Origin of the sequence: Solwaraspora sp. WMMA2101 (assembly GCF_049179175.1) — a bacterium.
In the GTDB taxonomy this organism is placed as follows: Bacteria; Actinomycetota; Actinomycetes; order Mycobacteriales; family Micromonosporaceae; genus Micromonospora_E.
Genome location: NZ_JBMHMA010000006.1, coordinates 2,348,720 through 2,406,390 on the forward strand (window position 1 = coordinate 2,348,720; position 57,671 = coordinate 2,406,390).

At 70.1% G+C, this 57,671-nt stretch carries 48 protein-coding genes, 1 tRNA gene and 3 pseudogenes (1 of these 52 cut by a window edge); 29 read left to right on the forward strand and 23 right to left on the reverse strand.

What is annotated here, in order from left to right:
• Positions 1-315: 315 nt before the first annotated feature.
• Both ACN28F_RS11360 and ACN28F_RS11365 read right to left on the reverse strand, forming a co-directional pair.
• Positions 316-873, reverse strand: a pseudogene (locus tag ACN28F_RS11360) (LLM class flavin-dependent oxidoreductase); the annotation flags it as partial.
• A gap of 22 nt (positions 874-895) precedes the next feature.
• Complete coding sequence (locus ACN28F_RS11365) at positions 896-1,915, reverse strand: aldo/keto reductase (protein ID WP_289211120.1); 1,020 nt, start codon at positions 1,913-1,915, stop codon at positions 896-898.
• Positions 1,916-2,087: 172 nt separating this feature from the next.
• Here ACN28F_RS11365 and ACN28F_RS11370 point away from each other — a divergent pair, with 172 nt between their 5' ends.
• On the forward strand, positions 2,088-2,654 hold the full coding sequence (locus tag ACN28F_RS11370; RefSeq protein ID WP_289211121.1) for a TetR/AcrR family transcriptional regulator: 567 nt from the start codon (positions 2,088-2,090) through the stop codon (positions 2,652-2,654).
• 80 nt (positions 2,655-2,734) lie between these two features.
• On the opposite strand, the gene ACN28F_RS11375 is transcribed toward ACN28F_RS11370, so the two are convergent.
• Positions 2,735-4,429 (reverse strand): DUF2201 family putative metallopeptidase, encoded by a 1,695-nt coding sequence (locus ACN28F_RS11375; protein WP_421357667.1) that lies wholly within the window; start codon positions 4,427-4,429, stop codon positions 2,735-2,737.
• Between the two features lie 177 nt (positions 4,430-4,606).
• The gene (locus ACN28F_RS11380; protein ID WP_353850588.1) at positions 4,607-5,341 is read right to left on the reverse strand and encodes a helix-turn-helix domain-containing protein; all 735 of its coding nucleotides are present in this window, start codon (positions 5,339-5,341) and stop codon (positions 4,607-4,609) included.
• Positions 5,342-5,505: 164 nt separating this feature from the next.
• Here ACN28F_RS11380 and ACN28F_RS11385 point away from each other — a divergent pair, with 164 nt between their 5' ends.
• From ACN28F_RS11385 to ACN28F_RS11400, 4 genes are all read left to right on the forward strand, one after another.
• Positions 5,506-6,003 carry a VOC family protein gene (locus ACN28F_RS11385; protein WP_289207990.1) on the forward strand — a complete coding sequence of 166 codons (498 nt, stop codon included), beginning with the start codon at positions 5,506-5,508 and terminating at the stop codon, positions 6,001-6,003.
• On the forward strand, positions 5,982-7,064 hold the full coding sequence (locus ACN28F_RS11390; protein WP_421357668.1) for a hypothetical protein: 1,083 nt from the start codon (positions 5,982-5,984) through the stop codon (positions 7,062-7,064). The genes ACN28F_RS11385 and ACN28F_RS11390 overlap by 22 nt, the downstream gene beginning before the upstream one ends.
• A gap of 134 nt (positions 7,065-7,198) precedes the next feature.
• Positions 7,199-9,040, forward strand: a complete 1,842-nt coding sequence (locus tag ACN28F_RS11395; protein WP_421357669.1) for a non-ribosomal peptide synthetase — start codon at positions 7,199-7,201, stop codon at positions 9,038-9,040.
• The gene (locus ACN28F_RS11400; protein ID WP_289207993.1) at positions 9,033-9,272 is read left to right on the forward strand and encodes an acyl carrier protein; all 240 of its coding nucleotides are present in this window, start codon (positions 9,033-9,035) and stop codon (positions 9,270-9,272) included. Before ACN28F_RS11395 ends, ACN28F_RS11400 begins: the two co-directional genes overlap by 8 nt.
• Positions 9,273-9,319: 47 nt before the next feature.
• Here ACN28F_RS11400 and ACN28F_RS11405 read toward each other — a convergent pair whose 3' ends face one another.
• Positions 9,320-11,032: a condensation domain-containing protein gene (locus ACN28F_RS11405; protein WP_289207994.1), complete on the reverse strand. Its 1,713-nt coding sequence runs from the start codon at positions 11,030-11,032 to the stop codon at positions 9,320-9,322.
• A gap of 14 nt (positions 11,033-11,046) precedes the next feature.
• Between ACN28F_RS11405 and ACN28F_RS11410 the strand changes: the two genes are divergently transcribed.
• The 5 genes from ACN28F_RS11410 to ACN28F_RS11430 are packed head-to-tail and all read left to right on the forward strand — an operon-like array spanning position 11,047 to position 18,373.
• Positions 11,047-12,261: an aromatic ring-hydroxylating oxygenase subunit alpha gene (locus tag ACN28F_RS11410; protein ID WP_421357670.1), complete on the forward strand. Its 1,215-nt coding sequence runs from the start codon at positions 11,047-11,049 to the stop codon at positions 12,259-12,261.
• Positions 12,258-13,676 (forward strand): flavin monoamine oxidase family protein, encoded by a 1,419-nt coding sequence (locus ACN28F_RS11415; RefSeq protein ID WP_421357671.1) that lies wholly within the window; start codon positions 12,258-12,260, stop codon positions 13,674-13,676. The genes ACN28F_RS11410 and ACN28F_RS11415 overlap by 4 nt, the downstream gene beginning before the upstream one ends.
• Complete coding sequence (locus ACN28F_RS11420; RefSeq protein ID WP_421357672.1) at positions 13,673-14,593, forward strand: LLM class flavin-dependent oxidoreductase; 921 nt, start codon at positions 13,673-13,675, stop codon at positions 14,591-14,593. Before ACN28F_RS11415 ends, ACN28F_RS11420 begins: the two co-directional genes overlap by 4 nt.
• Positions 14,594-14,598: 5 nt before the next feature.
• A complete protein-coding gene (locus tag ACN28F_RS11425; protein ID WP_289211124.1) occupies positions 14,599-16,473 on the forward strand; it encodes an ATP-binding cassette domain-containing protein in 1,875 nt (624 codons plus the stop codon).
• Between the two features lie 31 nt (positions 16,474-16,504).
• The gene (locus ACN28F_RS11430) at positions 16,505-18,373 is read left to right on the forward strand and encodes an ATP-binding cassette domain-containing protein (protein WP_289207997.1); all 1,869 of its coding nucleotides are present in this window, start codon (positions 16,505-16,507) and stop codon (positions 18,371-18,373) included.
• Between the two features lie 4 nt (positions 18,374-18,377).
• Here the strand turns inward: ACN28F_RS11430 and ACN28F_RS11435 are convergent, their stop codons facing one another.
• From ACN28F_RS11435 to ACN28F_RS11445, 3 genes are all read right to left on the reverse strand, one after another.
• Positions 18,378-18,848: an alpha/beta fold hydrolase gene (locus ACN28F_RS11435; protein ID WP_421357673.1), complete on the reverse strand. Its 471-nt coding sequence runs from the start codon at positions 18,846-18,848 to the stop codon at positions 18,378-18,380.
• 48 nt (positions 18,849-18,896) lie between these two features.
• Positions 18,897-19,190 (reverse strand): alpha/beta fold hydrolase, encoded by a 294-nt coding sequence (locus ACN28F_RS11440; RefSeq protein ID WP_421357674.1) that lies wholly within the window; start codon positions 19,188-19,190, stop codon positions 18,897-18,899.
• A gap of 229 nt (positions 19,191-19,419) precedes the next feature.
• On the reverse strand, positions 19,420-20,439 hold the full coding sequence (locus ACN28F_RS11445; RefSeq protein WP_421357675.1) for an alpha/beta hydrolase: 1,020 nt from the start codon (positions 20,437-20,439) through the stop codon (positions 19,420-19,422).
• A 106-nt stretch (positions 20,440-20,545) separates the two neighbouring features.
• On the opposite strand from ACN28F_RS11445, the gene ACN28F_RS11450 reads away from it, so the two are divergent.
• The 6 genes and pseudogenes from ACN28F_RS11450 to ACN28F_RS11475 form a co-directional block, all read left to right on the forward strand.
• The gene (locus ACN28F_RS11450) at positions 20,546-21,949 is read left to right on the forward strand and encodes an IS701 family transposase (protein WP_421357626.1); all 1,404 of its coding nucleotides are present in this window, start codon (positions 20,546-20,548) and stop codon (positions 21,947-21,949) included.
• Positions 21,950-22,172: 223 nt separating this feature from the next.
• Positions 22,173-22,868: a proteasome protein gene (locus ACN28F_RS11455; protein WP_289208000.1), complete on the forward strand. Its 696-nt coding sequence runs from the start codon at positions 22,173-22,175 to the stop codon at positions 22,866-22,868.
• A gap of 645 nt (positions 22,869-23,513) precedes the next feature.
• Positions 23,514-24,377: a hypothetical protein gene (locus ACN28F_RS11460; RefSeq protein WP_421357676.1), complete on the forward strand. Its 864-nt coding sequence runs from the start codon at positions 23,514-23,516 to the stop codon at positions 24,375-24,377.
• A 304-nt stretch (positions 24,378-24,681) separates the two neighbouring features.
• Entirely contained in the window at positions 24,682-25,638 is a 957-nt protein-coding gene (locus tag ACN28F_RS11465; protein WP_421357677.1) for a hypothetical protein, read from the forward strand.
• A 376-nt stretch (positions 25,639-26,014) separates the two neighbouring features.
• Positions 26,015-27,367 (forward strand): hypothetical protein, encoded by a 1,353-nt coding sequence (locus ACN28F_RS11470; protein ID WP_421357678.1) that lies wholly within the window; start codon positions 26,015-26,017, stop codon positions 27,365-27,367.
• A gap of 9 nt (positions 27,368-27,376) precedes the next feature.
• Positions 27,377-27,708 (forward strand): annotated as a pseudogene (locus tag ACN28F_RS11475) (IS701 family transposase); the annotation flags it as partial.
• Between the two features lie 218 nt (positions 27,709-27,926).
• On the opposite strand, the gene ACN28F_RS11480 reads toward ACN28F_RS11475, so the two are convergent.
• Positions 27,927-28,595, reverse strand: a complete 669-nt coding sequence (locus tag ACN28F_RS11480) for a hypothetical protein (RefSeq protein WP_421357679.1) — start codon at positions 28,593-28,595, stop codon at positions 27,927-27,929.
• Between the two features lie 147 nt (positions 28,596-28,742).
• Positions 28,743-29,456, reverse strand: coding sequence for a hypothetical protein (locus tag ACN28F_RS11485; RefSeq protein WP_421357680.1), 714 nt, complete (start codon positions 29,454-29,456; stop codon positions 28,743-28,745).
• 64 nt (positions 29,457-29,520) lie between these two features.
• Between ACN28F_RS11485 and ACN28F_RS11490 the strand changes: the two genes are divergently transcribed.
• A protein-coding gene (locus ACN28F_RS11490; protein WP_421357131.1) for an IS3 family transposase occupies positions 29,521-30,689 on the forward strand; the annotation gives its coding sequence in 2 pieces (ribosomal slippage) (positions 29,521-29,776 and positions 29,776-30,689; 1,170 coding nt in all).
• Between the two features lie 9 nt (positions 30,690-30,698).
• Here the strand turns inward: ACN28F_RS11490 and ACN28F_RS11495 are convergent.
• The 7 genes from ACN28F_RS11495 to ACN28F_RS11525 all read right to left on the reverse strand — a co-directional run bounded on the left by ACN28F_RS11495 (position 30,699) and on the right by ACN28F_RS11525 (position 38,318).
• Positions 30,699-33,086, reverse strand: coding sequence for a type I restriction endonuclease subunit R (locus ACN28F_RS11495; RefSeq protein ID WP_421357681.1), 2,388 nt, complete (start codon positions 33,084-33,086; stop codon positions 30,699-30,701).
• Positions 33,061-33,273 carry a restriction endonuclease subunit S gene (locus ACN28F_RS11500; protein ID WP_421357682.1) on the reverse strand — a complete coding sequence of 71 codons (213 nt, stop codon included), beginning with the start codon at positions 33,271-33,273 and terminating at the stop codon, positions 33,061-33,063. The genes ACN28F_RS11495 and ACN28F_RS11500 overlap by 26 nt, the downstream gene beginning before the upstream one ends.
• A 100-nt stretch (positions 33,274-33,373) precedes the next feature.
• The gene (gene tnpC, locus ACN28F_RS11505; RefSeq protein WP_421357683.1) at positions 33,374-34,777 is read right to left on the reverse strand and encodes an IS66 family transposase; all 1,404 of its coding nucleotides are present in this window, start codon (positions 34,775-34,777) and stop codon (positions 33,374-33,376) included.
• A 227-nt stretch (positions 34,778-35,004) separates the two neighbouring features.
• On the reverse strand, positions 35,005-35,607 hold the full coding sequence (locus tag ACN28F_RS11510) for a flavoprotein (RefSeq protein ID WP_421357684.1): 603 nt from the start codon (positions 35,605-35,607) through the stop codon (positions 35,005-35,007).
• A complete protein-coding gene (locus tag ACN28F_RS11515; RefSeq protein ID WP_421357685.1) occupies positions 35,604-36,938 on the reverse strand; it encodes a hypothetical protein in 1,335 nt (444 codons plus the stop codon). The genes ACN28F_RS11510 and ACN28F_RS11515 overlap by 4 nt, the downstream gene beginning before the upstream one ends.
• A 311-nt stretch (positions 36,939-37,249) precedes the next feature.
• Complete coding sequence (locus tag ACN28F_RS11520) at positions 37,250-37,450, reverse strand: DUF397 domain-containing protein (RefSeq protein ID WP_421357686.1); 201 nt, start codon at positions 37,448-37,450, stop codon at positions 37,250-37,252.
• The gene (locus tag ACN28F_RS11525; protein WP_421357687.1) at positions 37,443-38,318 is read right to left on the reverse strand and encodes a helix-turn-helix domain-containing protein; all 876 of its coding nucleotides are present in this window, start codon (positions 38,316-38,318) and stop codon (positions 37,443-37,445) included. Before ACN28F_RS11525 ends, ACN28F_RS11520 begins: the two co-directional genes overlap by 8 nt.
• 365 nt (positions 38,319-38,683) lie before the next feature.
• Here ACN28F_RS11525 and ACN28F_RS11530 point away from each other — a divergent pair, with 365 nt between their 5' ends.
• The 6 genes from ACN28F_RS11530 to ACN28F_RS11555 all read left to right on the forward strand — a co-directional run bounded on the left by ACN28F_RS11530 (position 38,684) and on the right by ACN28F_RS11555 (position 47,026).
• The gene (locus ACN28F_RS11530; protein WP_421357688.1) at positions 38,684-38,818 is read left to right on the forward strand and encodes an FxLD family lanthipeptide; all 135 of its coding nucleotides are present in this window, start codon (positions 38,684-38,686) and stop codon (positions 38,816-38,818) included.
• Between the two features lie 112 nt (positions 38,819-38,930).
• Positions 38,931-41,960, forward strand: a complete 3,030-nt coding sequence (locus ACN28F_RS11535) for a lantibiotic dehydratase (RefSeq protein ID WP_421357689.1) — start codon at positions 38,931-38,933, stop codon at positions 41,958-41,960.
• Positions 41,957-43,219, forward strand: a complete 1,263-nt coding sequence (locus ACN28F_RS11540) for a lanthionine synthetase C family protein (protein ID WP_421357690.1) — start codon at positions 41,957-41,959, stop codon at positions 43,217-43,219. The genes ACN28F_RS11535 and ACN28F_RS11540 overlap by 4 nt, the downstream gene beginning before the upstream one ends.
• Before the next feature lie 14 nt (positions 43,220-43,233).
• On the forward strand, positions 43,234-45,318 hold the full coding sequence (gene fxlM, locus ACN28F_RS11545; protein WP_421357691.1) for a methyltransferase, FxLD system: 2,085 nt from the start codon (positions 43,234-43,236) through the stop codon (positions 45,316-45,318).
• A 134-nt stretch (positions 45,319-45,452) separates the two neighbouring features.
• Complete coding sequence (locus ACN28F_RS11550; RefSeq protein WP_421357692.1) at positions 45,453-46,544, forward strand: hypothetical protein; 1,092 nt, start codon at positions 45,453-45,455, stop codon at positions 46,542-46,544.
• Between the two features lie 164 nt (positions 46,545-46,708).
• Positions 46,709-47,026 carry a hypothetical protein gene (locus tag ACN28F_RS11555; RefSeq protein ID WP_421357693.1) on the forward strand — a complete coding sequence of 106 codons (318 nt, stop codon included), beginning with the start codon at positions 46,709-46,711 and terminating at the stop codon, positions 47,024-47,026.
• Between the two features lie 543 nt (positions 47,027-47,569).
• Here the strand turns inward: ACN28F_RS11555 and ACN28F_RS11560 are convergent.
• A complete protein-coding gene (locus tag ACN28F_RS11560; RefSeq protein WP_421357694.1) occupies positions 47,570-47,809 on the reverse strand; it encodes a winged helix-turn-helix domain-containing protein in 240 nt (79 codons plus the stop codon).
• Between the two features lie 426 nt (positions 47,810-48,235).
• On the opposite strand from ACN28F_RS11560, the gene ACN28F_RS11565 reads away from it, so the two are divergent.
• From ACN28F_RS11565 to ACN28F_RS11590, 6 genes and pseudogenes are all read left to right on the forward strand, one after another.
• Positions 48,236-49,129, forward strand: coding sequence for an ABC transporter substrate-binding protein (locus ACN28F_RS11565; protein WP_421357695.1), 894 nt, complete (start codon positions 48,236-48,238; stop codon positions 49,127-49,129).
• Complete coding sequence (locus tag ACN28F_RS11570) at positions 49,126-49,935, forward strand: ABC transporter permease (RefSeq protein ID WP_421356899.1); 810 nt, start codon at positions 49,126-49,128, stop codon at positions 49,933-49,935. The genes ACN28F_RS11565 and ACN28F_RS11570 overlap by 4 nt, the downstream gene beginning before the upstream one ends.
• 76 nt (positions 49,936-50,011) lie before the next feature.
• A complete protein-coding gene (locus ACN28F_RS11575; protein ID WP_421356900.1) occupies positions 50,012-50,824 on the forward strand; it encodes a class I SAM-dependent methyltransferase in 813 nt (270 codons plus the stop codon).
• Between the two features lies 1 nt (position 50,825).
• Positions 50,826-51,512, forward strand: a complete 687-nt coding sequence (locus ACN28F_RS11580) for a SitI3 family protein (protein WP_289206427.1) — start codon at positions 50,826-50,828, stop codon at positions 51,510-51,512.
• A complete protein-coding gene (locus ACN28F_RS11585) occupies positions 51,509-52,369 on the forward strand; it encodes a hypothetical protein (RefSeq protein WP_421356901.1) in 861 nt (286 codons plus the stop codon). Before ACN28F_RS11580 ends, ACN28F_RS11585 begins: the two co-directional genes overlap by 4 nt.
• A gap of 210 nt (positions 52,370-52,579) precedes the next feature.
• A pseudogene (locus tag ACN28F_RS11590) lies at positions 52,580-53,407 on the forward strand (tyrosine-type recombinase/integrase); the annotation flags it as partial.
• A gap of 167 nt (positions 53,408-53,574) precedes the next feature.
• Here ACN28F_RS11590 and ACN28F_RS11595 read toward each other — a convergent pair.
• The 5 genes from ACN28F_RS11595 to ACN28F_RS11615 form a co-directional block, all read right to left on the reverse strand.
• Positions 53,575-53,648, reverse strand: a tRNA-Ala gene (locus ACN28F_RS11595).
• A 259-nt stretch (positions 53,649-53,907) separates the two neighbouring features.
• Positions 53,908-54,795, reverse strand: coding sequence for a hypothetical protein (locus ACN28F_RS11600; RefSeq protein ID WP_421357696.1), 888 nt, complete (start codon positions 54,793-54,795; stop codon positions 53,908-53,910).
• 142 nt (positions 54,796-54,937) lie between these two features.
• The gene (locus ACN28F_RS11605; RefSeq protein ID WP_289208002.1) at positions 54,938-55,579 is read right to left on the reverse strand and encodes a GNAT family N-acetyltransferase; all 642 of its coding nucleotides are present in this window, start codon (positions 55,577-55,579) and stop codon (positions 54,938-54,940) included.
• Entirely contained in the window at positions 55,576-56,892 is a 1,317-nt protein-coding gene (gene glp, locus ACN28F_RS11610) for a gephyrin-like molybdotransferase Glp (RefSeq protein ID WP_289208003.1), read from the reverse strand. The genes ACN28F_RS11605 and glp overlap by 4 nt, the downstream gene beginning before the upstream one ends.
• Positions 56,889-57,671 carry the 3' portion of a UTP--glucose-1-phosphate uridylyltransferase gene (locus ACN28F_RS11615; protein WP_289208004.1) on the reverse strand. It continues 177 nt past the right edge of the window, so the window shows 783 of its 960 coding nt (coding positions 178-960); its start codon lies off the right edge, out of view — the gene reads right to left on this strand; the stop codon is at positions 56,889-56,891. Before ACN28F_RS11615 ends, glp begins: the two co-directional genes overlap by 4 nt.

Genomic DNA, 57,671 nt, shown 5'->3' on the forward strand with positions numbered 1-57,671 from the left:
GCCGACCCGGCGATGATCTCGTCGGCGACCCGGTGGGCGACGTCGGCCGGGTAGGGCGGCGACAGTCCGAGGACGAGGTGCCGGAAGCCGGCATCGATCGCTTCGCTGATCGCGGCCCGGGTGAGCTTGGGCTGGTCGTAGGAGACCGGCAGGTGGATGGAGCGGGTGATGGCCGCCGGGTCCCGGCCGATCTGGGCGCAGTAGCGGTCCAGCAGCGCGCTGCGGCTGGACCGCGTCGGCGATGTCGCCGCCGGGGATGTTCCACAGGTCGGCGTGCTCGGCGACCACCCGCAGCACGGCCGCCGACCGCCCCCCGATCACAATCGGCGGGTACGGGCGCTGCACCGGCTTCGGATTGCCGAATGCTCCGACGAGTTGGTGGTGGGTGCCGTGGAAGTCGAACGGCTCGGCCTCGGTCCACAGCCGCCGGATGATGGTGCACGCCTCGGCGAGGCTGTCCACGGAGTGGCCGAAGTCGTGGAACGGCAGGCCGTGGGCGTCGTACTCGCGGCGGGCCAGCGGGTAACTGGGCCGCGAACCGGCACCGATACCGAAGTCGAGCCGCCCGCCGGAAACGACGTCGACGGTCGCGGCGATCTTGGCCAGCATCGCCGGTGGTCGGAAACGGTTGCTGGTCACCAGCAGGCCCAGGCGCAGCCGCCGGGTCTGCGCGGCGAGTGCCGCGAGCAGCGTCCACCCTTCGTACGTCGGCCCGTTCGGATCGCCGCCGAGCGGCATGAGGTGGTCGTAGAGCCAGGCGTGCTCGATCGCCGGGATCGTGTCCGCGTCGCGCCAGACCCGCAGCACGTCGTGGTAGTCGACCTGGGACGGGGCGGTCATGATCCCGAAGCTGGGTCGGGTAGTCGGTGACATCGGATCCCTCCGGTACGGCGGGTCAGCGGCGACGCAGCGCCGGGTCGAGCAGGGCTGGCGGGGTGTCGTGCTTCTCCTGCGGGGCGAGGTCGACGCCGGGAGCGACGATCGTGTCGATGGCGTCGAGCACGTCGGCGGTCAGTACGGTGTCGGCGGCGGCCAGCTGGGAACGCAGGTGGTCGGCGGTGCGCGGGCCGATGATCGCGCTGGTCACCCCGGGGTGCGCGGTGACGAAGCCGAGCGCCAGCTGGATCAGCGTCACGCCGGCGTCGTCGGCGACGGTGGCGAGTTTCTCGACCGCGTCGAGCTTGGCCTGGTTGGCGGGGACGGTCAGGTCGAACATCTGCGGCCGAAAACCGGACCGGTTGGTGCTGATCTCCCGGTCGGCCCGGATCGCGCCGGAGAGCCAGCCCGAGGCGAGCGGGCTCCAGGCCAGCACCCCCATGCCGTACTCCTGGATGGCCGGCAGGACGTGGGCCTCGATGCCGCGTTGCAGGATCGAGTACGGCGGCTGCTCGGTCACGTACCGGCTGGTCTTGTTTTCCCGGGCCGCCCACTGGGCCTGGACGATCCGGTAGGCCGGGAAGGTCGACGAGCCGAAGTAGCGGATCTTGCCGGCCCGCTGCAGGTCGGTCAGCGCGGACAGGGTCTCCTCGTCGCTGGTCGTCGGGTCCCAGCGGTGCACCTGGTAGAGGTCGACGTGGTCGACGCCGAGCCGGCGCAGGCTGTCGTCCAGGGCGGTGACCAGCCAGCGGCGGGAGCCGCCCTGGTGGTTGCGCTCGTCGCTCATCGGCATGTTGGCCTTGGTGGCCAGCACGATGTCGTCGCGGCGGCCGGCGATGGCCTTGCCGACCATCTGCTCCGACTCGCCCTGGCCGTACCAGTCGGCGGTGTCGATCAGGTTGATCCCGGCGTCGAGGGCGGCGTCGATGATGGCGGTGGCTTCCTGCTGGTCGGTACGGCCGGCGGTGCTGAAGTTCATCGCGCCGAGCACGAGGGTGCTGACCTGGACGCCGGTACGGCCGAGAGTGCGGTACTGCACGGTGGTTTCTCCCTTGAACAGGGTCGACTGGTCTGGCACGCTGGAGCCGTAAGCGGATCAGCGTTCCGCTAAGAACGATACGGAACAGTGTTCCGTTTGCCAAGTCGGATGACGGAGGTGACCACGCGTGGTCGACAGCGACGAAGGCGACGGCAACGGTTCAGCGCCCCCGATCCCGCCGCGCAAGCAGCGGGCCGACGCCCGGCGCAACGAGCAGACACTGCTCAGCGCCGCCGCGGCGGCGTTCGTCGCATCCGGCGTCGACGTGCCGGTACGCGACATCGCCGCCCGGGCCGGGGTCGGCGTCGGCACCATCTACCGCCACTTCCCCACCCGCGCCGACCTGATCGTCGCCGTCTTCCGCCACCAGGTCGACGCCTGCGCCGAAGCCGCCCCGGCCCTGCTCACCGACAGTGACAGTCCACACGCCGCGCTGGCCCGATGGATCGAACTGTTCGTCGACTTCCTGGTCACCAAGCACGGCCTCGCCGGGGCGCTGCACTCCGACGCCGCCACCTACCAGACCCTGCACGACTCCTTCACCGGCCGGCTCGTCCCCGCCTGCGCCCAACTGCTCGACGCCGCCGAAGCCGCTGGCGAGATCCGCCCGGACGTCGACGCCTACCAGCTGCTGCGCGGCGTCGGCAACCTCTGCATCGGCGACGACACCGACCCCCGCTACGACGCCCGCCGCCTGGTCCGCCTGCTCATCGCCGGCCTGCGCCGCAGCGACACCTGACACCGTCGACGCAGGCGTCAGCTCCAACCGTCGACGCAGGCGTCAGCTCCAACCGTCGACGCAGGCGTCAGCTCCAGCAGTCAACGCAGGCGAAAGACCGGTCCGCGCGGGGTGAAGGGCAGCCGGGCAGCGTCCGGGACGAGAAAAGCATGCTCCCGGCGGATACGCACCACGTCGCAGTACCCGTCGGTGATGACCAGGATCGGTGCGTCGGCCGGAAAGTCGGTGGCGGACTCCAGCAGCCGGACACCGGGCTGCAGTACCGTGCCGCCCCTGCCCCGCACCCGTACCCGGCCGACGATCTGCTCCACCGGCAGATAGCCGGCGTCGTACGGGTGGGCGTCGCAGAACACCACCCGGGCGGCCGGCACGTCCCGGGCGGTGGCGTACGAGACGATGGCGCCGAGCGCCTTGCCGAGCAGTTCGTGACTCATCGAGCCGGAGGTGTCCAGCACCACACCGAAGGTGCACCGGGACACCGACTCGTCCGGCCACCGCCAGCCCGGTCGCGGAATACCCGGGGTGCTGGCCTGTCGCCGCGACGGGCGGGCGTAGGAGCGGACCCGTCGCGGCGACGGGACGTACTCGTCGAACCAATGGGCCAGCCGGGCGTCCCACGGCAGCGGCGGCTGCTGCAGGACCCGAATCTCGGCGACCAGCCCGGCCGGCAGATGACCCCGGCCCTCCCGCTGGTGGTAGGCGTAGCCGTCGAGCAGCGCCCGCCGGTAGAAGTCGTCCAGGTCGACGCCGTGGCCAGGACGGCCCGCATACGGCAACGGTTCGCCGAGTACGTCACCGAGCCCGGTGCCGCGCAGGGTGGCCAGCTTGCGCAGCCGGCGCAGGTCCTTGGCGATCTGGTCGTAGACCGCCTCGGCGGACAGGCCGGCCAACTGCGGGTCGTGCAGCAGTCCGTCCGGCGGCTCGCCCACGCCCATCTCGATCGGCCAGCCGTTGATGACGTAGTCGGCGGCCACGTTCCACAGGTATGGGTCACGCCCGCCGACCCGGTCACCGTGACGCAGCGCCGCGTGCAGCATCTCGTGGGCCAACACGAACCGCCACTGCGTGCTCGACAACTCCCGCAGCGGGTTGAGGTAGATCTCCCCGGCGGACGGCGACACCGCTGCGATCGTGATGTGCCAGCTGCGGGCCAGGTCGGCGTCGGCGACCAGGGTGAACCGCGACGCCAGCGCACCGAGCAGCGGGTACGACGACAGGAACCAGCTCATCGCCAGCTGCCACGGCTGCCGGCGGGCGGCCGGGTCGGTCAGTGAACGGCGTGCCCCGCCGGCCACGTCGACCGCGGCCATCGCGGCTGCGGACAGGCCGACCGCGAACTGAGCCGGCCAGTCCCAGCCGACCGCCCTCATCCCGACCGGCGACGCGGCCAGGTCCGAAGCGTTGCCGCCGGTGCCACAGCCGACATACTCGGCCGGTACGCCGGCCTGCCGCCACTGCCGCAGCAGCACCTGCTCGTCGGTGCTGGGCAACTCGGCCGGCAGCAGCAGCGGCTCGGTCCCGAGTTTGACCGCCCGCTGGAACCGGGTGACCGCCAGACAGGCCACATCGGCGTACGCCGGGTCGGTGGCGTAGCGGCCGGCGCTGAGATGGCCGAAGCCCAGGTGCAGCAGGCAGTGCGCCAAGACCCACAACCACTGTTCCTCGTCGAACCGGTGCGCCTTGCTGGCCCGGATCTGGCCACGCGCGTCGACCACGGCGATCGCCTTGGCCGCCGTCAGCTGGCCGTCGTCGACCAGCGCCGCCTGCCGGGGCACCCCAGACGAACACCGGCCGGACCACCGCCACATGCAGCAGCAGGTCCGGCAGTTCGGCTGGGGTCACGGCGGTCGCGGAATGCACGCCGTCCATCCTGCCGGGCGGCGGTGCCGCCGTTCATCCCGATTTCGGGTCAGCTGGGCGAGTGGCTCAGCAACGAAGCGGAGGCTGCGCCGTCAGGTTGGGGCGCTCCCTCGGAGGTACGCGGTCGGCGTGAAGCCGAGCACCGTACGGAACTCGTTGGCCAGGTGGGCCTGATCGGCGTACCCCAGTTGGGCTGCCAGCCCCGCCAGGTCGGTGCCCGGGTCGGTCCGCAGCAGGTGCGCCGCCTCCTGCAACCGACGCCGGCGGATCATCGTCAGCGGCGGCAGGCCGACATGGCGGCGGGCCAGCCGCTGCACCGTACGGGTCGACACGTGCAGCCGGTCGGCGATGTCCTCGACCCGCAGGACCTGCGGGTCGCTGTCGACCAGTTCGGCCAGCGTGTTGGCGGCCAGGCCGTCCGGGTCAGGCGGGTCGACGGTCACGGCGAGCCAGTCCGCGAAGGCCGCCACGGCGGCGGCGGGCCGCTGCGCGGGGTCGACCGGCGCGGTCATCGCCGCGACCACCGGTGACCGCAGCTCGGGCAGGTCCAGCGGGAGCGAGGCGTCCCGCAGCGCCGCCGGGTCCGCGGTGAAGTGCGGCACCGCCGCCGGACGCAGCAGCGCGCCGACCGCCCAGCCGGTGCCGGTCAGGTCGCGGTACGACAGGCGCGTCGTCGGGCCGGCCAGCTCCACGCCGTCCGGGCCGACCACCAGGTTGCAGGCCGGGAAGGCGATGATCTGCTGCCGGGAGACCCGGCCCGGCGCGATCCGCCACTGCGGGATCCAGAACCAGCGGACCAGAGCCGCCACCGGCTCCGGCGGCGGCAGCCGGACGAAGGTCGGCAGCCGGGCCGGGTAGAGGATGCCGCGCTGCGCCGGGTCCACGGCAGCCAGGCTACGGCCTGCGCCGCCGACGGGCCCTGCGACACCGGCGGGCCCGGCTGTCGCGAATCTCCAAGCCGCCGCACCGCACGCTGCCTAGGGTCGGGACCATGTCCGACACCTTCGCGGCCGCCGACGGCCAGCACACCACCAACGGTACGCCGCATGGCGTCACCAGCCTCACCCCGTTCCTGGCCATCCCGGACGCGCGCGGCGCGATCGACTTCTACCGGGACGTGTTCGATGCCCGGGTGGTGGACGTGACCGAGATGGGCGGCGCGGTCGTGCACGCCGTACTCGACTTCGGCAACGGTCACCTGCAGCTCGGCGAGCCGTCGCCGGCGTACGGCCTGGTCGCCCCGCCGGCCGGCGACGACGACTGCTACTCGATGGGCCTGTACTGCCCGGACGTGGACGCGACGCTGGCCCGCGCGGTCGCGGCCGGCGCGGCCGTACGGGAACCGGCGGCGACCTTCGTCTCCGGTGACCGGTTCGCCAGCATCCGCGACCCGTACGGGGTGCGTTGGTCGATCATGACCCGGGTCGAGGACCTCTCCGAGTCCGAAAGCGCCCGCCGGGTCGCCGAATGGGCGGCCCAGCAGAGTTGACCCCGGCCGCCTTCGCCGGTGTCCTTACGGGTATGCAGATCGGGGCCGACGACGGGTTCGCGCACGGCGACTGCCGGGACACCGCGCTCGGTACGTTGCTTCGGCTGGCCGGCGTCACCAATCCTGAGGATCTGCTCCTCGGCGAGTGGACCTTCGAGATCACCGAGGACCGCAGCGTCGCCGACGGGTTGTCCGTGGCGTACCGCAGCGGTGAGCCGCTGCCCACGGCGGCCGGGCCGGCCGGCACCGGCATCGAGCTGCTGCACCGCCGGGCCGGCGGGCTGCCGGAGCTGGTGCGGTGGCTCGCCGCGCGGGCCCGGCCCGGTCGGGCCGTCGCGGTCACCATCGACCAGTACGGCTACGAGCCGGCTCCGTTCCACCGGACGGCCCACGTACCGCACGACCTGGTCGTCACCGCCGCCACCGACACCAGCGTCGACGTGCTGGACAGCTTCCCTGCGTCCCGGTTCGCCGGCCGGGTCGGGCACACCCGGTTCGCCCGGTGGGCCGATTCTCCGGAGCTGGGTGCGGCGCGGTGGCGCACTGTGGAGCTCGCCGTACGACCCGACGCACTCACCCGGAGCGCCGGCTGGCTCGCCGCAAACTGGCAGGACCACATCAGGCGCAACGTCGCGGCGATGTCGGACCCGACCGGTCGGCGTGGGGTGGCCGCGATCGAGCTCGTCGCCGACCGGCTGGCCGAATGGCTCGCCGGGCCCGACTTCGTCGCCGACCCGGGCCGGCGGCGGGAGTTGCCGGTCAGCAGCTTCACCGACCTCGGCGCGGTCCGCCGTGGACACGCGCTCTGGTTGTCCCGGGTCGCCGGGCTCGGCCATCCGGAGCTGGCCGGGTACGCCGACCAGGTCCGCGCCGTCTCCCGGCAGTGGGACATCGCCGCCTCACTCTGGCTGGCCGGCAACCGGTCCGGTCCGGCGACGGACCAGGCAGCCGCGGACCTGGTCTCCCGCAGTCTGCGTCAGGTGCCGAAGTTGTTGCATCTCATCGCCGCCGCTGAGCGGCGCATCGTCGAACAGCTCGACGCCGCCACCCGGACCGCCTGACGACCATCCATGTTGGGCGTTGACCATGGGCCCGGCGAAGGGCTAATTTCTGGCTGGTCGAAACGCATCGACACCCATCCTGGCCGGCGGTCAGCCGGGCCCCGATGCGGCTGCCGGGAAGGAGCCCGATGCCGATGAGCCAGGCACCGGTCCACATGGAAGCGCTCGGCTCGACCCGGCCCGCGTCGGTCGTGGCCCTGCTGGAGCAGGTGGTGGCCGAGACTCCGGACGCTGCGGCGATCATCGAGGACGGCCGGGTCACCGACTACCGGACCCTGTGGCGCGAGGTCGAAACGCTGGCGGGCGTCGTGGCCTGCGACGGTGTCCGACCCGGTGAGCTCGTCGGGGTCACGGTACGGCGCTCGGTCACCGGGATCGCCTCGCTACTCGCCGTGCTGCGGGCCGGTGCGGCATACATACCGTTGGATGCCGCAGACCCGCCGGCCCGCCTCCACGACATCGCGACGACCTGCGCGCTGCGCCGGATCCTGCTCGCCGCGCCGCTGCCGGCCGCCCACGCGGCCGATCTGCCCACCCGGATGATCGAGACAATCCCGGCACCGGAGACGGCCCCGCCCGCCGAACCGGTCGGCGAGGTCGGCGGCGACCAGCCGGCGTACGTCATCCACACCTCCGGCTCCACCGGCACCGCCAAGGGTGTCCTCGTCGGACACGGTGCCCTGGCGACGGCGGCGACCGCGCTGGCAAGGGCGTGGCAGATCACCCCCGGCGACCGCGTCCTCAGCTTCGCGGCCCTGACCTGGGACACCAGCGGCGAGGAGATCTACCCGGCGCTTCTCGGCGGGGCGACCCTGGTGATCGACCGGCGGGCCACCGACGGCACGGTCGCCGGCCTGCTCGCTGCGGTCGCCGCCAACGACGTCACGGTGATCGACCTGCCGACCTCCTTCTGGTACGAAGTGGTGGAATTCCTCCGGTCGACCGGTCGTCAACTGCCGCCGTCGCTGCGACTGGTGGTGATCGGCGGCGAGGAGGTGGCCGCAGGACCGGTCCGCACCTGGTGCGAGCTGGTGCCCGACCGGGTCCGGCTGGTCAACACCTACGGCCAGACCGAGACCGTCCTGGTCACCCACCAGGCCGACCTCGCCGGCCCGACCGGGCGGGCGCTGCCCGACGGCACGCCGGTGCCGATCGGCCGGCCACTGCCACACGTACGCCAGGTGCTGGTCCCGACGGCACCCGGCTCCCGGACCGCCGAGCTGTACATCGGCGGCCCGGCGCTGAGCCTGGGGTACCCGGCCCACCCGGCGGAGACCGCGCGACGGTTCGGTCCCGTGCCCGGCAGCGGCCCCATGGATTCTGGCGGCGACGACGGACGCATGTTCCGCACCGGTGACCTGGTCGGCAGCGGCGAGGACGGTCAGCTGCACTACGTCGGCCGGGTCGACCGGCAGCTCAAGGTACGCGGCCACCGAGTCGAACCGGAGGAGGTCGAACGCTCCCTGCTCGGCCACCCGGCGCTGGTCGCCGCAGCGGTGTACGCGATCGACGCGCCGGCCGGCGGTCGACAGCTGGCCGCCGCTGTGGTGCCCCGCGCCACCACGGCCGTGACCGGGCCGGAGCTGGCCGGGTGGCTACGTGACCGACTGCCCGGCCACCTGGTGCCGACCCGGTGGTCCGTGCGGGCCGCCCTGCCGCTGCTGGCCAACGGCAAGGTCGACCACGCGGCACTCGCCACGGCCGACCTCCCGGCAATCGACGCCGATCCCGTCGTCGCCGATCCGGTCGACGCCGATCCCGTCGTCGCCGAGGTGGCGGCGATCTTCGGTCGGGTGCTGGACCGGGCGTACGGGCCCGACGACGACTTTTTCGACGCCGGCGGTGACTCGCTGCTCGCGGCCCGGCTCATCTCCCGTCTCTACCGCCGCTACGACATCGAGCTCACCTTCGTCGACCTGTTCGAGTGGCGTACGCCGCGCGGTCTGGCGGACCTGCTGCGGCCCGGCCATGGCTGAGCCGGCGTCCGACAGGTACCTGGCCGAGATCCTCGCGACCTGCGCCGACGTACTCGGCCGCTGCGTCGCCGCCGAGGAGAACTTCCTCGACATCGGCGGCGACTCGGTCACCGCCACCGACCTGTTCCTGCGGCTGGAGGCCCGGCTCGGCACCGAGCTCGACATCACGCTGTTCTTCGAGGCGCGCGACTTCCGCGAGCTGGCCACCCGACTCGCGGAGTCGACCGGATGAGCGGGTCCGGCGACAAGACCGTCCCACCTGGTGACCGGATGATCCGGTCACCGGGCCGGCCGCAGCCGCCGGGCCAGCCGGATCAACGGCACCGCAGTGGTGAAGTCGTCCGGCACCAGCCCCGCCCATCCGGCGGCGGACAGCCGGGCGAGGACCGCCGGCACCAGCAGCAGCCGGCCACCGGCCGCCAGGTAGCACCGGTCCTGGTCGACGTGGTCGAGCTCGTGCAGGTCGGCCACGGCCGCGCGCAGCGCCGCCACAGCGGACACCGCACCACCGGGCATCGTCCCAGCGGCGGCCGTCGACTGGTCGACGGCATCGTCGGCCGGGCGGCCCGGATCCTCCCCTGGGCTGAGGTCCACCAGCGCTGGTTCGCCGAGGTGGGTGCCGAGCCGGGCGGCGACCTCGTCGAGCGTCAGATCGGCTCCGGCGAGGTAGGCCCGCAGGATACGCTCCGGGCCGCTGAGCATCGCCCGCATCTGCCCCGGATCGAGGACCATGCTGTTGAAGCTGGCCAGGATCCACATCGCACCGTCCTCGACGGTGTTCATCAGGTACGCGTCGAACCCGGCCGGGTCGGGCGTCGTCTCGTTGCGGCCCATCCCGAACTCCAGCTCGCCCGCCGTGGCCAGCAGATCGGTCAGTTCGCCGTCGCCGCGCTGCTGCAGCGCGGTCAGCTCCGGACTCTGATCGAAGTTGATCGTCGTCCCGACCGCGATCACCTCGCCCCGCCGGCGCTGCTCGGCGGCGAACATCTCCCGCAGGGTGAGCTGCCCCACCCGGTAACGGCTCTGCACCTGGAACGTCCGCACGCGCAGCCGCTCGATCAGGGCGCCCAGCGACGGGCGGTCCGAGACGTCGACCGTCGTGGGGAGGATGCAGTGGTAGCAGCCGACGGTGTCGCGCTCCTCGACGGTGCGACCTGCGAAGTGGTTGCGCACCACGGTCACCGCAGCGCCGGACATGATCGCCAGCAACGCGTGCATCAGCGCCGAATAGACCACCGCCGGGCTGGTCCGGTGCCGGCGGGCGGCGAGCACCAGCGCCGGCGGCAGGGCGGCGGAACGGTAGCTGGCTCCGTACCGCTGGAACACACCGGGGCGCAGCGGCACGAACAGCCTGGACGGAATCCGGCGTACCTCCTCGTGCCAGAACCGCTGGGCCGCCAGCCGGACCGCCGCCAGTTCACCGGAGTCCTCGTCCCACGCCGAGTCGGCGGGCTGTGGGCCGTCGGACGGGCCGGGCAGGTCGGGGTGGCCGGGGCGGTCGGAATCGTCCTCGCCACCCGGCATCCGGCACGCCTGCGCCAGCTCGGCCAGCACGATCCGTTCGCTGTACCCGTCGAAGACCGCGTGACTGGCCACCACCAGCAACTCCACCGCGTCGCCCGCCGAGCGGACCACGCCGAACCGGACCTGTTCCGGATCGGCGTCGGTGAACGGCGGCTCGGTCAACGCGAGGCGGAACGCCGCCCGCGCGGACTCGGTCCGCTCGTCGCACACCCGGACCGGCAGCTCGCCGCCGGCGGCCCGCACGACCTGCACCGGCATGCCGTCGGCGGCGAGCCGGAACGCGGTCCGCAGCGCCTCGTGCCGGGCGACGAGTCCACGCAGGATGGAGACCGCCCGGTCGTACGGGACCGGCGGATCGGGCCGGTACGCGACGGTGATCGCGTTGCAGGTGCCGGTGAGCAGCTTCCACCACTCGAACTGCTGCGCCCCGCCGAGCGGCGCGCGCCGGACCTCCGCTCCCCAGCCCATCGCGAGATCATGCCATGGTCGCGCAGGCAAGGAGGCAGGCGTTGACGCCGGAGTTTCCCGCGACGTTGCCGCCGGAGTTCGTGGCGACGTTGCCGCCGGCCGGGCAGGCCACCGGACTGCCCGCCACGGCGTACACCAGTGACCAGGTCCTCGCCTGGGAACGGGACCGGTTCTGGCGCCACGGCTGGGTCTGCGTCGGTCGGAGCGCGGCGCTGGCCGGGCCGGGTGACCAGGCCGGGCTGGACGTGGCCGGCACCGGTGTGCTCGCCGTACACGACGCGACCGGCCGGCTCCGTACCTTCCGCAACGCCTGCCGCCACCGGGGGCACGAGTTGGTCGGTCGGGACTGCACGGTACGCCGCTCCACCGTCTGGTGCGCGTACCACGCCTGGGTGTACCGCCTGGACGGCACCCTGCGCAACGCGCCCCGGTTCGACCCGCCGCCCGACGCGGACCTCGACCTGCTGCCGGTGCGCTCGGCGCAGTGGCAGGGTTGGCTCTTCGTCGACGTCGGCGGCGACGCACCGCCGCTGGCCGACGTGGTCGGCGACCTCGACGCCGCGCTCGCCGTATACCGGCCCGACACGCTGCGGGTGGTCGCCACCGAGCGGTACGAGGTGGCGGCGAACTGGAAACTGATCGTCGAGAACTACCTGGAGTGCTACCACTGTCCGAGCACCCACCCGGAGCTGAGCCGGGTGCAGCGCACCGAGGGCGGGGAGAGCTTCACCACCACCGGCCAATGGCTCGGCGGGCAGCTGGACCTGCGCAACTCGGCCGCCTCGATGTCGCTCGACGGCTCCGGCCCCGGCTGGACCTTCCCCGAGTTGGACGAGGAGACGGTCCGGCAGGTCCGCTACCACCTGCTGCCGCCCGGCTTGTTCGTCACGGCGACCCCGGACCACCTGGTCACCCACCGGCTGGTGCCGGTGGCGGCGGACCGGACCCGGGTCGAGTGCGAGTGGCTGTTCCCGGCGGAGCTGGTCGAGGCGGACGTCGATCCCGGCTACGCCGTAGACTTCTGGCACACCACCAACCGGCAGGACTGGGCCGCCTGCGAGTCGGTGCAGCGGGGCGTCTCCGGCGGCGGCTACCGGCCCGGACCGCTCGCCCCGCACGAGGACCTGCTCCGTACCTTCCTGGCGCGACTCGTCACGGCGTACCGGTCCGACGGGACGCTGGCACCGGCCCGCACGACCGCGGCCACCGCCACGGAGCCGGCCCGGTGACCGGCGGGCCACCGGTGGACGCGGCGGACGCGGTGGACGTGGTGGTGATCGGTGCCGGCCTGGCCGGGCTGACCGCCGCGACCGAGCTGGCGGCGGCCGGGCGGCAGGTGCAGGTGGTCGAGGCGCTCGACCGGGTGGGTGGCCGGACCGCGAGCCACCACCGGTACGGGCAGGCGCTGGACGCCGGCGGCAGCTACCTCGGCGTACGGCATCTGCGGGTCCGCGAGCTGGCGGCGCGGTTCGGGCTGGCGCTGACCCCGACCGCCGCGCCCGGCGCCAACCTGTACGACCTCGGGGCCGGCCTGCTGCGGTCGGACGCCGGCCGGCCGGCGTTCAACGCACTGGCCGTCGGTGACGCGCTGGACCGGCTGGACGATCTCGCCGCGACGGTGCCGCCCGCCGACCCGGCCACCGCCGAACACGCCGCCGAGTGGGACCAGCTGACCGTCGCCGCCTGGGCGCACCGGGAGCTCCGCCATCCGGACGCCCGGCTGCTGGTCGACCTGCTGGTCCGGCAGATGCTCGCCGCCGACCCCGCCGACGTCAGCCTGCTGCACCTGCTGTTCTACCTGGCCTCCGGCGGCGGAGTGCACTACCTGACGGCGTTCGCCGGCGGCGCTCAGCAGGACCGGTTCGTCGGCGGTGCGCACCAACTGGCCGAACGGATGGCGGCGGCCCTGACCCGGCCGGTCCGGCACGGAGCCGAGGTCACCGACCTGTACGCCGTACCCTCGGCCGGTCGACCCGGTGCCCGCCCCGGCCACGGCCCGGTCCGCGTGGTCGGCCCGGGGTTGTCCGTCCTGGGCACCCACGTGGTCGTGGCGGTGCCCCCCGGGCCGGCCAACCGGATCCGGCTGCACCTGCCGAGTGTCCACCGCCCCGCGCAGCCGGCCCGCACCCGCGGTGCCACCGTCAAACTCCACCTGATCTACGAACGTCCGTTCTGGCGGGAGGCCGGGCTGTCCGGCTGGGTGACGGCGCGGACCGGTCCACTGCGGTACGTCGTGGACGACTCCGCCGGCCGGGACGGGCTCGGCGTACTCGTCGGTTTCGTCACCGGCCCGGACGCCAGCCGGTACGCCGCCGGGTCCGGTGCCGCCCGCCGGGTGGCCCTGCTCGACCGGCTCGCCGGCTGGTTCGGGCCGACGGCCCGGCAGCCGCTGGCGGTGCTGGAGCGCGACTGGCAGGCCGAGTCGACCGTCGAGGGCTGTTACGCGGCCGTACCCGAGCCCGGCTGGTGGACGGCGGCAGGCCCGCCGTGGCCGACCACGGCGGCGGACGGACCCGTCCGCTGGGCCGGGACCGAGCGCTGCGCACAGTTCTACGGCCACCTGGAAGGGGCGGTGCGGTCCGGGCAGGAGACCGCCCGGCGGATCATCGCCGCCGACCCGGTCCGCGCGCCGGCGGCACAATGAGCCGCCCCGACGGACCGGCGGAGCTGGTCGGCGACGGCGTGCGGTTCGGCCTGCTGGTGCCGAACGTCGGCTACTACGCCGACCCGGTCCGGCTGGTGCGACTCGCCCGGACCGCCGAGGAGTCCGGCTGGGACGGCGTGTTCCTCTGGGACCACCTGCTGATCGACCGGGCAGGCCGGCTGCCGGTGGCCGACTCCTGGACGGCGGTCACCGCCATTCTGGCCGGCACCCGGCGGATCCGGTGCGGGCCGCTGGTCGTCCCGCTCGCCCAACGGCAACCGTGGAAGGTCGCCCGGGAGACCGCCACCGCCGACCAGCTCAGTGGCGGCCGGCTGGTGGTCGGCGTCGGTCTCGGCGCCAGCGCCGACACCGATTTCGCCGCCTTCGGGCTCGATCCCAGCCTGGCCGCCCGAGCCCGGCGGGTGGACGAGTCGCTCATGATGCTGGACCAGCTGTGGAGTGGTCGTGAGATCAGCCACCGGGGCGACCATCTCCGACTGGACCGCGTCACGTTCCTGCCGACACCGGTGCAGCGCCCCCGGATCCCGCTCTGGATCGCCGCCACCTGGCCGGTTGCCGGTCGGCGGGGGCCGGCCGCCCGGGCAGCCCGCTGGGGGCCACTTGCCCGGGCAGCCCGCTGGGACGGCATCGTCCCGATGGTGCGCGAGCCCGACGGCGGACTACGGGGACCGGACAAGACAGAGCTCGCCGAGATCCTGACGGCGACGCCGTCGCGGGCTCCGGGCTGGACGGTGGCGGTCCCCGGTCGGCTGCCACCGGACGATCCGCTCCAGGCCCGGGAGCTGGTCGCCGGCCTCCGGACCGCCGGTGCCACCTGGTGGCTGGAGTCCTTCGACCCGTGGCGACGCGATCCCCGACAGGCCTGGTCGTGGGCCGGGCAGGGTCCACCCCGGTGACGACCATGAAGGCGGCACCGGTGGCGCTGCTGTCCGACGTCCGGCTGCTGACCGGCGCGCTACGCGCGGCCCGGCCGCCGCTGACCTCGGCGCTGACCGTGCTGCTCGTCGCCGGAGCTCTGCTGCCACCGGCAAGTGCCCTGGCGATGGCGCACCTGGTCGGGCAGATCCAGACGACCGGCCAACTCGGCGCCCCGCTGTCGGCGGTCGTGCTGCCGTTGCTCGCCTTCGTGCTGGTGCTGTTGGCGGGCCATGTCGTGGACACCGCGGTGACTCCCCTGGCGACGCTGGCCACCGCCCGGATCGACGGTGCGCACCGGGCCCGGGTCGCCGGCCTCGCCGCCGGTACGACCATCGCCGCGTTGGAGGACCCGGAGGTCCGGGCGATGATCCGGGCGGCCCGGGCCGATCCGGAGAACTGGACGGAACACACCCCCGGTGCCGGCGCGGTGGCCGGCCTGCGGCTCGCCGCCAGCCTGACCGGGGTGGCCGGCAGCTGCCTGGTGCTGGCCGCCTACGCCGGCTGGCTGGTGCCGGCGCTGCTGCTTCCCGCTCTGATCAACGGAATGTTCCGGCAACGCGACGCCGCCCGGGGCATCGCGATCTGGCGGTCCGGGACCATCGACGGAGCGCGCAACCAGCGCTGGCTCGCCGTGGCTACCTCACCAGCGGAAGGCAAGGACATCCGGATCTACGGACTCGGCGACTGGCTGACCCGGCGGATCCAACGACACGCACTCGCCATGGACGGCCCGGTATGGGCGGCGCTGGCCCGCGCGATCCCGCGCGAGGCCGGCCAGCTGCTGTTGATCGGCGTCCCGCTGGTCGCCGGCTACGCGACGGTCGCGGCCGGCGCGGCCGGCGCGGCCGGCGCCCCAGCCGGATCCGACCGGGTCGTCGCGGCGACCGCGGTGCTGGCCAGCGGCGTCACCATCTTCCAGACCCTGGGCTGGAGCGAGGACCTGCGGGTCGCCGTCGCCGCCACCGGCTGCCTGCGCGCCACAGAGGACCTGGCGGATCGACTGCCCGTACCGTCGACCACGTCGGAGCCGACCGCCCGAGCGACGCCACCACCACCGGCACCGGAACCGGCGCTGGCCGGCCCGCCGCTGGTCCGCTTCGAGCAGGTCTCGTTCGGCTATCCGGGAGCCCGACGCCCGGTCCTCGACCGCCTGGACCTGGAGATCCGGCCGGGCGAACTACTCGCCATCGTCGGCCTCAACGGTGCCGGCAAGTCGACCCTGATCAAGATCCTGGCCGGGCTCTACCAACCGGACGCCGGTCGGGTCACCGCCGACGGGGTGGACGTCACGGCGCTCGGGCCGGTGGCCTGGCGGCACCGGCTGGCCATCGTCTTCCAGGACTTCGTGCGCTACCACCTGCCCGCCCGGGACAACGTCGCGCTCGGTCGGGGCGACCGCCCGTTCGACCCGACCGTACTCGACGCCGCCGCAGCGGACGCCGGGCTGGATCCGGTGCTGGCCCGGCTGCCCGCCGGCTGGGCCACCCCGCTGGCCCGTACCGTGCCCGGCGGGGTGGACCTCTCCGGCGGCCAGTGGCAGCAGATCGCACTGGCCCGGGCCCGGTACGCCGTACGGATGGGAGCCGACCTGCTGGTCCTCGACGAGCCGACCGCGCACCTGGACGTCCGTACCGAGTTCGAGGTCTTCCACCGGCTGGCCGCCGTCCGGGGCGGGGTGAGCGTGGTGCTGATCTCGCACCGCCTCTCCACGGTCCGCCAGGCCGACCGGATCGTGCTGCTCGACGGCGGCCGGATCACCGAAAGCGGACACCACGACGAGTTGATCGCCTGCCAGGGCCGGTACGCCGAACTGTTCGCGATCCAGGCCCGCCGGTTCACCAGCGGAGCTCACGGATGACCGACCGCCGGTTCACCAGCGGAGCTCACCGATGACCGACCGCCGGGCGGCCGGCGACGCCGCGCCGGACACCGGCCGGATCCGCCGCCGCCGCTACCTGCTGCTCTGGGCCGAACTGCTGGCGGACTCCTGGCGTCGGGCACCCGTACTGACCGCGATGCAGTTCCTCATCCCGGCCGCCATGGCGGCCGCCGTCGTCGGCGGCGCGCTCGCCCTCCGGATGGCGGTGGACGCGATGATCCGGGGAGACACCGGCGCCGCCGTCGTCGGCGCGGCCGGTGCCGGGTTGGCCGGCACCGCCGGCATCGTGCTCGGTGCGCTCGACTCACACACCGCCGGAATTCTGATCGGCAAGGTCGCCGTTCTCGACCTCAACCCACGAATCCACCGCGACATCACCACGCTCGACGGCCTCGAGCACCTGGAACGGACCGATTTCCAGGACCGGCTCACCCTGGTCCGCAACGCCGGATGGGAAATCGTCCTCAGTCTGTGGTCCGCCAACGGCGTCCTGTTCGCCGTACTGGAACTGACCGCGATGCTGCTGCTGCTCGCGACGGTGGACCCGTGGCTGCTGTGGCTGCTGGTCTTCGCCGCCGTACCGCTCTGGTGCGACCAGCAGGGCAACAACGCCATCATTCGGGCGGACCTCGCGGCCGCCGGGTCGGTACGCCGACAACGGCACCTGTTCGACCTGGCCACCGACCCTGCCGCCGGCAAGGAGATCCGGGTCGTCGGTGCCGCCGACGAGCTCATCCGTCGCCAACGGGCCGCCTGGGACGAGGCCGTCGGGCTGCGGATGCGGGCCCAGTGGGTCGCCGCCGGCTGGCGGCTGACGGGCTGGCTGCTGTTCACCACGGGCTTCGGCGCCGGGCTCGCCCTGGTCGTGCACCAGGCGACCCGGGGCACCGGTTCGGCCGGTGACCTCGTGCTGGCGGTGACCGTCGCCACCGCCCTGCGCCAGTCGGTCTACACCGGGGTCCGCTACACCACCAACGTCGCCAGCGCCGGCAGGGTGATCGACCCGTACCTGTGGCTGCGAGACTACGTCCGCGCCAACCGCAACCCTGCCGTCGGCGTCGAGCCGCCGACGCGGCTGCGCCACGGGATCACCCTCGACCGGGTCAGCTACCGCTATCCCGGCACTACCGGACAGGCGTTGGAGCAGGTCAGCGTGCACCTGCCGGCCGGCGCGGTGGTCGCGCTGGTCGGCGAGTACGGATCCGGCAAGACCACGGTGGTCAAGCTTCTCGGTGGCATGTACCGGCCGGACAGCGGACGGATCCTGGTCGACGGCGTACCGCTGGACGAGATCCGGACCCCGGCCTGGCGGTCCCGGATCAGCGCCACGTTCCAGGACTTCGGACGATTCCCCACCCGGTTCGCCGAGAACGTCGGCTTCGGCGATCTACCACGGATGGCGGACCGGGAACGGATCTCGGCAGCGGTGCGGGAGGTCGACGCCACCAACCTGTCCGACGGGCTGCCCGATGGGCTGGACACCGAACTCGACGCGGCGTTCGGTGGCGTCGACCTGTCCGAGGGACAGTGGCAGAAGACCGCCCTGGCGAGGGCCGCCATGCGTACCGGGCCGTTGCTGTTCCTGCTCGACGAGCCGACCGCGTCGCTCGACGCACCGAGCGAACAGGAGATCTTCGACCGGCAGATGGAGCGGTCCCGTCGGGCGGCCGCCGGCACGAATGCCGTCACCGTCATCGTCTCCCACCGGTTCTCCACGGTCACCCGCGCGGACCTGATCCTCACCCTGGACCAGGGTCGGGTCGTCGAGGCGGGCAGCCACCAGCAGCTGATGTCCATACCCGGCGGCCGGTACGCCACGCTCTACCGGATCCAGGCCGAGGCCTACGCATCGCCCAGTGGCGGGGACTCCACTGGTTGACGCACTACGGTGCGGGTGAGGCGCGCACGGCGTTCGCGACGATGGCGTCGGCGATCAGTTTCCACGCGCCTTCGGGAAGGTCGTGCCCCATCCCGGGAACCGTCAGAAGCCGGGCCCCGGGGATGGCATCGGCCGTGGCGCGGCCGCCGCTGGGACCGACCAGGGGGTCGCTGTCACCGTGGATGACCACCGCCGGCATCCTGAGGGTATGCAGGCCCTCGGTCCGGTCGGCGGCGGTCGCGTCGGCGGCGAGCTGACGCAGCGTGCCGGCCGGGTGGTAGGCGCGGTCGAACTTGGCGGCGGCGCGACGGGCCAGCTCCTCGTCGCTGGTGACGAACCCCGGTGAACCGATGAGCCGGTACAGCGCGACGTCAGCGGCGATCGCGGTCTCCCGGTCGGCGTCCGGGACGGGCAGCAGCGCGAACGGGTCCTCGATGCTGCTCTCCCCGACCGTACGGTCGCCCGTGCTCGCCATGATCGAGGCGAGGCTGGCCACGAGCTGGGGGTTGTCGATCGCGAGCTGCTACGCGATGTGGCCGCCCATGGAGGCCCCGACCAGGTGCGCACGGGACACGCCCAGCGCGGCGAGGAGGCCGGCGGTGTCGGCGACCATGTCGGACAGTCCGTACCGCACCGTCGACAGATCGCCCGTGAACAGCCCGGCCACGTCGACGTCGCCGTACCCGTCGAGCCAGGTCGACAGTCCGACGTCACGGTTGTCGAACCGGATCACCCGGAAACCGTGGTCGGCGAGAATCTCACAGAAGCCGTCGTGCCAGGCGATGAGCTGTTCGCCCAGCCCCATGACCAGGAGCATCACCGGATCATCGGCATCACCGAACGACTCGTAGCAGATATCGATACCGTTGGACTTCACGATTGGCAAGACACGTTCCCCTCTACAGCAGGTTCGTCCTCAGCGCGGACTCGCCGATCGGACCGCTTCCGATGGTTGCGCCGATCGTCGAGGAAGTCGTCGTCCGGACGCAGGCAGGCCCGTACCGCGGACGCGGTAGCCACCCGGGCTGGCTGCCGCGCCGTACCCCTCAACGGGCCGGCGAGACCGCTGACCGCGCGTGCTCAAGGGCCCACCTGTTGATGATCGCGTTGGTGTGCGGCGCGTTGCGCTGCAGGGCAAGGTCGTGCCCGGCGTCGCGGATCAGCACCGCGTCGACGGAGACAGCCGCAGCGAACGTCTGTCGCTGCACCAGCGCGAACTCGGCGGGGTCACTGCCCTTGAACAGGTAGTCGTGTTCTCCGACAACGACGAGGACCGGCACGCGGACCGCGCTCGCGAAGGACTGCGTGAACAACTCCTGCGCGAAGCCGGGAACCTCGGCCTCGGTCGTGGTCGCCTTGGTCCGCTCGTCGGCCGCCAGCGTCGCCGGAGCGGTGTTCGGCAGGTGGTAGAAGAACTGGCGGGTGTTCGGTGCCGTGGTCAGGTAGCCCTCGGGCAGCTTCCGGCCGGCCGGCACGAGTTCCGGAAACCCCTCGAAAGAGGGCGCGGTCCGGCGGTACAGGAACCCGGTGATCACCAGCGCGTCGACGTCGTCCGACTGGGCGGCCACGCCGGCCGCGACCACGCTGCCGTACGAGTGACCGACCAGCACGATCGGTAGCCGCTTGTAGGTACGGTCGATCCGGTCGACGAACTGGTCGATCGAGGCGACGTGTACGGCGGTGGTGACGGAGGCGGCCGGCGGCTTCGACGATCCGCCGGTGCCCACCCGGTCGATGGCGATCGCCACCCACCCGTCCCGAGCCGCCTGACGCGCCTGCGACACCACTCCTCGACTCGTCTCGAGATCGAAGTACCGGTGGTCGTAGGTGGCGCCCGGCACGAGGATCTGCACGCCACGGGCCGGCCGGGTGGGGGTGAACCGCTCGGCGTGGATGCTGGTCGCCGCCACTGCGTCCACCCCGACCGAGACCCGGACGTCCAGGTCGTCATGACGCCAGCCCGACCCACCGGCCTGCGCGGCACCTGGCACGAAGGTGGCCGCGCCGGCCAGTGCCACGCCGATCGAGACGGTGGTCGCCCACCGACGGAAGTTGAGCCCTTTCACCTTTTCTCTCCTCCTAGTACGGCAGCCGCCATTAGGGCTGTGACCAGGTAGGACGCGTTGGCAGGGTGGTGCAACGTAGACGCAGCCGCCTGTTGATCATGTGTTTGTGAGGACTACAAGATCGAAGGCGGCTGCTGCTGCCAGGGTAGCGGCCGACCGCGCTGAGCGCGCACGGGCCGAGCTGTTGGAGCGAACGCGGTCCTGTTTCGTCCAAGTGCGGACGTGGCTGCACGCGGGCCGGTACGTGTCGGCGCTGGTCAGCAGGATGCCGAAACGCAACGGGTGGACCATCGCCGAGCATGTCGGGGATGCCACGCCGGACCGGACCCAGCGGTTGTTGAACAGGGCGGTGTGGGACACCGAGGGTATGGCGAGCCAGGTACGGCGGTACGCGGCGGCCGGGTTGGACACCGCTGCCGGCCGTCGGCGGCGGCGTGGGCTGGCGGTCGGGGCGTTGGACGAGACCGGGCACCCGAAGCAGGGCACGGCGACGGCCGGGGTGAAACGGCAGTACATGGGCTGCGCCGGTCGGGTCGCCAACGGCATCAACACGGTCCACCTGGCCTATGTGCGGGAACGGACCGGGCACGCCCTGGTCGCAGCCCGGCGGTGGATCCCCGCCGAGCAGATCACCGACCCGGACACCGCCGCGCGGACAGGGCTGCCGACGGACACGCAGTTCCGCACGAAGGGCCAACTCGCGATCGACCTGTGCACCCACGCCTACGCCGACGAGCTGACCTTCGACGTGATCTGCGGTGACGAGGTGTACGGCGGCTGCACCGAACTGAGGGAGTTCCTCGAAGCCCGTGGGCAGGCGTACGTGCTGCGGGTCGCCTCGACGTGCGTGATCCAGACGCCGTCCGGTGACAGGCTGACCTGCGCGCAAGCCGTTACGGAACTCGCCGGCAGGCGCGGTCGTGGCTGGCAGGTCCGCTCGGCCGGTGCCGGGTCGAAGGGACACCGCTGGTACGCGTGGGCATGGATCGCCACCGCCTCACCCCGCCACCACCTCCTCGTGCGCCGTCACCTGGCCACCGGCGAACTGGCGTTCCACTACTGCTTCGTGCCCGAGGGGCAACCGGTGGTCGTGTCGCGGCTGGTCCGCGCCGCCGGGCTGCGGTGGCCGGTCGAGGAATGCTTCGAGTTCGGCAAGGACCACTTCGGCCTGGACCAGTGCCAGGCCCGCCTCCACGACGCGATCGCCCGGCACACCGTACTGGTCATGGCCGCTCTCGCCGTCTGCGCGGTCACCGCCGCGCGGTTACGCCACCGCACCGACAGCCAGGCACCCCCACCGGTCACACCCGACCAGCCGCCACCGGCCGAGCCCGGACTGATCCCACTGACCGTGCCCGAGATCGGACGGCTTCTCGCCGACGTCCTCCACCACCCACAACCACCCGACCACGCCCTCAACTGGCTGACCTGGCGACGACGACACCAGGCCCGCGCCCGCTGGTTCCACCAACGCACCCGCCTCAACCGCGAATACGCCCTGGTCAACTAGCAAATGGCGGCTGCCGTACTAGGGACCGCGGCGGTTCCGCAGTCACGAGGAAATCGTCCATTCGGGATCAGAAAGCGTCCAATACCGATCTGATCAGGGCTGATACCGGCCGGGTATCGCCGCGAATGCCGTCGATCGGCTGCCCGGTGCCGACACCTGTCGGGGTGTAGGCAGACGGCAGGCCGGGTATCTCTCGCCCGATCCCGCACCCCAGGAGGACACCATGACCGTCGTACTCGCCGTTGTCTGCAGTGACGGGGTGGTGATCGGCGCGGACTCCCAGATCACCGACAGCGACCGCGGGATGAGCTTCCCCGCCCAGAAGCTGCACCCGCTGGGCGCCTGCGCCGCCTGGGGCGGCAGCGGCGCGCGGGGGGTACTCAACGACCTGCGTCCTCTCCTGGAGGACTCTGCCCCCGCCATCCTTGAAGCACCCGACATCGGCGACGAGTTGCAGGAGCGTGTCCTGCCCGTCTTCAAGAAGCACTACGAGAACTACATCCCGGACGTGCCCGGCGAGAACAGCGGCGGCGGGGTGTCGGCGTACCTGCTCGCGGCCGGCTACAGCCAGGGCGGGCCGTGGATCGTGGAGATCAACCCCAACGGGCTCATCGGCCGTTACGAGGACGTGGGCTTCCACGCCGTCGGCTCCGGCGCGCCCATGGCGCAGCAGGCCGGCGCGTTGCTGTCCCACTTCCGGATGACCACGCGCACCGTCGAGTACGGCGTGGTGGGCGTGGTACGGGTACTGGAGGCGCTGGATCGGACCTCGCCGTCGGTCGGCGGGCCGTTCAGCGTCGCGTGCATCCGCGAGGAGGGCGCCCACCACCTCGACGAGAAGGAGGTCACCAAGGCGCTGAAGGACGCCCAGCGCTGGCGCGACCTCGAACAGGAGGCGCTCGACCGGCTGTTCGATTGACGCCGACGGGTGATCGGCGCCGACCGGATTCATCGCCCGGCACTGCTGCTGCACATGTTGCGAAAGGCCGTCTCCGACTGGCGGAAACGGCCATTGAACTGGGTGGAGCTGAGGGGATTCGAACCCCTGACCCCCTCGATGCGAACGTCACGGCACGGTACCTGTCATTGGTTGTCGCGTTCTGCCGTTGACCTGCACAAACGCGGGTAGGCGATGATCGTTTCTTGTCACTGATTGTCAATGCCTAGATGGGGTTTTCGGGGGGTAAACGGGGGCCATGTGCCCTGTGGCCGATGCTGGCGGCACGGGCGCAGGCTGGTTCCCTGCCGGAGGACACGTCACAGAACTGCGCCGACCTGACGGGCGCACTGACCGTTGACAACCGTCGAAGCGACGTACCCGTGGCCCCACGGCGGCCGATCCAGCACAGCATGCCGATGAGGATCAAGGCCAGCCGGCGATGCTGACCAACGCCGGGGTCGGCCTCGCGTTCCGTTGGCCTGAGAGCTGATGGTCCTCGTGCCGCCGTCCTGCGCTGCTCCTGCGCGGAGCGAACCGCATGCGAACGGCGCCACGTGGCGGGTGATCTACCAGGCGCCGAGAATCGACTGGCTGGCCCAGGGTCACCGGTGAAACGCTCTGATCGTGACGAAGAGAACGAGTGGGGCGACACCGTCGATCTCCCTGCGGGAGCAGGCCGCGGTCGAGGTGGCCTCTGCGCTGCGGGCCCAGGACCTCGGCCTACCTGTGAACTGGGAGCAATGGGATATCCCGCCCCGGCAGGGCGTCCACGACTTCTGGCTACAGCACGGGACGATCCAGGAGGCGCTGGAGGTCACCACCCTAATCGACCAGCACGCCACGACAGACGCGATGCACTGGCAGAAGCGTGGGCCAGGCTTCTCGACCACGGTCCCCGGCTTGTCATCCGCCTGGATGGTCATGGTGGACCCGGCATTCAACGCGAGGACGCTGACCGCCGGGCTGCCCGGCTGGCTACGGTCGCTCGAACGGGACGGAATCGGCGAGACCGGCCGATGGGACACCGCTCGAATGTACGTACATCCGGTAACGACCGCGCTCGCCGCCGCAGGCGTGATGATCGCCTCGGTCGTCCCTGGTCCGCCAGCGGGTGAGGTGGCCTTGGCGTACCTGTCCGGCATGCCGTCACGGCCAGCCGGCGACCCCAACCACATCGCGAAGACCCTCACCGAGGCCCTCACGCTGCCGCGCCACGTAGGCGACGCCGCCAAGCTCAACCGTTCAGGCGCAACGGATCGACATCTGTTCATGTGGGTGGACCCGGTGACGCGCTTGGACATCAGCCGCGCGCTCGGCGAGGGCATCCCGACCGTCGATCCAATCGTGGACCCACGCATCACCGAAGTCTGGCTCGGCCTACCCACGGGTGACCACGTAGATGTACTCCGCTGGTCGTCTACAGCCGGCTGGCGCTACGCCCAGGTGCCTCTGCAGTCCGGTTCCACAAATCACGATGACAACCCATGAAGCCGCACGGCGCGGCCTGCCCCGCGACTGCCCGTTGAGCGAGCAGTGCAGTCGCAGCACTGTTGGAGGCCGGAGTCCCTGCATCGCCGCGCTGGATCCCCCGCATAGGAACCTCACGACCTGCGGCCCGCCCACCTGTCTACGGTGGGCGGGCCGCAGATACGGACAGCCTGACTGGCCGTCAGCGGGTATGCATGAAGTACTCGATAAACCACTACACGAAGGCTCGCACAGCGCCGGCCCCGGGTTGGATCGTTCGAATCGAGTTGCGTCGGTCGTGACCGGTGGCGCAGGCTCGTTGGCTGTGGTTCGACGGCTGGAGACACGCAAGACCTGGTTCACCGAGGGTGCCCGCGCGCTGCGCGTCTACCTGCGTGCCCGGAACGGTGAAGACCGGCTCCCAAGCGACGAGGGCTGGTACGCCTGCCCGTTGTGCCTGACCACCGTCTTCAGAATCGAGGTCCTGGAGGAGCCCGACCCGATGCTGACCGAGGAGCACGTACCGCCTGCGTGGTCGGGCGGCACCGTGCTCGCGCTGACCTGCAAGCCCTGCAACAGCGAGGGCGGCCGGCTGTTCGACGGCGAAGCACACAAACAGCACACCCTGCGAAAATTCATGTCTGGCGAGAGCAGTGAGCCGGTTCGGGCCGCATTTACCCTCGACGGCGTGACCACTTACGGCGACTGGCACATGACCGGCACTACCGGCATGTGCATGTTCGGCGTGCCGCAGGCGAACAACCCCGCCACCGCCGATCTCATGACCGAGGCCATGGACCGCTACGTCGGACCGGACGCGCCGGACCTCCGCTTCACGATCACACCACGGATGCGGATCAACCCCGACCGCGCAAGGGCGTCGTGGATCCGCGCCGCCTACGTCGCCGCGTTCGCCCAGTTCGGCTGGCGCTACATCGCCCAACCCGCCCTAGACCCGATGCGCCGGCACTTCACCGACCCCACCAGCGTCCCCCTTCCGGTCCTGAGCATGACCGACCCTCAGGGGGACACCGCCCGTCGCGAGATCTGGATCATCCAGGAGCCCGCCGAGCGGCGCTGCGTCATGATCGTCCTCGGCCAGCACCGCGTCCTGCTGCCGCTGCCGGACGACACCCGGTCGCTGGAGGATCTGTCGCGGGCCTGGGTCGGCGACCATGACCTCACCCAGCGAGCCCGGTTCTCGGCCAGTGGGATCCTGTTACCGTGGCCGGACAAGCCCTTGTATTCGCTGGACGTTCTGCCGACGGACAATCATCGCTGACACGGCCCCGACATCCCTTCGTAGGGCTGCACCGACGGGACTCCCGCCGGCTAGCTTGCAGGATCCGCCTGCAGCAGTCTCGTGTCGAGGTGCCGAGCTCGTCGAAAACCGATCTCACCGGCCGTCGGGATGGGGGTCCGGCCGAGGCCGCTGCCGTCCCGAGGTCGCCCGAATCGCACTTCACGACGATCGCGGCCACGCACCCCACCCCTGGAATGGCACGGGTGCGTGGTTGTCACGGCCTCGCCTCGCCTGCTCGACCCGCCGCCGCTTGGTCCGCCCGGAACTCGTTTGCTTCGGACGGTGAAGGCTGCGATTCTGGCCGGCTGGCATGGTGCCGGCCGTCGCCGGTGGGCGCCGATGGGTGAGGAATCCTATGAACGAGCGGCACGGCAGCCGCAGGGCGGCGGTCGCAGCCCTGGTCCGGAGAGTATTGACCCATCTCGCGGCAAGCGAGGGCAAGCCCCGCATCGGCAGGATGATCGACAACCAACGCTGGTGGCGGCACGGCCAGGAAACCTTCCTCGGCATTCGCCCGCAGGCGTGGGACATGCCGGACGATGTGCCGATCGTAGGGTGGCTCGACAAGTTTGCCGAGATGGCCGATGTGCGACAGTCGTACGCCACAGACCTGGTTCTCCGCGACCGGGTTGACGCCATGATCGGCGCGGCAGGGACGCTGCAGGCGAGGAATTTCGCCTGGCTACTCGTGCAGCACGTCATCGAGCCGATGGTCCTCGCGACGGCCACGTACGAGTTCGACGATACGGTCTTCGACCGGTTCTTCGAGGCGTTCGACCGCGGCCTGGCCAGCGACCAGGTCCATATGGTGGAGTTCCTACCGCTCAATGGGTTCGACTCGAACGAGGTCGTCATCCTGCTGCCCGATGGGCTGGTCCTCCGGCGAATGACCGATCGGCAGATGGGCTTCGCAATCGATCAGCTCGCGGTACCCCGCATGGTCGGCGGAAGCGTCAACAGCGTGCGGATCTCCCGGTTCGACCAGTGGGCGTTGACGATCACGCGTACGTATCCCGTTGTCGCCGGCCACGGGGACCACCAAGCGCCGGCAGCTCCCGCCTTCCCCACCCTCGACGGTTCGGCCCGCCGGGTGGTGACGGCGCTTCGCCTTGTGTGCGGCGGGTCCGTTGTTGCTACCCGTCCCTTGCTGGCCCAGTCCGATGACGAGTTCCCCATCGTCCCCAGCTACACCGCGATCCACTCCGCGTTCGACAGCGCCGACAACGAGCGCCCGACGCTACTGATGACCGACGGCCTCGGCCAGTTCCGCGCCGTATACACCGCCCTGGCATGGCCCCACGTCGAGGCCGACCAGTCCTTGCAGGTCGCGATCCGTCGCCTCGTCCTCGCGGGCTCCCGCAACACCGACTCTGACCGCCTGATCGACCTGTCGGTCTCTGCCGAAGCGTTGTTCATCAAACGCGCGAACCTGCCGAAGGGCACCAAGGGTGACAAGATCGCAGCAGGGGCAGCCAACCTGCTCGCGACCGAACCCGATCTCAGCGCCAACAACGTCGAGGCGTTCATGAAGACCCTGTACCAGGCCCGCAACGCCGAGATCCACGGCGACGGCCAGCCGTACGCCTCGCTACACCTCGTGTCCGGCAGCCCGGCGACGTCACTGCGCGAGATGGTCGATGACGCCGAGCGAATCATGCGCCGCGCGGTGCTGCTGATTCTCGCGATCTATGCGTCTACCACATCATGATCGTTGCGGTCAAAAGGCTCCCGCGACCGCGACTGGGCCTCGATCGCCATCACCCCACCCGCCGACGAGACCCCCGGCCACCACTGGCTGCTGATCCGCTGCCGGATCAGCGACGGCAAACTGGGCTTCTACCGCTGCTGGTCGGCCCACCCCATTGCACTGCGCGCCCTCGTCCGCGTGGCCGGAACCCGATGGTCCATCGAGACCTGCTCGTCCAGACCGGCAAGACCATCGGCCTGGACGAGCCCCAGGTCCGCCGCTGGCACGCCTGGCACCGCCACGTCACCCTCCTCATGCTCGCCCACGCGATCCTGACCGTGATCGCCGCCCGCGCACACGACCACGTCCCCGGGCTTCCAGTCAATCGCTCGGAGGAGGATGTCTATCCTTCACGCCAGCGGCGCGAAGGATAGACTGGGCGCGGCGGATCGCTCCTCCGTGCGGATTGCTGGTCAGGCGCGGCGAGAGAAGGTCGATCAGGGTGGAGCAGTCGGCCAGCGGTCGGCCTTCCGTGTCGGAGATGGGACACGGGGCCTATGCGCCAGCGGCGGGTAAGTGTTCATGGATCGGGTTCTGGTCGGAATACTCCGTAGAATGGATATGGGTAGGGACATCGTTGCACTTCTCCAGCGCCCCTCACGAGCCACGCTCGATTCTCTGGATCGCGGAAGTAGATATCCACGTCTCCCCATCGCGACTGGACACCTTTGCGTTGGCGCGCAGCGAACCAGGAAGGCGGCTTGGGGCGATATTCCCCGCCGGCTGCTATCAGGGGGGCGCTTCCTGCAATTCCGGCTTCGATTCCTGGCGCTATAACGACAACTCTTACTTCGAGTATCGTGGTTGTGCCGCCATTGTTCACGGAGAAGTCGTACCAGTATACGACGTTTGGCCGTCCTGGTTCGTGAAAAAGCTGAGCCTTCGAACCAGCAACTGAACGTGCTGCTGCCAGCGCTCGGGCCTCACGGTCGGCGGCCAACTCATCCCGCGCGGCGCGTGCCTCCTGCCGCTCGAAATGAACCAGCCACGCCGCAGCCCCCGCAGCTGCGAAGCCCGCGAGGATTCCGCCAATGCCGCCCCACGCCTGCATCCAGTCAGTGACCTTCGGGGCTTCTTGGCCGGCTGGTGGGCGGTACCACATGGAGACGCTGAACATGCAGAGCACGATGGAGGCTAGGCCGCAGACCGCGCATCCGATGAGGTAGTTTCGAAAGGTCTTGTCGCGCACAGATGGGATTCTGCCGCCCGTCCGCAACCGCCCGCCGTCGCCCCCGCCTCGGCCAAGGCGGCGCCGTGGCGGACAGCCAGGCGGGTCGACCCGAAATCACCGAAAGGCTGCTACTGTATGTCGGTTTGCCCCGGACGAATGTAGCCGTCAGTCAACAAGGTAGTGGGCTTCGATGTACGCGACGGTGGAGTCATACGGCTCCCCCACCGGCTTCAACATGTATCGGCGGAAGACGGCGGCGGTAGCACGGCGGACGCCTCGGTTGCGAGCGTCTGCGTTGTCCCACGACTGGGCGAGGGTGCGGGTGACCACCTGGTCGATCTCCTCGGCCAGGTTCCTCTCCGTGATGGTGAGGCCGGCGGGTGCGTGGTCGTGGATGATTCGCGACAGGACACCCACATGGTCGTCGTCCAGTACTACAGCTTCCTCGGGGTGCTTCCCGGCGTTGACGATGGCGCGGGCGATCCGGAGTGCCTCGGAGAGGAAGTCCAGGGCGTCCTGGGCGTCCTGAATGATGCGGTCCCGCAGCAGCCTGATTCGTTCCGCGAGGGCGGTGTACTTCGCAGACCCGGGTTCAACCCCCTTGTCGAGCGCGGCCTTGATCCGGTCCAGGATCTCCGCTGCGGACGGCGGCTTCTTCTCCTCGCCCTCGTCCTTGCCGGGATTGGGACGGACGAGAGCCATCAGTTCCTTGAGGATGGCGATGCCCTGGGCGTCCAAGACGAGGGGTTCCTCCTGGGAGGCGACCACGGCGAAGGAGTGGACGTGGGCGTTGATGATCTCCAGGACCATCGGCCCCAGCTCCGCCAACCGTTCCTTTCGCTCCTCGTCGGAGGACTTCTTGAACAGGGTCGTGTACACGGACCCGAACAGTGAGGTGTACCAAGGATCTTGGACATGTCCTCCGAGTTGAGAGGATGGATCCATGTCCGAGCAACGTCGTCGATACAGTCCGCAGTTCAAGGCCGAGGCTGTGCAGATGGTCGTCGAGACCGGTAGACCGATCGCCGCGGTGGCCCGTGATCTGGAGGTCCACGAAGCCACCCTGGGCAACTGGGTCAACACCTGGCGCCGTGAACACGCCACGCCCGTACCGCCGCACACCGACCGGACCGAGGACACCCGTGTGAAGGAGATGGAAGACGAGATCCGCCGCCTGCGGATGGAGAACGAGTTCCTGAAAAAAGCCGCGGCCTTCTTCGCCCGGACGCACCCGTAGCCCTGCGGTGCGCGGTGATCGACGCGGAGAAGGCCACCTACCCGATCGCCTGGATGTGCCGCCTGCTGGGCGTGCCCCGCTCCACCTACTACGCCTGGCGGGAACGCGCCGAGACGGTCACCGCCGCCCGACGTCGGACCCTCGCCGACCACGTGCGGCGGGTCTTCGACGCCTCCCGGGGCACCTACGGCTGCCGGCGGGTGACCGCCGCGCTCAACCGCAAGGGTGTCGCGTGCAGCGTCGGGCTCGTCGCCGACCTGATGCGCGAGCTCGGCCTGCGGGCCTGTCAACCCAGGGCGTACAAGCGGACCACGGTGCCCGGCCGGGACCCGGTCACCGCGAAGGATCTGATCGACAGGGACTTCACCGCCGACACCCCGGGCACCCGCCTGGTCGGCGACATCACCTACCTGAGGACGGGTGAGGGCTGGCTGTACCTGGCCACCGTCATCGACCTGGCCACCCGGATGGTCGTGGGCTGGCAGACCGCCGAGCACATGCGCACGAGCCTGGTGGTCGACGCCCTGGCCATGGCCATCCGACACGGCCACGTCCGCCCGGATGCGGTGTTCCATTCCGACCGGGGCGCGCAGTACACCTCGGCCAGGTTCGCCCGCCACTGCGCCGACAACCAGGTGCGGGTGAGCGTGGGACGTACCGGTGTCTGCTGGGACAACGCCGCCGCCGAATCGTTCTTCGCCACCATGAAGAACGAGATGTACCACCGGGAACGCTTCGACACCCGTGCCCGCGCCCGGTTCGCCGTCGCCGAGTACATCGAGGTGTTCTACAACAGACAACGGCTGCACTCCAGCCTTGACTACCGCACCCCGGCCGAAGCCCTCACCGGCTACCAGGCCCTGATAGCCGCCTGACCAGCAAACCTACGAAGACCTGTCCAAGATCCTTGACACAGCCCACAGCCCGAAGCCGTCCCGATACTTGACGATCCGCTTGTCCGTGCTGACGAGGGAATACAGCCGGGCCAGCAGCCGGTAGTCCCTGCTGAACACTTCGGCGGCACCGGGGTTGGCGTCCAGGAAGACGTTGATGGCCCGCACGGACTCGTACCCGTGGACCGTGAGGTCCAGGTCATCTACATCGGCGAGAAGGTCTTCGATGCGGGCGAAGGTGGTGCGGAACTCGGCCACCAGCTCGGACACATCGGTGACGAATCCGCCGCCCTTGCCGGATCCTTCCGGGGTGGGGTCGACGACAGCCCGCTGGACCTCTTCGGCCAGCCCGATGTAGTCCACGACCACCCCGGAGGTCTTCACGAACCCGGTCGGGGACACCCAGGTGCGGTTCGGACGAGTGATCGTCTGGAACAGGGTGTGGGCTTTCAGCGGCTTGTCCAGGTAGAGGACGCCCTCGTTGGGGGCGTCGAATCCCGTCATCAGTTTTGCGGTCACCACCAGGAAGCACAGCGGATCGTCCGGGGTGAGGAACCGCCGCTTTTGACCCTCTTCCTCGGCCTCCGAAAGCCGGTACGGCCGCATAGCCGGGTCTTCGTCCTTCGAGTCCGAGACGGAGATGTTCACCTCGGCCGTGATTCGGTCGTGTTTCCCCACTTCGGCGAGTACCTGTGACGCCTCGAAGCCGGCCAGCAGCTCGTTGATCTTGTCCGTGTATGCCACGGCCAGCTCACGGTTGTAGGCCACGACCTGAGCCTTGAGACCGTTGCGGTAGGCACCGGCCAGGTAGTGGTCCACGATGTCCTGGCAGACCGCGTGGATACGGTCTGGGTTGGCGAACACCGAGGTCAGGCGCCCGAACTTGCGAGACAGTGCCTCACGGTCGGGGTCGTCGAGGTCGAAGTCGTCGGCGAACTGGTCGAACTCGGCCTGCAGCTCCTGGTCGTTCATCTCGAAGGACACCGGGTGCGGATCCAGCATGACCGGGACGGTCGCCTCGTCCCGCAGCGACCGGGACACCGAATACCGGTGTAGCACTCGCCCCGGGTCGGCCTCGTCACCGAAGAGGGCGAAGGTGTCGGTGGCGAGGTTCCGCAGAGGGGTGCCGGTCATTCCGAAGAACTTCGCCTGAGGGATCGCGGCGCGCATCTGCCCGGCCAGGGACTTCGACTTGGCGGACTGGGTCCGGTGCGCCTCGTCGACCAGCACGATGATGTTGTCCCGCTTCGACAGGTTCCTGCCGGCTTCGGCGAACTTGTGCACGGTCGTGGAGACGACCCCGCGCACGTCGTCGGCGAGCAGGGACCGCAAGTCCTGACTGGTCTTCGGCTGGTGGAAGTAGGCGTCTCCCATAGCGGAGGTGAACACCCCGGAGGTCTGCCGCACGAGATCGGTCCGGTCCGAAAGCAAGATGATCGTGGGTGAGTCGGTACGGGCGTCGGCCAGCAGCAGCGAGGCGGCGAACACCATCAGCAGCGTCTTGCCGCTGCCTTGGTGGTGCCAAATCAGGCCCTTCTGGCCGCCGGCCAGGACTCGCTGGTGGATCAGGTGGGCGGCTTCCCGCTGCGGGTAGCGGGGCAGGTACTTCTTGTCCACCCCACCCCCTGCGGTGTCGAACAGGGCGAAGTTAGCGAGCATGTCCAGGACGGTCGCCGGGTTGAGCAGCAACTCCACGGAACGCTGCACGTCATCCTGCCCGGACAGGTTTTCGTCGTCGGCGGTGGACCTGAACGGCTGCCACAGGTTCAGTGGCGCCCCAACGGCGCCGAAACGCAGCTTGAGCCCATCGGAGGCAACGGCGAAGACGTTGGGAGTGAAGAACCATGGATACTCGGCAGCGTAGACATCGTTGATCTCGCAAGCAGCCTTAGCCCACCCAGACCTCGCAGTCGGCGACTTCACCTCGACCACGACCAACGGCAGCCCGTTGACCCAGTACACGAGATCGAACCGACGGGGTGTCTTCCCGGGCACGGTGATGGTCACCTCGTCCGAGACGATCAGCGTGTTGGCGGTCGGGTACTCAACGTCGATGACCTTCAGGGCGTGCCAAACGCCGTCGACGTCCCGAAACTCCTTGTGCCCGCGCAGCAGGCGCAGCACATGCTCGTTGGCCCTCACCAGCCCGCCTTCAACAGCGTTGACCGTGCCGGTAATCTCCTCGACCACCGCGTCCACGTCGAAGCCGCTGATCACCCCAGGGTTGAGCCGGACGATGGCATCCCGAAGATGGCCGGCGATCACCGTCTGCATCGTCTCACGCGGCAGCGCCCTACCCGCTGTAAAGCCCCATCCCATTGGAAGAGACCACTGGATCACCAGGTTCTGGAACTCACGCTCTCGAATCCCCTTCGCCACGGATCACACCTCCAATCTCGGCGGACTCGATGTTGATGGTGCGGTCCAGCAGCCCGGACAGCAGGGCCGCTCGGACTTCACGAAGACGGGAGGACTCTGTGCGAGTCGCCTGCAAGGCAGACTCCATCGCGTCAAGCTCCATCGCGATCTCGCGTTGGCGGTCGAGTGATGGCAGGTGCACGGCCATTCCCTTCGCCCGCTTGGCGCTGATGTGCTTAATGTTGGTGCCTCCCGCGTGACTGGATAGGTGCGTGGGACCTTGGAATACCGCAAGCGCGCGAGGTGGGTCAGGCGGTTGTGGGGATCCAAGGGCTGCCGGCGGCGGCTCGGGTGAGTGCGTCGAGCATGTTGATGCCGTGTCGGGTGGCGGTGGCGGTGTAGCTGCGGATCGCGGCGAAGTGTTCGGCTCCGGTCATGGTGCGCATGCTGCCGGAGACCTTGATCCGGAGTTTCGGCATGCGGATGGTCCGCTCGGCCGGGTTGTTGTCGAACGGCACGGCCGGGTCGGTGACGAAGCGTAGGTAGTCGGCGCGTCGGTCCCGTAGTCGCACGAACAGGGCGTGGTACTTGCGGTGCAGCTTGTCGGTGCGGGTGGCGGTGGCCTCGGCGCCGAGCACGACGGCCGAGCGCAGCAGGTGGGTCTGTTCGGCGAGGTCGGCCGGGTCGGGTTCGCAGCCGTCGGCGCGGGCCGTGACCGTCAGGCGGTTCAGTCGCCGCAGGGCGTCGATGGCCTGGCCGGCGAGGTCGGCGACCTGCCCGGTGGCGGTGTCGACCACGTAGACCAGTTCGCGTAGGACGTGGGCGTTGCACAGGGCGTGGACCGCGTCGGTGTAGGTGTCGTACGGGGCCCACGCGTCGTGCACGGCGACGCCGGTGTATCCGGGTAGCACGCCGGCGTCGTCCATTGCGGCGGTGCCGCGTCGGCGGTGCACGGTGAGGAACACGTCGGTGGGTGTGGAGGCGGAGTGCAGCCAGGCGAGGCGGCCGTCGACGCGCATGCCGGTCTCGTCGAAGTGCGCGACCGGCGCGTTCTTGATGCGGTCGCGGATGACGGGGAGCACCGTGTCGATGACGCCGAGGGCGGTGCGGGTGACCCAGGCGGTGACCGTGGCCGCCGCGACGGGCAGGCCGAACAGGTCACGGATCGCGTCGGCGGTGCGGCCGATGGACAGGAACTGTCCGTGGAGCAGGTAGACGCCGATCGCGGCGATCCGTGGTCCGTAGACGGCGGGCGCGGTGGCCCCGGCCGGTGTCGCGGCGGTGGTGTGGTGCCCGCACGGGCAGGCGACGGTGACGATCTGGTGCTCGGTCACCACGACCCGGGGCTGGGGGATGTCGAACACCTGCCGGCGGGTGACCGTCACCTCGGCGGCGTTGGTCAGGCCGTCACCGCAGCCGCCACAGATGTCCGGCACGTGCCGGACGATCACGTCCGGTTCGGCCACCTGGGACAGGGTGGTGCCCTCGCCCCCGGCCGGGCGGCCCGGCCGGCGACCCGAACGGCCCCGCAGCGACTTCGGCGCCGGTTTGGCCAGCCCGTCGCTCGACGGCGGTTTCGACGAGTTGCTCGACGACTGCTTCAACCGGGCCTCAAGCTCAGCGATCCGCGTCAGGGCCTGCTCCAGCCGTGCGGCCAGCCCGGCGTTCAACGCCAGCAGCTCGTCATACGACGGCGGCGGATCGGCGGGCACGGCTGGTCAACCTACCAGCCTCCACAGCAGACAGCACCACCGGGATCAGGAACCTATCCAGTCACCGCGCTTCTTCCCTCGACTTTCCTTACAGGGTAACCTTATTGGCTCCCTGTCCGGAATCCTCGGGGCACCTCAATGTACACGCCAGGCGCGTCCTTCCGGGTGAACACACGCGGCGATTGTATTCGCCGTGATACACGGCACGGGTAGGGCACGCTGGCCGCTCATCGTGAGCTGCGGGGTTGCGGCCTCGGGTTGCGTCGCCTGTCGAGGTTGGTCGGTGACCCTTGCGGCTGGACCGGTCGCGATCGTGAGTCGTGCACTAGGTCGAGCACGGCTTTCCACTGGAATGGCCCGTCCGGGACGGCCGGTCGCAGAGCGTCGGTGGCGGTGAAGCGAACACCAGCCCCGGCGAGCAGTTCGATGCTGCGGCTGAAGGCTGGGTGGGCGGCGAGCACCGCCTTGGCGTACGGCGAGGCGATGATCGGCGTACCCGATCCTAACGCCTCGTTGAGGATGCCCAACGCCGCCGTGTCGTTGGTGCCGGCGGCCCACTGGTTGATCGTGTTGAAGGTGGCCGGTGCGACGACGACGGCGTCGGCCTTCGGCAGAGACTTCGGTTCCTGCGGTCCACGTGGTTCGCGCTTGACGGGGTGGCCGGTGACCCGCTCAAGGGATTCTGGATCAACCCATGCGCCAGCGGCCTCGGTCATGACGGGGTATACGTCCCAGCCGCCGTTGCCGAGTTGTTCAGCCAGTTCGGCAACCTGGGCGGCCGGCGGCGCGGCGCATATGACGAGCAGGACGACGGGGGCGGCTTCGGTCATGTGTCCTGTACTCCTGCCCGGTTGGCGAGGGCTCGTAGCCCTGGTGTGTCGCTGCGGCGCTCCCGCCGGAGAAGCTGTGTGATGAGGCCGGTGGCGGTGGCATTGAGTTTGATGGCCTCGGGTACGAGGCGTTCGTACTCCAGGAGCTGAAGCATCGCCTGCGGGTCGGATTTGCCTGACGCGCTGTGTGCTACCGCGAGGTCGAGGTGAACTCGTGCGCGCCGGCTGGTCAGCGTCGCCGGTAGGTGGGAGGTGTCGAGCTGGTCGGCGATCTGGAGCGCCTGCCGGTTGTCGCGCAGGATGACCGCGACGGAGATTTGGTGTAGGCGGACGTTGGCAGGGCCGAACGCCGTCCACAGTTCGTTGCTGTTATGGCCAAGTCGTTCGGCGACTGATTCCGCCTCCTGCAGATGGCTACTCGCGTTGCGGGCGTCCGCTCGGCGGGCTGCCGCTACGGCCGCGTGTAGCAGGAGCGCTCCGTACGCCGAGAGGTAGGCAGGCGTGCCGTGCAGTCTGTCGCGGGCGATGGCGTCGGCGGCGGCTACCGCGACCTCTTCAGCTTCGGCAGCGCGGCCTGGCTGCTTGGCGAGCGCGCATGCAGTCTGGTAGGCGGCGATGGCGGTCAGGGCCGGGTCAACGGCGATGAGTCCGAAGCAGCGTGCTCGGTCCGCGGTTGTCCAGGCCAGTTCTCCGTCACCGAGTTTGACGGCGAGTTTTGACGCCAGTAGGTACGCGCCGCTGGCTGCGCGTGCCACCCTGGATATGTCCACCGTGCTCGGCTGCTCGGCGAACAGGGACTCTGCCCCGCCAATGATCGCGGATAGCTGGCGCAGCTCGCTGTACCGGGCACCCTGGTAGGCGAGGTTGCCTCGTAGCAGGGCCGCCTCCAGCTCCTGGATCGGCAGGGCCACTTGTCCGTGATTGCGACCGAGGACGCTGCTCCGCAGCCAGGTACGCCATCCGCTGGGCGAGTCGAAGCGGTCGTCCCTCAGGCTGGCCTGTGGCGGCTCGGACTCGCCGTCGAACCGCCAGAGCACGGCGGCGGTTGCCTTCTGACGAGACTGGTGGAGGTCTGGTTCCGTATCGCCTGTGGGCTCGCCGTCATTCGCGTTGGCGGGTCGGTCGATGTAGAGCCCGAGCGAACGCACGTCGGTATGCAGGACGGTGCACAGCGCCCACCGGTAGTCCTCGTTGGGCCACCGGATCTCGCCGCGTTCGAGCGTACCGAGGGTCTTCTCGGTCAGCCCTGCCCACCGTTGCCGGCGGCCCTGCTTGGCATACCTTGAGGCCAGCGCGGCGTTACAGGCGTCCGCCAACTCCTGGCGAGACATCGGGCGGCCGGAGCCGGAAGGGGACAGTAGTGCCTTGCGGGCAGCCCGGAGGTGCGTGTTCGGGACGATCTCCCTCGCCACGATCTGACCCCCGGATTGATCAACAGACTTCTTGTGCGGGCGTGCCAACTCGTCGGTACGAGCTTGTCTCCATGCTCCCAAGCGGCCCAGGACGGTTCAAGCAGGAACGACTCACCTCTCCGCAGGCCGATCGTCATCGCCCCCCTGGTTGCCGGCCCTACTGGGGCGACGGGGGGGGTGACGGGCCGCCAGCCTCGTCGGCGGGGGCTGGCGGCCGGTCCTTGCCCGGGTTAGGCGTCGAACTCGCCGTTGCGCACTCCGTTGATGAAGTCGGACCAGCCATCCGGGGCGAACACCAGGATGCCTCCGCCGGGGTTCTTGGAGTCGCGGACACCGACGTGCAGGTCGGTGGCGGTTGCGACTTCGACACAGTTGTCGGCGCCACCGCTTCGAGTGGACTTTCGCCAGGGGCCGAACTGCCTGTCAATCATGGTGCGTGTTCCTCCTGATCTCCTCGGCCATTGCGGCGAGGTAGTCGAGGCTGTCCCCCGGCGGCATGGCCGCGTCCTCCAGCTTGGCGTACAGGTCAAGGTAGCGGTTGACGTCCGCCGTCTCGGTGAGTACGAGATCGTCGGTGACGGTGTCGACCGCGACGACCACAGGGTCGAGCGGATCCGGGTATCGGTAGGTGAAGAACGCCGAGCGGGGGACGGCATGCTGTTGGATCCTGGCGGCGAGCGGGAGTACCCGGATGGTGGTGCCTCGGCGCTCGTGTCCGACGAGCGCCAGGTGGTCCAGCTGGTCGGCGATCACGAGCGCGGGTGCGGCGAAGCGGCGGATGGCCAGTTCGTCGATGATCACTTCATAGGATGGGCCGCCTGGCCGCTCCAGCATGCGTTGGCGGCCGGCACGTGCCTCCAACGCCCTCGCATGGATCCAGGTGGCACCTTCTGGCCGGTCGGTTAGGACGCGGGCTTCGGCGTACGAGGGTATCTGCAGCAGACCGGGCAGGTAGACCATCTGGTATTCGCGGATCTCGCTCGCGCCCGCTTCGAGGTTCGCGTACAAGGCTTGCCGGGTCCCCATCTCGTCCGCGTACTTGGCCCACCAGCCTCGCTCCTGCGCCTCACGGGCGATCGTCATGATCTGCTGCCATCGCTGCTGATCGACGGCAAACAGCTGGAGTATCCGCATGATCTCGTCGAGGTCAGGGGCGACGTGACCGTTCTCAAGCCGCGAGATCCGCTGTCGTGCGACGCCGATCTCGGCAGCCACGCGGGCGGATGAATAGCCGTGTTGGTCGCGCAGGCGTATCAGTTCGGCGGCGAGCCGACGGCGACGCACAAATGGACTGATCACGGCGCACCTCCGAAGAGCGATCATCGCCGGGGCTTCTGGGCACCGGCCGCGCGGGGGAGCGTAACCCCGGTTTTCCTCGACAGGGCCGGGCCAACATCCGGTTCTGGCGTCGAGGTCCTGGTCAGTGGCCATCTGGGTAGCAGAACGGGCACCGGATCAGGCAGTAGACCGGGGTTCCCGCAAGGGCGGACTGTCCGTGAGGCTGGACCTACCAGAAGCTAGATATCGATCAAGGCGGACCGGTGCGGGTTACGGCTAACAAGCCCGTCCAGCTCGCGACGGCGCGGATTGATCCGCCAGCCAACGTGCCGGTAGCTGCGGGGGCTACCTGCCCACCCATCATCCCAGTCCCATTGGAGGTTGCCATGAACAGCATGCTCGACGTCAGCGACGACCCGTTCGAGCTCGACGTGCAGATCGTCACGGAGGGTCCGGTCGCCGCCGCCCTGCTGGCGGACACGGACGACGGCTGCGACACCAAGAAGAACGGCGACTGCTGACCCAACACCCTCGCTGGTTCCGGCAGGCGATCCTCCGATGTCTGCCGGAACCAGCACCCCGCACCCAGCCATATGCCTGGAGGAACATCTCGTGACGGAAGGAGGACTGCTCATGTTTCGGTCGGTCGATGCCGCGACGATCCGCATTGCCGCTCACTCATGGCCCGACGGTCCGGCGCCTTGGCCGGATCGGAGTGACGCCTCCGGTATCGGGGACTGGTTGCAGGCGACGTGGTGGAAGGTCGGCCTGGCCGAAGCTGTTTGGGCCGCCAGCCCTGAGTTCGCTGCTCGCGTAGAAACGGTCCTCGCCGCAGGAGGCGCAACTCCGGACCGAGAGTGGCGGGTCGCGCTGGCGCTCGCGAGGTACCTGGTCCGTGCGCAGCGGCGTGCGACTCCCTTCGGGTTGTTCTCGGGGGTGGCGGCCCTGCGGTTCGACACGGTGGCTGCGGTGGTGCCAGCCGGGCAGCCGGCGATCCGGGTACGGCCGGACGCGAGCTGGCTCGCATCCCTGATCGCGCGGCTTGAAGCTGAGCCCGACGTGCGCCGCCGTCTGCCCGTGCAGGCGAACAACCTGGCGCTGGTGAACGGGCCCCGGATCGTCGTGGCGCGCCGGCCGCACGCTTCGGCAAGTGCGGAATCGACCTCAGTGAGGAACACCGCAGCGGTACGGCTGGCGGTATCGCTCGCCGGTGCCCCTGTGCCGTGGGATGAACTGGTCGACTCGGTCGCTGCCGCGTTTCCCGGCTCCCCACGCGCGTCCGCTGACGCAATGGTTGCCGGCCTGGTGGACCACGGCGTGTTGATCTCCGCTCTCCGACCACCATCGACGTGCGCAGACCCGATCAGGCATGTCCTGGACACCCTCGATGCGGCGTTCGACGGTGATCTTGAGGGACAGCGAGCCCTTCGGGTCGAGCTGCGCTCGCTGCATGGTCGTCTCGGTGGTACCAGCGCAGGTAGCGCGACGTACCTTCGTGGGCTCGCCGACCGCATGCGCAGCGTGGCAGCGGCCACCCAGCCGCTCGCGGTGGATCTTCAGCTCGCGAATCGGATCACCCTGCCGGAGCAGGTCGCCGCCGAGATCGCCGCATCGGTCGAGGTGCTACGACGGCTGACGCCAGATCCGGCGGGACGGCCCGAGTGGCGCGCGTACCGTGCCCGGTTCGTCGACCGCTACGGGATGACGGCGGTGGTGCCGCTGGATCGGCTGGTAGATCCGCTGGTCGGGTTGGGTTTCCCAGAACACTTCGGCACTGTGGCCGACGCGCCTGCGGCTCCACTGTCGGGCCGTGACGAGCGCCTGCTCGCGATGGCTCAGGAGGCATTGATCGACGGCGCTCGTGAGGTGGTCCTCGATGACACGGCCGTGGACTGGCTTGCCGGTACTAACCGGGTCACGGGACCTGTCAGCCCTCACGTCGACGTCTCGGCAGAGGTCCGCGCGGTCTCGCTGGAGGCGCTGACAAAGGGACAGTTCACTGTCGCGTTGACCGGCATGGGCCGCTCGGCGATGGCGACGAGCGGACGCTTCCTCGACGGGCTGCCCTACGCCGATCGGGAGTTGATGCGCCGAGAGTTCGCCCGTCTTCCTGTCGCGGTGGCCGGGGCAATGCCGGCGCAGCTGAGCTTCCCGCCGCGCAAGCTGCACAGCCAGAACGTGCTCAACTCTCCGCAGGTACTTCCATGGATGGTCAGCCTGGCTGAGCACCGGCCCGTGGCCGAGAACGTGATTGGCCTCGACGACCTCGGTCTGACTGCCGGTCGTGATCGGCTGGTCCTGGTGTCGATGTCGCGGCGGCAGGTGGTGGAGCCGACAGTGGCGCATGCCGCCGCCGTCCACACGATGCCGCTGCTCGGCCGGTTTCTCCTGGAGCTGCCGCGAGCCACGGATGCTCGAATGAAGCCGTTCGACTGGGGTGCGGCTTCCTGCTTGCCGTTCCGACCCGCGCTGAGGTATGGCCGCGTCCTCCTGGCAGCGGCCCGGTGGCGCGTCGATCCGACGGCCCTGCCCGGTGCGAACGCAGGCGATGGCGAATGGTTGATCGGTTGGGAGGCGCTTAGGAGGAGGCTGCGGCTGCCGGCATGGGTGCAGGTCGGCAACGGTGACCAGAGGCTTCGGCTCCACCTCGAACAGTCCATGGATCTTGCCCTGCTGCGTGCCCACCTGGACGCCAGCGCAGGACCGGCAACCGTGGTGGACGCAGCGAGCCCAGAGGACTTCGGTTGGCTCTCCGGACGCGCCCACGAGATCGTCGTGCCCGTCGCCTCGAGGGCTGCGCCCGCTGCCTCGCCGGCCGCGCTTACCGCGCGTGGCACCTGGCCGCCACCTGCTCCCCCCGAGCCGCTCGCACCGGGTGCCAGTGGCCTGCTGTCCGCTTCGGTGGCCGTCGACCCCGCGACGGTGGAGCTGGTCTTGACCCGAGGGCTGCCCGCGCTGCTCGCCGACTGGCCCAAGCCACCGCTGTGGTGGTTCGTGCGCATGCGACGCCCCACCCCGCATCTTCGACTACGACTGCACACCGATAACTACGGCGACGCGGCGGTACGGGTCGGGAGGTGGGTCACCGGGCTCCGACAGCAGCGCCTTGCCGGCGGCTGGAGCCTGGACGCCTACCATCCCGAGTCCGGCCGGTATGGCTACAGCACCGCGCTGGCAGCAGCCGAGGAACTTTTCGCCGCCGACTCCACCGCGGTGTTGGCCCAGCTCGTAGCGCAGCCCGAGTCGCGAATCAATCGGCAGGCACTGACAGCCCTGAGCATGGTCGACCTGGCCACCTCGATGCTCGGCAGCCGCACCGACGGATGCGAGTGGCTGGTGGCGCGCCCCGAGCAAACCGGGCAGGCACCGATCCAGCGAGACGTGCTGCGGCAAGCGGTCACCCTCGACCCGAACGAACTTCCCGAGCCCATCCAGCGTGCATGGCAGGAACGCTCCAGGGCCGCAAACCGGTACGCCGCCGAACTGTCCGCCGTCGCCGGTCCACTCACCCCCGCCTCGGTGCTCGCGTCGCTGATACACCTGCACGTCGTTCGCGCTCTCGGTCCCGACGAAGACTCCGAACAGCTCACTTATCGGTTGGCCCGCCATGTCGCGCTGGCGGCGGTGCGCCGCCGGGTTCGCGCCGTAGGAGCATCCCGATGACCGGAGCACCGCTGAGGACGCCGTTGCTACGAGCGGCAGAGGCGATGGCCGCATGTATCACCGACACCCTGACGGAGCCGCCGTCCCCGGATTTCGCAGCTGACGACTACGGGCCACGCAGTACCCGCTGGTACGCCCAGTCGCTGTCCCGGGGTGCCGCCGGGGTGGCACTCCTACACGGGGTGCGAGCGCAGACAGGACACGGTGGATGGGAACCGGTCCATGCATGGCTGCGCCGCGCGACCGCTGACACGCTGAACAACGGCAGCGGAGCCGGACTCTGGTTCGGCGCACCCGCTGTCACTCACGCGCTGACCATCGCCATGCCGCACTCCCGCCCAGCAGCCTTGGACGCGCTTGATCATGCTCTCGATGACCTGGTGGAACGCCGTCTGACCGCTGCCACGGCACGCCTCGCAGCGGGTGCCCGGCCCTCGCTGTCGGAGTTCGATCTCGTACGTGGGCTGACCGGCCTGGGAGCCCACCTGCTGCGCCGCGCCCCGGACGGACATCTGCTCCGGCGGGTGCTGGCGTACCTGGTCCGACTCACCGAGCCGGTGCACACCGACGACACCGCAGGCCGACTCGCGCCGGGTTGGTGGAGCGCAGACCCCGCCGGTCGCGAAGGTTCGGAGCAGGGCGGACATGCCAACTTTGGAATGGCGCACGGCATCGCCGGCCCTTTGGCTCTCCTGGCCCTGGCCATGCGGCAGAACATCCGGGTGCCGGGGCACGCGGAGGCGATCCGCCGGATCTGCACGTGGCTCGACTGCTGGCAGCAGACCAGCCCTGCGGGACCGTGGTGGCCAGAGAAGATCACCGTCGCGGAGTTGCACGCCGGGAAATCCTCCATGAGGGGACCGGCGCGGCCGTCCTGGTGCTATGGCACCCCCGGCGTCGCCCGCGCCCAGCAGCTAGCCGGGATCGCTCTCGACGACGCCGCCCGGCAAGAGGCGGCAGAAGAGGCCCTGACCCGCTGCCTGGCCGATCCCCTCCAACTCAGCCGGATCGTCGATCCGTCGCTGTGTCACGGCTGGGCGGGGCTTGCCGCTACGGCCTGGTACGCAGCCGCCGACGCCCGCACCACCAGCCCGCACCACCAGCTGCCCGAGATCGTGCGCCTGCTGGTCCAGCACGCCACGGACACCACCCCGGCACGGTCCGGCTTGATCACAGGCCCCGCCGGAATCGCCCTCACCCTGCACACCGTCGCGACCGGCACCGACGTCCGCTGGGCCACCAGCCTGCTGATCAACTAGACGAGGAGAGCATCGTGGATCTCGATTCCGAACCCGACACCGAGCCACCCGGCGTGGCGCAGGTGAGCCGATGGCGCCAGATCAACCTCACGTTCTCGGACTGGCAGAGCGCTGAGGATTACGCCGCAACGCGGCTCGCCCCTGAGCTCACCGGTGCCGAAGACCACCGGACAATCACCGCCTTCTGGTTCATCCGTAAGCGGGAGACGTGGCGGCTGCGGCTTCTGCCCGGCGACCGGCTCGCACAGGTCTACGCCCTCCTCGCTGCCATCACCGACGACGACCGCATCCGCGGTGTCACCGAGCCCATCTACCGGCCCGAGGCATACGCCTTCGGTGGGGACCAGGCAATGACGATCGCTCACACCCTTTTCCACGCGGACAGCCGCTACATCCTCGGCCATTTCGCCACCACCGGCGGCGCCCATCGGCGTGAACTCGGCGTCCTGCTCGCCACTCGCCTCATGCGCGCCGCCGGACTGGAGCTCTCCGAGCAGGGCGACGTCTGGCGGCTTCTCGCCTCGCGCCGGCACCAGCCGAGCGCCCCCGCGCCGAGCCCACGGCTGATCGCGGCGGTGCAGCGTCTGATCACCGCAGCCGACGATGCGGTTGGAAGCCCGCTGGCCGTCACCCCGCGTTGGCCGAAAGCCCACGTCCAAGCGGGCGCGGACCTCGGCTTCCTCGACCGGCACGGCGCGCTGACCCGCGACCTACGCGAGGTGCTGACTCACCACCTACTGTTCCTGTTCAACCGGCTCGGCATCTCCGCCGCAGATGCCTGGCTGCTCGCGACGGCGGCCGTAACCGTCACCTTCCACCACCCATTCGACACCCCATCCGGCTATCAACCCGCCACCAAGATCAACAGTAGGGTCAACGCAGTGAACACTTTCCCCACCGCACCGGAAACGTCGAGTGCCGCGACGCTGCGCGAACAACTCGCCAGCACGCTCGAACAGCGCGGCCACATCCGCTCGGCACCCGTCGCGCACGCATTCCGTACGGTCCCCCGCGAGCAGTTCCTCCCCGGCGTCGACCTGGAAACCGTCTACACCCGCCGCCAGATCGTCACCAAACGGGACCCCAGCGGTGCCGCGTTGTCATCAGCGTCAAGCCCCAGCCTCGTCGCGGACATGCTCGAACAACTCGCACCCCAACCCGGCCACCGCGTCCTGGAGATCGGCGCGGCCACCGGCATCAACGCCGCCCTACTCGCCGAGCTGACCAGCCCCGGCGGCACGGTCGTCACCATCGAACTCGACCAAGACCTCGCCGACGGCGCCCGCGCCGCCCTCGACCGCGCCGGCTACGACACCGTGAAGGTGATCTGCGGCGACGGAGCCCTCGGCGAACCCGACCAGGCACCCCACGACCGGATCATCGTCACCGCCGGAGCCTGGGACATCTCCGCCGCCTGGTGGGAACAACTCGCCGACCACGGCCGCATCGTCGTGCCCCTGCGCGTACACGAAAGCGGCCTGACCCGATGCTTCGCCTTCGACCGCACCGGCCCCCACCAGCTCGTCAGCACCACGACGCCGCTGGTCTGCGGATTCGTCCCCATGCGCGGCAGCACCGAACACACCGACCACCACGTACGCCTCGACACCGACGTGGTCCTCAAACTCGACACCACCGACCAGCCCGACCGCGCCGCCCTCGCCAGCGCCCTCGGCCACCCCCGGCTCGAACGCTGGACCGGCATCCAGGTCACCGACGACGACCCCATCGGCCACCTCGACCTGTGGCTGCTCGCACACGCCAACCGGCCGTTCGGTCGCCTCGGCGTAGGGGACACCGCCCGCACCAGCGGGCTGGTCACCCCCGCCTACCGGTGGGCCGGTGCCGCCATCTACCACGGCGGCACCATCGCCTACCTCGCCTTCCAGGACGCGGGCGACGGCCACCACGAAGTCGGCGCGATTGCCCACGGACCGGATGCCACCACGCTCGCCACCGAGCTGACCAACCTGCTCGACCGATGGAACGCTGCGGGCCGCCCTAACCAGCCCACCGTCACTGCCCACCGCGCAGGAACCCGACCCGCCGACCATGGCGACATCAGCCGATCCGACACCATCCTCACGATCGCCTTCTGACTGCATCCACGCCGGGACGGTGCCATGCCCTGTCCCGCCCCGGCGACCCGGGACGAGCGCAGCTGAGACGTCACGCACGACCGGGACGGACCTCGTTGCCACCATGCGGCCCTTCCGCAGCAGATGAGGACACCATGACTCCGTCTCTTGCCGCCGCCACCATCGCGGCCCGATTCCCTCTCGTCGCCCGTAAACGACCGCCCGCCAAACCCCTGGACGCTCGGGTAGACCGGCTCGTCAGGCTCGCCGAGACCGCACACCGCGAGAGCGATCCGGACAAGGCGTCCATGGTGTTCAACGGGGCGGCCCTCGTCGCCTCCGACTGCGGAGACCCCAATCGTGCCCGCACCTGGTGCCGCCGCCACGCGAGCATCTACCTCAACCGAGCCCCACTGAACGGCTACACCGCCCGCTTCGCTCTCGAACCAGTCGTCAACCTCGCTCGCCTGCGCATTCGTGAAGGCGACGGCGACGGGGCGTACCGCCTACTCACCCACCTGTACACGGCCATCGTCGGCGGCAGCCCCGCTCTGCTGGACGACCTGGAAATACACCCTCGACAACTTCCCGCTGATCCCGAACAACTCAATCAGATCGTCAAATGGCTGCGCGGCACCCTGCTCTCCGACGGCACCCGGGCCCTCACCCTTGCCGGACGGTGGGACGACGCCGTGGCCCATGTACGCCGATACGACGGGATCGAGCCAACCCTCCTTGATGGACGACAAGTCGCGATCGTCGCCCATCTCCTGCGGGACGAAGGGCCATCAGCAGTGGCTCTCCTCGCGGCCACCAAGATCGAAGCGCCGTGGGAGCAAGCGGTGCGTGGGCTCCTCAACACCTGGCAGGAGTTGGCCGTGGGGACGGTCGCCGTCGACCACGCTGACCTCATCGATCGAGTGTCAGCCGTACCGCGAACTCCCGGGCTCGCAGTATTCCGCGTTCGCCTTGGATTGACGGCCCTGGACCTCTCGGTGGGCTTGCCAACCGAGGTCGCACATGGACTGATCAAACAGCTGGTGGCGAATGCTATCCACGAAGAGGACGCGAACGCAGCGCGTGACCTCATCAGTCACTCGGCGGTCGCGGCCGAACATCAAGGGACACTACGCCCCTTGATGAAGGCGAGCGGGTTAGACCAAGGCTACCTTCCAGCCACGGCGAGTGATCCGCTTTCCGTAGCGCTCGACCTGGCCGAAACCGTGATAGCTAGGCGACGTGATTGAGGTCGGAGAGCAGGACCACATGTCCGGCCGATATGTGCCGGCCGCACGCCTGGCCATGGGCGTTCCGAGACAGTGCGACACGTAACGACAGGATCGACTCTCGCCCTCACAAGCCAGCCACGATCCTCCACTACATCCCTTGAATAGAAATGCAAGGAGCGATGATGCCCACCCCGGTCATCGACCCGACCGAGCGCCACCCCGACGACATCGCCGACGCCACGGCGTACCGACCCGCCGACGCCGTCTGGGTGTGGCCGCCGCGCGCTGAGCAGTGGCGACCCGGCGTCGTCGACACCAACTCACACCTCGCGCTGCTCGTGAGATACCAACTGCCTGGCGGAGGAACCAGCGTCGACTCCCTCCTCCCGCGCAACGTCATGGCCCGAGCCGAGCCTGCAGACGTTGACGGCACCGACAGCCTCCCGATCCGGCCACGCAACCTCGGCCCCATACCCATGCGATCCGCAGCTTCAGCGTAAACAGCGATCTCCGACACGAAAGGACGACTGTGGATAACCATCTTCGAGTAGCGCCCGATATCATCAGGGACCCGCACCCGGACTGGTGCGAATTGACCGAGTGCACTGCTGGCGGGCCAAGCGAGTTCCATCCCGAGTTATCACCGCCGGCCCACTGGGGTCGCCGCTACGCTTGCAACCCGCAACCGGGGCGGTACCCGACTGAAGTGACCCTCCAACTCGTTCGTTTTGTCGACGACCCGCCGCGAACCGATTTCGTTCGTATCGAGTTGGGGAGTTTCGAGGAGAGGCGGTCGCACTACGTACGCCTCGTCCAGGGCGAGATGATGCGCGACGCCCTCACCACCGTCCTCGCTCAGGCGCGCACCACTGACCCGGCGAGAACAACGTCTGTGGGGTAGAACGCCTCCGGTGCATAAGAGTCGATCGAGACACCTGCCGCCGAGCCGGCGTACCCGACACGCCTGCCCCCTACCCGTCGGCAGCCTGTCCGACGACGACCGGTCGCGCGCGTGAGCCGCAGGCACTTTGGTTGCGTAGCGGTCAGTCCGGCGCACTGTTGACGTAGACGCCTCGGCCTTGGTGGCCTTGAAGGACGCCGCGTTCCTGGAGGCGGGCGAGGGCTTGGCGGACGGTGGGTGCTGAACATTCGTACTGTTCGCCGAGCTCCGCTGTGGACGGGATCTTGTCACCGGGTTTGAGGTCACCGGTGGCGATGGCGGTCTCGATGTCGCGCATGATCCGGCGGAAGACCGGCTCTGCGGGCTGGGAGGGGGTCGGCACGGCGGGCTCCTCGCGTAGGTGGAGCCATCGCATCACGCGCTGACCTGTGTTGGCAAGTAAGTCAAGTGCTCCGGTGTTGACTTGTCTTACTTAGCAATCTAGGTTTTCGGTCTGGTTGAGGTGCCTCCTCGCGTAGGGGCTGAGGCGGGACACCTCTGCCAGGGCCTGCCCTCCTGTGCCTGGGCGTCCCCCGTCGTCGAGGACGGGAGGGCAGGCCATCCCGTTCTGCCCTGCTGCGGCTTCCTGATGTCCGCGCCCTTCATTCATCCCGACATGTATTGCTAAGTAAGCGAGGTCTTGATGGTGCGTACGATCACTCGCCGCCGGCTACTCGCCGGTGGGGCCGTTGTCGCGGCCGGGGTAGCTGTCTCGGCTTGCGGTCGGTTGCCCGCTCCCGGCCCCGCCGCTGTGCAGACGGTCAGAGTGTTGACGGGTGCCGGGTTCCAGGGGCGGGAAGCGCCGCTGCTGGTGGCGCGGGCTCAGGGTTGGTTCCGCGACGAGGGCCTGGCCGTGGAGGTGCTGCCGGGCAAGGGGTCGGGCGAGAACCTGAAGCTTCTGGCGGCCGGGCAGGTCGACGTGGCGACGCTGGACGTGAGTGCCGCGATGATCGAGGCCAGCACGCCCGGCGGCATCCGGGACTTCCGGCTGACGTCGGTGCTGCACCAGCGGAACCTGGCGTGTTTCGTCGCGTTGGCGTCGTCGGGCATCCGCACGCCGGCTGACCTGGCGGGCCGGCGGTTGTCGTACCTGCCGGGCGGCATCAACCATGTGCTGTTCCCGACGTACGCGCAGCTGGCCGGTTTCGACCCCTCGGGTGTGCAGTGGGTGAGCAACCCGGTGCCGGCCCAGCACGCGGCGCTGCTCGCCGAAGGACGAGTCGACGCCATCAGCCAGTTCGTGCCGGCGGTGGAGTCGGTGCGGTCCGTCGCGAAGCAGGACCTGTCGGTGCTGCCGTTCGTCGACTGGATCGGTGACCTGCACGGCTCGGCGATGGCCGTCTCCACAGCGACCGCGACCAACCGTGCCGACGTGGTCCGCCGGTTCAACCGGGCGCTGCTACGCGGTCTGGTCTACTGCATGCAGGACCCCGAGCCGGCTGGCAAGGCGTACGCGGCACAGCCAGAGACGCAGGGCCAGCAGGCCCACCTCGCTACCGCCGAGCTGACCGCGCTGCGCGGCTACGTCACCCCGGCAGAAGGACGCCTCGGCCACTTCGACGAGGCGAGGGTGGCCCGCAACATCGCGATCCTGCACGGTGCCGGGGCCATACCCGCTGGGCTGACGCCGCCGGACATCATCGCCCCCGACCTCGTCGAATGAACCGACCCACGCCGCCAACGCCTGGTCTCGCCTCGGCAGCCACGGCCCGGCTGCGGACGGTGGTCGCCGGAGCCTGCCCGCCGGTCCTCGGTGTGGCCGGGCTGGTCGCCGTCTGGTGGGCCGCCGTCGAGGTGTCCGGCGTCGCCGACTATGTTGTGCCGCCGCCGTACGCGGTCGCCGCCGTGATCCGTGACCAGCCCGGCTACCTGCTCCACCACGCCGCCGTCACCCTCACCACGGCGATGGCCGGCTACACGCTCGCCGCCGGCACGGCGGTCATGCTCGGCACTGTCCTGGCGATGTCCCGGCCACTGGCGCGGGCAATCACCCCGACCCTGCTGGTCCTCAGCGTGCTACCGAAACCCGCCCTGGTGCCGGTGCTGATCATCGCCCTCGGCTTCGGCGCCGGCCCGAAGATCGTCCTGGTCTGGCTGATGTGCTTCCTCCCGATCGCCCTCGCGACAGCCACCGGCCTGACGGCCACCCCGGCGGAGCTGGTCGAGCTGGCCCGATCCCTGACCGCGTCCCGCTGGCAGACGTTCGTCAAGGTCCGGCTACCGGCCGCGCTACCGCACCTGTGCTCCGGGCTGCGGATCGCGTTACCCCTCGCCCTTATCGGCGCCGTCGTGTCGGAGTTGTTCGGCGGGCTCGCCGGGCTCGGCGTCGTCATCCAGAACGCCGGCACCCGCGCCGACATGGCCTTCGCCGCCATCACGGTCCTCGCCGCCATGAGCACCGCGATGTACGGGCTCCTCACCGCCGCCTGCACTCGGGCAGCGCCGTGGATCCGCCACACGACCGCCTGACCCCCGGGCAGGCGCGCATCCGAACCGCCGGGTCCAGGCCATGCCCGCTGACCCCTACTGTTTGAAGGAGACAGCTGTGACCACGTCCACCTACCTGTTCGGCGACGCCCCACCCGACACCCGCGACGACAACGCGGTCATGCTCGACGCCCTGGCCGGCATGCTCGACCCGTTCTCCCGCCGGCAGCTACGCCGCGTCGGAGTCCGCGCCGACGCCCGATGCCTCGTCGTCGCCGTCGGCGCCAGCTGCATCGCCGCGACCCTCGCCGAGATGGCCCCGCACGGCGACGTCACCGCCACCGACATCGACCTCACCCCGAGCCGCCGACGCCCCCGCGTCCGGCTGATCCGCCACAACATCGTCACCGACCCCTTACCCGACGACGGCTACGACCTCATCCACGTCCGGCTCCTCCTCGCGCACCTGCCCGCCGACCAGCGCACCGCCGTACTCGGTCGGCTCGTCGACGCCCTCACCCCCGGCGGGCTGCTCATCGTCGAGGAGTTCGAACCCACCTGGCGCAGCTCCGTACTGTCCGCCCCTGACCCCGACGAGGCCGACCGGCTCTTCGCCGCCTACCACCGGGCGTTCGGCGCTGTACTCACCGGCTCCGGCAACGACCTGACATGGGGCCGCCACGCCCACCACGCGATGCGCGCCCTCGGCCTGCACGTCGACACGACCGGCCACACCGGCACCTGGACCGGCCGACAGGCCGGCTGTCTCCTGCCCTACGCCACCGCCGGAGTCATCCGCGACCGGCTCGTCGCCGCCGGCATGACTCCCGACGACATCGACGCCTTCCGTACGCTTCTGCTCCACACCGACCTGGTGGTCAAAGGCAACCTCGCCCTGTCCCACGTCGGCCGCGTCCCCACCGGCAGTTGACATGGCCGCCGAGTACCGCCTCTACACCACCGCCACCGCACCGGTCGCCATCGTCCTGAACCTGGTCGGAACCGTGCTGCACGCCGAACCGGTCGAGATCGGCGTCGCCCGCGACGGCATCACCGTCGAAGCCTGGCCCCTACACCCCGACGACGACGACAACCTCGCTGGCTCCTACGGCCAGCACAACGCCCGCCTCGAACTGCTCTACCGCCACCGGCCCCACCACACCAACGCCGACCAGGAAACCGCCGACATCATCAACAGCGTCGTCACCCTCCTGCGAGCGCATCCGGGCGACGCCACCCTCGTCCACCACGAACAGATCGTCCTGCGCCAACGCGACGGATGGACCACCATCAACACCGACTGGCCCGGCTGGCACGAGATTCCCACCCTCCGCTGGTACCGCCAGGCGATCCCCGGCCGAAGCATGCCCACCAGCCATACCTTCCGCGGCGACACCCTCAACCGCGAGCAGATCATCGCGCTCCTCGCCCGACGCCGCACCAACCCCGTCAGCGTCCGCCTTGGCGAGCACTACCTCGTCGGCGTCGTCAACGTCGACTACGACCCCCGACACCACGAGATCGTGCTCGACCTGGACCCCATCGCCCTGTCCGACATCCTCACCATCCTCACCACCGACCGCGCCCACCCACCCGCACCGAGGACAACCAGCACATGACCCCCTACCTCCGACTCACCACCGGCCGCCGCCGCCTCATCCTCCAGACACCGCTCAGCGCCTACCGCCACCCCGACAGCGGGCAACGAATCATCGTCGTCGCTACCCACCACTACGCCGAGCCCGCCTACTACCACCAGCTGCTGCACGACATCGACCGCTACCAACACGACGGATACGTCGTCCACTACGAGAACGCCCAGTACCAGACCCCCGGCGACAACCCCACCCAGGCAGAGCAGGCCGTCCTCGACGACCTCAACGCCCTCCGCGACCTCGAGACCGTCCGGATGGCTCCCCTCGGCTGGGTACGCCAACCCAGCCTGCTCCACCACCCCACCTGGCAACGCAAAGACCTCACCGACCTCGACGTCATCCGCCACGCCGGCACCGACGCCATGACCCACTACCTCACCACCCGCCGCGCCCTGTTCGACTGGCCCGACCAGCAGGTCTGGCGACTCAGCCGCGTCTACGCCTTCTTCGCAATCAGCACGCGCATGATCGCCGCCCTGGCCGCGAAGAACGCCGTACCCCGGCCCCACCGCGACCCCCGCATGCGGGCCGTCACCCAGGTCCTCACCGACACCCGCACCGCACTCGCCCTCGACGCCGCCACGACAACCACCGACGACACCGTCATGATCTGGGGCGCGGCCCACCTCCCCGGCATCCACACCGGGCTCACCGCCGCCGGCCACCACCTCGACGGCGACCCACAGTGGCGCACCGCCGGCTACCTCCCCTCAATCGCCGCGTCCGCACTGCGCTACCTCCTCCGACAACCACCTGCCATACACCCCCGCTACCACCACGCCACGCCGGCCGCACCCCTCGGCGGCAAGCCCACCACGTGACTTCCTCACGTCCCGGCTCAGGCCACGGCCGGGCCGGCACCCGAGATCAACCAGGTACGAGACCAGTAACCTGATGTGGGCGGCGCGGAACCATGTCGATCTCCCGCAAGAATCGACCGCGCCGCCCACCACCCGAGTCCCGCGCGCGTTGCTCGGCTACCGTTTCATGCCCGCGCTACCTCCACGGGATTTCTACGAGGTGGCGATTCTGAGGTCGCCAAGACCCGTCCGGCAGCGGCCAAGAACGCGAAGGTCGTCCTCGGGCAGATGTTCGCCTTGGCGGTACGCCGTGGTGCGCTCACGACCAACCCCGTCCGGGAAACCGGTCGCCTTCGCAAGCCACGCCGCATCGTGCGCGCCCTCGAAGCCGAACACTTGGAAGGCGTCCGCTCGGCGATCCGTCAGTGGCAACAGCCCACACCCGGCAAGCCTGGGCCTCGGCACAGCGGCGACCTGGCCGACATCGTCGACCTCATGCTCGCCACCGGTGCCCGCATCGGCGAGGTTCTGGCCGGGCGGTGGGAAGACGCGGACCTCGCCGCCGAACTCCCTACCATGACCATCTGCGGCACCATCGTCTACCTCAAGGGCAAGGGCTTCTTCCGACAGGAGTGGACCAAGAGTGACGCCGGATACCGGACTGTCATCCTGTCCCGATTCGCGGTCGGGATGCTGCTGGCGCGCAAGCTCACCGCCGCCGACAACCCCCACGACGCGATCTTCGCCTCCCGGCGCGGCACCTGGTTGTCCCCACACAACGTCCGCCGTCAGTGGCGTCAAGCCCGCGCCGACACCGGCCTCGAATGGGTGACCCCACACACCTTCCGCAAGACGGTCGCCACCCTCATCGACAAGGAGGCCGACGCCAAGAGCGCCGCCGCCCAACTCGGGCACGCCAGCGAGGAAGTCACCAACACGTTCTACATCGTCAAACCCGCACTCGCCCCGGACAGCTCCCACATCCTCGAACAGCTCGGTGCCAGCCCGACGACAGCCGGTCCCGACCGCCCAGGCGATAGACCGCCCCCGGCAACCTAGACGCTCGCGGGCGAACGTCTGATAGCCCCAAGCCGGGCAGACCCAGCCGCCCACGAACGCGACCGCGCCCACACGTTTGTGGGGGGTTTTCGGGGGGTGATTCAAAATTACATAGACAAACTTTAAGGCCCTGACCGGCGTTGTTGCTGGTCAGGGCCTTAGCTATGTGGAGCTGAGGGGATTCGAACCCCTGACCCCCTCGATGCGAACGAGGTGCGCTACCGGACTGCGCCACAGCCCCCTGTACGGGTGGGCCCGCCGCCAGGCAAACCGGGCAGTGGACCGGCGACAAGGCTAACAGGTCGGGCACCTGGCACGCGAATCACTCCCGGCATGGCTCGACACCACCGCCCAAGATCCCGACGATCTTGCACTTATCGACCGACAATTCCGACAAAAGTCCTCGATAACCGCAAGATCGTCGCGGAGAAGGCCGTCGTGGAGAAGGCCGTCGTGGAGAAGGCCGTCGCGGAGAAGGCCGTCGCGGAGAAGGGGGTGGGTCAGGAGCGGGGGGTGTCGTAGCTGCGGCCGGCCTCGTAGGCCCGGCCACGCAGGCCACCGGTGCGGCGGTAGGAGACCGACCCGGTGACCCCACCGCCACCAGCACCGCTGCCGCGGCCACCACCACCGCTGGCTGCGGCCGGCAGGTCACGTGGGCGGTCCAGACCCATCGCGGCGCGACGCATCACCTCACGCTGGGCGGCGAGCCGGCGCTGCTGCTCCCGACGGGCCGCCGCCCGGCGGGCCTGCTCCCGACGCACCTCGGCCTGGCGCACCGCCAGCCAGACGGCTTCCCGGGCCCGCTGGCGGCGACGGCGCCGCTCCATGATCGCCCGGTTCCGCAGGTGCACCAGGTAGGCGGCGAGCAGCAGCGCGGTGACCGCGAAGCCGATCCAGAAGCCCGGGCCGACCGCCAGGACGCCGATCAGCTCGACAAGGTTGAGCAGCAGCAGTGCGGCGAAGACCCGGCGACGACGGACCACCGCCGGGGTGTGCCGGCGGGTGCTGACCCGGCGGGGGTGGCGGCCGGCCGCCGGGACCAGGCTCAGCCGGCCGCCACGTCGGCGACCTTCAGCGCCTCCGCGACCACCAGGCGGCGCACTCGTCGGCGCGGCCGCGAGCGCCTCAGACGGGCTGCTCCCGCCCGTACCGTCACCGGCCGGCGCAGGCGGACGGAGGGTGAGCCGCCGGGCGCGGGGCGGATTCAGCGGGGTGCGTCCGGGCACGGTACGGCGACGGCGGCGGCGTTGCAGCACCCGCGCCGTCGACTGCGCCCGCTCCGCCACCAGGCGCTCGGTAGCGTCGTACCGGCGGACCAGTGCCGGTGCGAGGGCGAGCAGCCCGGCGGCGGCGAGGACGGCGAGGAGCACCGAGGTCGGCACCCTCACCCCTCCCGTCACCCCGAGGCAACCAGCCACCCGCACTCGAACATGAAGGCGTGATAGGTTGCCGTACCTTCTCGTTACTTGAGGTTACGGGCGTCCGACCAGGAATTTTGTACGCCGCGCCGACCACCGCCGACGGAATGGTTCAGTGTGCGCTGGCTCTCAGCCGCCGCCACCGGGCCAGCAGTCCTCCCTCGACCAGCACTTCTTCACTGGTCAGGGCGTATCCGATGTGGTCACGCCAGGCACCGTCGATGTGCATGTACCGGTGGTGGTAGGACTCCTCACGGAAACCCAATTTTTCCACCACCCGCCGTGACGGCAGGTTCTCGGGTCGGATGTTGACCTCGATGCGGTGCAACCCACCGGAGGCGAAGGCGTGGTCCACTGCCAGAGCCAACGCGGTCGGGATCACCCCGCGCCCGGCGACAGCCGTGTCCACCCAGTATCCGGCGTAGCCGGAGCAGAACGCGCGGCGCACGATGTTGCCGATGTTGAGGTGACCGACGAACCGCTGCGCACCCGACTCGACCAGGCAGACGGCGAACGGCATGCTCTCCCCGCGCCGGGCCTGCCGGCGCTGGTCGCGGTAGAGGTAGCGGAACGCGTCCGGCGAGTTCAGGTCGTACCACGGGCCGGGCGGCGTCGACTCCCAGGGCGCCAACCAGGCCTGGTTGCGGCGGCGGACCGCCGACCATTCGGCGGCGTCACTTCGCCGGTACGGGCGCAGGACCACCGGCCCGTCGGTGAGCACCACCGGCCAGCCCGGTGCCTCGTCCCCGATCACCGCTGCCGGTCCAGCAGCAGCACGTCGACGGTGGAACCGGCGGCGGCGGTGGTCACCCGCTCCCCGAGGACCAGCAGACCGTTCGCCTCGGCCAGCCCGGACAGGGTGAACGGCCCACCGGGCAGCGGCTGCACGGTGTAGCCGCCGCCGCGCCGCTCGGCGACGTTGGCCGGCCGGAACTCACGCAGACCTGCCGGTGACGAGACCGTCTCCAGCAGGTGGGCGCGCACACTGGGGCGGAACACCGGCTCGGCACCGGCCAGCAACTGGATCACCGGCCGGCCGAGCACCTCGAAGCCGACCAACGCGGAACCGGGTTCACCGGGCAGGCAGACCACGGGCACCTCCTCGGCTCCGACCGTACCGAATCCGAGGGCCGTTCCGGGATAGAGCGCGACGTCGGTGAACTCGACCGGCCCCGCGCGGGCCCCTTCCCGGCGGGAGAAGATCCGCCGGACCATGTCCCCGGGCCCGGTGCCGGTGCCACCGGTGGTGATGATCAGGTCGGCCCGCATCGCCTGATCCTCGAGCAGCCCCCGCAGCCCCTCCGGATCGTCGTCGCAGATGCCCACCCGGTACGCCAGTGCGCCCACCTCGGCGACCGCCGCGGTGAGCGCGTGCGAGTTCGCGTCGACCACCTGCCCCGGCTGGCTGCTGCGACCCACGTCGACCAGTTCGTCGCCGGTCGCCACGATCGCCACCCGAGGGCTGGGCCGGACGACGACGTGCCCGATGCCGGTGGCGGCGAAGACCGCCACCATCGCCGGGGTCACATAGGAACCGGCGCGGGCCAGCACCGCCCCGGTCGGCAACTCGTCACCGGCGCGCCGCAGCCCGTAGCCGCGCCGCGGCACCTGGAAGATCTCCACCGCCGCCATGCCCTGGTCGGTCCAGTCGATCGGCACCACCACGTCGGCGGCGACCGGCAGCGGCGCGCCGGCCGCCACCGAGAAGCAGGTGCCCGGGGTCAGCCGGACCGGCCGCCAGCTCGCCGCACCCAGGTCGCCGACCACGTTGAGCCGTACCGACCGGGGCTGCGCCGACGCCGACCGGCTGGCCGGGATCGCCTTGCCACCCCGGCCGGCCGGCGCGATGTCCTCCCACCGCGCCGCGTAACCGTCGATGACGGCCTGGTCGAACGCGGGAAAGGCGTGCGGCGCCACGACATCCTCGGCGAGGAGGTTGCCGTGCGCCTGGGTCAGGTCGAGGTCGAGCGGCGGCAGCGGCCGAATCCTGCGCAGCACGCTGCCCAGGTAGTCGGCGAGCGGCGTCAGCTCGTTGAAGGCCGCCTCGGCACCGGCCGTCGCGGTCATGTAGTGGGCACCCCGGGGGTGTCGGCGACGAACTCCTTCAGCCAGGCCCGGAAGTCGTCGCCGAGCCCGTCGCGCTGGCAGGCGATCTGCACCACGGCCTGCAGGTACCCCAGCGGCGCGCCGGTGTCGTAGCGGGTGCCCCGGTAGACGATGCCGTGCACCGGCGTTCCCTCGGCCAGCAGCATCGCCATGGCGTCGGTCAGCTGGATCTCACCGCCGCTGCCCGGCTTGGTCCGCTTGATCGCCTCGAAGATGCTGGCCGGCAGGACGTAGCGGCCGAGCACCGCCAGGTTGCTCGGTGCCTCCTCGGCGGACGGCTTCTCCACCAGGCCGGTGACCCGGACGATCTCGGCACCGTTCTGCACCGCGTCGGCGGCGGGTTCGACCGAGGCGATGCCGTACCGCTTGGTCTCGGCCGGCGGCACCTCCATGAACGCCAGGACGATCCCGCCGGCCCGGGCCTGCAGGTCGATCATGGCCGGCAGCAGCGGGTCGTTCTCGTCGACGAACTCGTCGCCGAGCAGCACCGCGAACGGTTCGTCGCCGATGTGGCTCTGCGCGCAGCCGACCGCGTGGCCCAGGCCGAGCGGCTCGTGCTGCCGGCAGGTGTAGATGTCGGCCAGCTCGCTGGGCCGGCGGACCGCGGCGAGCCGCTCCTGGTCGCCCTTGTCGGCGAGCCGGCCCTCCAGGTACGGCTGCCGGTCGAAGTGGTCGACCATCGAGGTCTTGCCGCGACCGGTGATCAGCAGGACGTCGTTGATCCCGGCGGCGGCGGCCTC

What these genes read in the sequence shown, in the direction of transcription:
- ACN28F_RS11385 (WP_289207990.1), top strand. Translation starts at nt 5,506, where the DNA reads ATGTCCGACACCTTCGCGGCCGCCGACGGCCAGCACACCACCAACGGT.
- ACN28F_RS11390 (WP_421357668.1), top strand. Translation starts at nt 5,982, where the DNA reads ATGGGCGGCCCAGCAGAGTTGACCCCGGCCGCCTTCGCCGGTGTCCTT.
- ACN28F_RS11395 (WP_421357669.1), top strand. Translation starts at nt 7,199, where the DNA reads ATGAGCCAGGCACCGGTCCACATGGAAGCGCTCGGCTCGACCCGGCCC.
- ACN28F_RS11400 (WP_289207993.1), top strand. Translation starts at nt 9,033, where the DNA reads ATGGCTGAGCCGGCGTCCGACAGGTACCTGGCCGAGATCCTCGCGACC.
- ACN28F_RS11405 (WP_289207994.1), bottom strand. Translation starts at nt 11,032, where the DNA reads ATGGGCTGGGGAGCGGAGGTCCGGCGCGCGCCGCTCGGCGGGGCGCAG.
- ACN28F_RS11410 (WP_421357670.1), top strand. Translation starts at nt 11,047, where the DNA reads ATGGTCGCGCAGGCAAGGAGGCAGGCGTTGACGCCGGAGTTTCCCGCG.
- ACN28F_RS11420 (WP_421357672.1), top strand. Translation starts at nt 13,673, where the DNA reads ATGAGCCGCCCCGACGGACCGGCGGAGCTGGTCGGCGACGGCGTGCGG.
- ACN28F_RS11425 (WP_289211124.1), top strand. Translation starts at nt 14,599, where the DNA reads ATGAAGGCGGCACCGGTGGCGCTGCTGTCCGACGTCCGGCTGCTGACC.
- ACN28F_RS11430 (WP_289207997.1), top strand. Translation starts at nt 16,505, where the DNA reads ATGACCGACCGCCGGGCGGCCGGCGACGCCGCGCCGGACACCGGCCGG.
- ACN28F_RS11435 (WP_421357673.1), bottom strand. Translation starts at nt 18,848, where the DNA reads ATGGCGAGCACGGGCGACCGTACGGTCGGGGAGAGCAGCATCGAGGAC.
- ACN28F_RS11440 (WP_421357674.1), bottom strand. Translation starts at nt 19,190, where the DNA reads ATGCTCCTGGTCATGGGGCTGGGCGAACAGCTCATCGCCTGGCACGAC.
- ACN28F_RS11455 (WP_289208000.1), top strand. Translation starts at nt 22,173, where the DNA reads ATGACCGTCGTACTCGCCGTTGTCTGCAGTGACGGGGTGGTGATCGGC.
- ACN28F_RS11470 (WP_421357678.1), top strand. Translation starts at nt 26,015, where the DNA reads ATGAACGAGCGGCACGGCAGCCGCAGGGCGGCGGTCGCAGCCCTGGTC.
- ACN28F_RS11500 (WP_421357682.1), bottom strand. Translation starts at nt 33,273, where the DNA reads ATGGCCGTGCACCTGCCATCACTCGACCGCCAACGCGAGATCGCGATG.
- ACN28F_RS11510 (WP_421357684.1), bottom strand. Translation starts at nt 35,607, where the DNA reads ATGACCGAAGCCGCCCCCGTCGTCCTGCTCGTCATATGCGCCGCGCCG.
- ACN28F_RS11515 (WP_421357685.1), bottom strand. Translation starts at nt 36,938, where the DNA reads ATGTCTCGCCAGGAGTTGGCGGACGCCTGTAACGCCGCGCTGGCCTCA.
- ACN28F_RS11520 (WP_421357686.1), bottom strand. Translation starts at nt 37,450, where the DNA reads ATGATTGACAGGCAGTTCGGCCCCTGGCGAAAGTCCACTCGAAGCGGT.
- ACN28F_RS11530 (WP_421357688.1), top strand. Translation starts at nt 38,684, where the DNA reads ATGAACAGCATGCTCGACGTCAGCGACGACCCGTTCGAGCTCGACGTG.
- ACN28F_RS11535 (WP_421357689.1), top strand. Translation starts at nt 38,931, where the DNA reads ATGTTTCGGTCGGTCGATGCCGCGACGATCCGCATTGCCGCTCACTCA.
- ACN28F_RS11540 (WP_421357690.1), top strand. Translation starts at nt 41,957, where the DNA reads ATGACCGGAGCACCGCTGAGGACGCCGTTGCTACGAGCGGCAGAGGCG.
- ACN28F_RS11550 (WP_421357692.1), top strand. Translation starts at nt 45,453, where the DNA reads ATGACTCCGTCTCTTGCCGCCGCCACCATCGCGGCCCGATTCCCTCTC.
- ACN28F_RS11555 (WP_421357693.1), top strand. Translation starts at nt 46,709, where the DNA reads ATGCCCACCCCGGTCATCGACCCGACCGAGCGCCACCCCGACGACATC.
- ACN28F_RS11570 (WP_421356899.1), top strand. Translation starts at nt 49,126, where the DNA reads ATGAACCGACCCACGCCGCCAACGCCTGGTCTCGCCTCGGCAGCCACG.
- ACN28F_RS11580 (WP_289206427.1), top strand. Translation starts at nt 50,826, where the DNA reads ATGGCCGCCGAGTACCGCCTCTACACCACCGCCACCGCACCGGTCGCC.
- ACN28F_RS11585 (WP_421356901.1), top strand. Translation starts at nt 51,509, where the DNA reads ATGACCCCCTACCTCCGACTCACCACCGGCCGCCGCCGCCTCATCCTC.
- glp (WP_289208003.1), bottom strand. Translation starts at nt 56,892, where the DNA reads ATGACCGCGACGGCCGGTGCCGAGGCGGCCTTCAACGAGCTGACGCCG.